General features: G+C 37.3%; 48 protein-coding genes (1 of these 48 running past the window's edge). 42 read left to right on the top strand and 6 right to left on the bottom strand.

What is annotated here, in order from left to right:
• From ACFFHF_RS09430 to ACFFHF_RS09340, 19 genes are all read left to right on the top strand, one after another.
• Positions 1-558, top strand: partial view of a GTP-binding protein gene (locus ACFFHF_RS09430; protein WP_160547549.1) — the 3' portion only. The gene continues 411 nt to the left of window position 1, outside the view; only the last 558 of its 969 coding nucleotides appear in the window; its start codon lies beyond the left edge, outside the window; it ends in the stop codon at positions 556-558.
• Between the two features lie 70 nt (positions 559-628).
• On the top strand, positions 629-1,072 hold the full coding sequence (locus tag ACFFHF_RS09425) for an SRPBCC family protein (protein ID WP_160547548.1): 444 nt from the start codon (positions 629-631) through the stop codon (positions 1,070-1,072).
• 2 nt (positions 1,073-1,074) lie between these two features.
• Positions 1,075-1,728: a nucleotidyltransferase family protein gene (locus ACFFHF_RS09420; protein ID WP_377057940.1), complete on the top strand. Its 654-nt coding sequence runs from the start codon at positions 1,075-1,077 to the stop codon at positions 1,726-1,728.
• Positions 1,701-2,456: an aspartate racemase/maleate isomerase family protein gene (locus ACFFHF_RS09415; protein WP_160547808.1), complete on the top strand. Its 756-nt coding sequence runs from the start codon at positions 1,701-1,703 to the stop codon at positions 2,454-2,456. Before ACFFHF_RS09420 ends, ACFFHF_RS09415 begins: the two co-directional genes overlap by 28 nt.
• 36 nt (positions 2,457-2,492) lie before the next feature.
• On the top strand, positions 2,493-3,374 hold the full coding sequence (locus ACFFHF_RS09410) for an FAD binding domain-containing protein (RefSeq protein WP_160547807.1): 882 nt from the start codon (positions 2,493-2,495) through the stop codon (positions 3,372-3,374).
• Positions 3,371-3,850, top strand: a complete 480-nt coding sequence (locus ACFFHF_RS09405) for a 2Fe-2S iron-sulfur cluster-binding protein (RefSeq protein ID WP_160547806.1) — start codon at positions 3,371-3,373, stop codon at positions 3,848-3,850. Before ACFFHF_RS09410 ends, ACFFHF_RS09405 begins: the two co-directional genes overlap by 4 nt.
• A gap of 14 nt (positions 3,851-3,864) precedes the next feature.
• Positions 3,865-6,219 (top strand): molybdopterin cofactor-binding domain-containing protein, encoded by a 2,355-nt coding sequence (locus tag ACFFHF_RS09400; protein WP_160547805.1) that lies wholly within the window; start codon positions 3,865-3,867, stop codon positions 6,217-6,219.
• Positions 6,220-6,314: 95 nt separating this feature from the next.
• Positions 6,315-7,376 carry an XdhC family protein gene (locus ACFFHF_RS09395; RefSeq protein WP_160547804.1) on the top strand — a complete coding sequence of 354 codons (1,062 nt, stop codon included), beginning with the start codon at positions 6,315-6,317 and terminating at the stop codon, positions 7,374-7,376.
• 18 nt (positions 7,377-7,394) lie between these two features.
• Complete coding sequence (locus tag ACFFHF_RS09390; protein ID WP_160547803.1) at positions 7,395-8,249, top strand: ABC transporter permease subunit; 855 nt, start codon at positions 7,395-7,397, stop codon at positions 8,247-8,249.
• Positions 8,250-9,224, top strand: a complete 975-nt coding sequence (locus ACFFHF_RS09385; RefSeq protein ID WP_160547802.1) for an ABC transporter permease subunit — start codon at positions 8,250-8,252, stop codon at positions 9,222-9,224.
• Positions 9,211-9,960 (top strand): ATP-binding cassette domain-containing protein, encoded by a 750-nt coding sequence (locus tag ACFFHF_RS09380; protein ID WP_160547811.1) that lies wholly within the window; start codon positions 9,211-9,213, stop codon positions 9,958-9,960. Before ACFFHF_RS09385 ends, ACFFHF_RS09380 begins: the two co-directional genes overlap by 14 nt.
• Before the next feature lie 2 nt (positions 9,961-9,962).
• Positions 9,963-10,667 carry an ATP-binding cassette domain-containing protein gene (locus ACFFHF_RS09375; protein WP_160547801.1) on the top strand — a complete coding sequence of 235 codons (705 nt, stop codon included), beginning with the start codon at positions 9,963-9,965 and terminating at the stop codon, positions 10,665-10,667.
• 12 nt (positions 10,668-10,679) lie between these two features.
• Positions 10,680-11,921 (top strand): ABC transporter substrate-binding protein, encoded by a 1,242-nt coding sequence (locus ACFFHF_RS09370; protein ID WP_160547800.1) that lies wholly within the window; start codon positions 10,680-10,682, stop codon positions 11,919-11,921.
• 86 nt (positions 11,922-12,007) lie between these two features.
• Positions 12,008-13,234, top strand: a complete 1,227-nt coding sequence (locus ACFFHF_RS09365; protein WP_340903722.1) for a benzoate/H(+) symporter BenE family transporter — start codon at positions 12,008-12,010, stop codon at positions 13,232-13,234.
• 9 nt (positions 13,235-13,243) lie between these two features.
• Positions 13,244-14,494, top strand: coding sequence for an MFS transporter (locus ACFFHF_RS09360; protein WP_160547799.1), 1,251 nt, complete (start codon positions 13,244-13,246; stop codon positions 14,492-14,494).
• A gap of 155 nt (positions 14,495-14,649) precedes the next feature.
• On the top strand, positions 14,650-16,086 hold the full coding sequence (locus tag ACFFHF_RS09355) for a malic enzyme-like NAD(P)-binding protein (protein ID WP_160547798.1): 1,437 nt from the start codon (positions 14,650-14,652) through the stop codon (positions 16,084-16,086).
• Between the two features lie 57 nt (positions 16,087-16,143).
• Positions 16,144-17,046, top strand: a complete 903-nt coding sequence (locus tag ACFFHF_RS09350; protein WP_160547797.1) for a hydroxymethylglutaryl-CoA lyase — start codon at positions 16,144-16,146, stop codon at positions 17,044-17,046.
• An 11-nt stretch (positions 17,047-17,057) separates the two neighbouring features.
• Complete coding sequence (locus tag ACFFHF_RS09345; RefSeq protein ID WP_160547796.1) at positions 17,058-18,260, top strand: CoA transferase; 1,203 nt, start codon at positions 17,058-17,060, stop codon at positions 18,258-18,260.
• Positions 18,261-18,929: 669 nt separating this feature from the next.
• Positions 18,930-21,605, top strand: coding sequence for a sensor domain-containing protein (locus tag ACFFHF_RS09340; protein WP_340903721.1), 2,676 nt, complete (start codon positions 18,930-18,932; stop codon positions 21,603-21,605).
• Between the two features lie 59 nt (positions 21,606-21,664).
• On the opposite strand, the gene ACFFHF_RS09335 is transcribed toward ACFFHF_RS09340, so the two are convergent.
• A complete protein-coding gene (locus tag ACFFHF_RS09335) occupies positions 21,665-21,901 on the bottom strand; it encodes a DUF3231 family protein (protein WP_377057965.1) in 237 nt (78 codons plus the stop codon).
• Between the two features lie 195 nt (positions 21,902-22,096).
• On the opposite strand from ACFFHF_RS09335, the gene ACFFHF_RS09330 reads away from it, so the two are divergent.
• The 7 genes from ACFFHF_RS09330 (at position 22,097) to ACFFHF_RS09300 (ending at position 31,647) form a co-directional block, all read left to right on the top strand.
• Positions 22,097-23,317: an ABC transporter substrate-binding protein gene (locus ACFFHF_RS09330; protein WP_340903719.1), complete on the top strand. Its 1,221-nt coding sequence runs from the start codon at positions 22,097-22,099 to the stop codon at positions 23,315-23,317.
• A 17-nt stretch (positions 23,318-23,334) separates the two neighbouring features.
• A complete protein-coding gene (locus ACFFHF_RS09325) occupies positions 23,335-25,089 on the top strand; it encodes a sensor histidine kinase (RefSeq protein ID WP_377057938.1) in 1,755 nt (584 codons plus the stop codon).
• Complete coding sequence (locus tag ACFFHF_RS09320; protein ID WP_377057937.1) at positions 25,090-26,277, top strand: response regulator transcription factor; 1,188 nt, start codon at positions 25,090-25,092, stop codon at positions 26,275-26,277. It abuts the gene before it with no gap.
• A 511-nt stretch (positions 26,278-26,788) separates the two neighbouring features.
• Positions 26,789-28,168, top strand: a complete 1,380-nt coding sequence (locus ACFFHF_RS09315) for an ABC transporter substrate-binding protein (RefSeq protein WP_340903717.1) — start codon at positions 26,789-26,791, stop codon at positions 28,166-28,168.
• Between the two features lie 69 nt (positions 28,169-28,237).
• Entirely contained in the window at positions 28,238-29,179 is a 942-nt protein-coding gene (locus ACFFHF_RS09310) for a carbohydrate ABC transporter permease (RefSeq protein WP_340903715.1), read from the top strand.
• Positions 29,176-30,009: an ABC transporter permease subunit gene (locus tag ACFFHF_RS09305; protein WP_160547789.1), complete on the top strand. Its 834-nt coding sequence runs from the start codon at positions 29,176-29,178 to the stop codon at positions 30,007-30,009. The genes ACFFHF_RS09310 and ACFFHF_RS09305 overlap by 4 nt, the downstream gene beginning before the upstream one ends.
• Before the next feature lie 204 nt (positions 30,010-30,213).
• Entirely contained in the window at positions 30,214-31,647 is a 1,434-nt protein-coding gene (locus tag ACFFHF_RS09300) for a GH32 C-terminal domain-containing protein (RefSeq protein ID WP_160547788.1), read from the top strand.
• Between the two features lie 65 nt (positions 31,648-31,712).
• Here the strand turns inward: ACFFHF_RS09300 and ACFFHF_RS09295 are convergent, their stop codons facing one another.
• Positions 31,713-33,266 (bottom strand): ATP-binding cassette domain-containing protein, encoded by a 1,554-nt coding sequence (locus ACFFHF_RS09295; protein WP_160547787.1) that lies wholly within the window; start codon positions 33,264-33,266, stop codon positions 31,713-31,715.
• A 354-nt stretch (positions 33,267-33,620) separates the two neighbouring features.
• Between ACFFHF_RS09295 and ACFFHF_RS09290 the strand changes: the two genes are divergently transcribed.
• A complete protein-coding gene (locus tag ACFFHF_RS09290; RefSeq protein ID WP_160547786.1) occupies positions 33,621-34,010 on the top strand; it encodes a DUF1232 domain-containing protein in 390 nt (129 codons plus the stop codon).
• 296 nt (positions 34,011-34,306) lie between these two features.
• Here ACFFHF_RS09290 and ACFFHF_RS09285 read toward each other — a convergent pair whose 3' ends face one another.
• Positions 34,307-35,326, bottom strand: a complete 1,020-nt coding sequence (locus tag ACFFHF_RS09285) for a DUF3231 family protein (RefSeq protein WP_160547785.1) — start codon at positions 35,324-35,326, stop codon at positions 34,307-34,309.
• A gap of 287 nt (positions 35,327-35,613) precedes the next feature.
• Positions 35,614-37,380, bottom strand: a complete 1,767-nt coding sequence (locus ACFFHF_RS09280) for a sigma-54-dependent Fis family transcriptional regulator (RefSeq protein WP_377057936.1) — start codon at positions 37,378-37,380, stop codon at positions 35,614-35,616.
• 250 nt (positions 37,381-37,630) lie between these two features.
• Between ACFFHF_RS09280 and fdhA the strand changes: the two genes are divergently transcribed.
• The 3 genes from fdhA (at position 37,631) to hcp (ending at position 41,574) form a co-directional block, all read left to right on the top strand.
• On the top strand, positions 37,631-38,845 hold the full coding sequence (gene fdhA / locus ACFFHF_RS09275; RefSeq protein ID WP_160547783.1) for a formaldehyde dehydrogenase, glutathione-independent: 1,215 nt from the start codon (positions 37,631-37,633) through the stop codon (positions 38,843-38,845).
• Positions 38,846-38,857: 12 nt separating this feature from the next.
• Complete coding sequence (locus ACFFHF_RS09270) at positions 38,858-39,622, top strand: aquaporin (RefSeq protein ID WP_160547782.1); 765 nt, start codon at positions 38,858-38,860, stop codon at positions 39,620-39,622.
• A gap of 299 nt (positions 39,623-39,921) precedes the next feature.
• Complete coding sequence (hcp, locus tag ACFFHF_RS09265) at positions 39,922-41,574, top strand: hydroxylamine reductase (protein ID WP_377057964.1); 1,653 nt, start codon at positions 39,922-39,924, stop codon at positions 41,572-41,574.
• Positions 41,575-41,663: 89 nt separating this feature from the next.
• Here the strand turns inward: hcp and ACFFHF_RS09260 are convergent, their stop codons facing one another.
• Positions 41,664-41,810, bottom strand: coding sequence for a BH0509 family protein (locus ACFFHF_RS09260; RefSeq protein ID WP_160547780.1), 147 nt, complete (start codon positions 41,808-41,810; stop codon positions 41,664-41,666).
• 515 nt (positions 41,811-42,325) lie between these two features.
• Between ACFFHF_RS09260 and ACFFHF_RS09255 the strand changes: the two genes are divergently transcribed.
• The 4 genes from ACFFHF_RS09255 (at position 42,326) to ACFFHF_RS09240 (ending at position 46,346) form a co-directional block, all read left to right on the top strand.
• On the top strand, positions 42,326-42,919 hold the full coding sequence (locus ACFFHF_RS09255) for an NAD(P)H-dependent oxidoreductase (RefSeq protein ID WP_160547779.1): 594 nt from the start codon (positions 42,326-42,328) through the stop codon (positions 42,917-42,919).
• 196 nt (positions 42,920-43,115) lie between these two features.
• Entirely contained in the window at positions 43,116-44,093 is a 978-nt protein-coding gene (locus tag ACFFHF_RS09250) for a ring-cleaving dioxygenase (RefSeq protein ID WP_340903712.1), read from the top strand.
• Positions 44,094-44,402: 309 nt separating this feature from the next.
• Positions 44,403-45,206 (top strand): GIY-YIG nuclease family protein, encoded by an 804-nt coding sequence (locus ACFFHF_RS09245; RefSeq protein ID WP_340903711.1) that lies wholly within the window; start codon positions 44,403-44,405, stop codon positions 45,204-45,206.
• 111 nt (positions 45,207-45,317) lie between these two features.
• Entirely contained in the window at positions 45,318-46,346 is a 1,029-nt protein-coding gene (locus ACFFHF_RS09240) for an RpnC/YadD family protein (protein WP_340903710.1), read from the top strand.
• A 1-nt stretch (position 46,347) separates the two neighbouring features.
• On the opposite strand, the gene ACFFHF_RS09235 is transcribed toward ACFFHF_RS09240, so the two are convergent.
• Positions 46,348-46,812 carry a hypothetical protein gene (locus ACFFHF_RS09235; protein ID WP_160547775.1) on the bottom strand — a complete coding sequence of 155 codons (465 nt, stop codon included), beginning with the start codon at positions 46,810-46,812 and terminating at the stop codon, positions 46,348-46,350.
• Positions 46,813-47,248: 436 nt separating this feature from the next.
• Between ACFFHF_RS09235 and ACFFHF_RS09230 the strand changes: the two genes are divergently transcribed.
• From ACFFHF_RS09230 to ACFFHF_RS09195, 8 genes are all read left to right on the top strand, one after another.
• Positions 47,249-47,962: a GntR family transcriptional regulator gene (locus ACFFHF_RS09230; RefSeq protein WP_340903709.1), complete on the top strand. Its 714-nt coding sequence runs from the start codon at positions 47,249-47,251 to the stop codon at positions 47,960-47,962.
• Between the two features lie 471 nt (positions 47,963-48,433).
• Positions 48,434-49,405: an SIS domain-containing protein gene (locus tag ACFFHF_RS09225; RefSeq protein ID WP_340903708.1), complete on the top strand. Its 972-nt coding sequence runs from the start codon at positions 48,434-48,436 to the stop codon at positions 49,403-49,405.
• Positions 49,406-49,678: 273 nt separating this feature from the next.
• Positions 49,679-51,745, top strand: a complete 2,067-nt coding sequence (locus ACFFHF_RS09220; protein ID WP_340903707.1) for a hydantoinase/oxoprolinase family protein — start codon at positions 49,679-49,681, stop codon at positions 51,743-51,745.
• A gap of 4 nt (positions 51,746-51,749) precedes the next feature.
• Entirely contained in the window at positions 51,750-53,507 is a 1,758-nt protein-coding gene (locus ACFFHF_RS09215) for a hydantoinase B/oxoprolinase family protein (protein WP_377057935.1), read from the top strand.
• Between the two features lie 192 nt (positions 53,508-53,699).
• On the top strand, positions 53,700-54,674 hold the full coding sequence (locus tag ACFFHF_RS09210) for an ABC transporter ATP-binding protein (RefSeq protein WP_377057934.1): 975 nt from the start codon (positions 53,700-53,702) through the stop codon (positions 54,672-54,674).
• A 7-nt stretch (positions 54,675-54,681) separates the two neighbouring features.
• A complete protein-coding gene (locus ACFFHF_RS09205; protein WP_340903703.1) occupies positions 54,682-55,680 on the top strand; it encodes an ABC transporter ATP-binding protein in 999 nt (332 codons plus the stop codon).
• A 28-nt stretch (positions 55,681-55,708) separates the two neighbouring features.
• Complete coding sequence (locus ACFFHF_RS09200) at positions 55,709-56,653, top strand: ABC transporter permease (RefSeq protein ID WP_340903701.1); 945 nt, start codon at positions 55,709-55,711, stop codon at positions 56,651-56,653.
• Between the two features lie 31 nt (positions 56,654-56,684).
• The gene (locus ACFFHF_RS09195; protein ID WP_160547767.1) at positions 56,685-57,512 is read left to right on the top strand and encodes an ABC transporter permease; all 828 of its coding nucleotides are present in this window, start codon (positions 56,685-56,687) and stop codon (positions 57,510-57,512) included.
• Positions 57,513-57,671 lie beyond the last annotated feature (159 nt).

Here is a 57,671-nt window from a genome sequence, read left to right as displayed (position 1 = left end):
CCAGTGCTCCGTCATACCTGTGAGAAACAATTATCTATAGCGGATCTAGTAATAGTAAATAAAATGGACCTTATTGACTCTTTTTTAGTAGAAGAATTGAGAAGGATGATTAATAAAATGAATCCTTCAGCGGAATTGACTTTTACTTCTTATAGTCAAATCCAGTTAGAACAGCTTTTCCTTGCTAATAGTTTTATTGAGGAAAAAAAGAGCACTTTTGGAAGAATTGAAGACGATCCAATGGGTTTATCCTTTAACTATTTATCAACGGTCGCCGTCCCTATACCATTTCCCGTTACGAAACGTTTCATAGAGAACTATTTAGAAAGTCTAAAACCGAATCTAGTTCGAGCTAAGGGCTTTGTATTACTAGAGGAAGGGGATATGTATTTAGTTCAGCTTGCTGGTAATCAAATTTCGTGGGAACTGTTTCAAAATGGTGAGAATTACCATTCTATCGTCTTAATCGGAGTGGATTTAGTTTCTACAGAGGCTGTTGAAAAGCTAGCAAACCAGGCTGGTTTAATGGTGGAAGAACTTCTAATGAAAGCAAACTAGTTAAAAAGTAAGATCTATAATCAAAAGATTGAAAATTATTAATTTTTCGAACAAAATAGGAGGTTGTTGTATGAATCTTGAGGGAGAAACAAAATTTAATCTATCAGCAGAGGATTTATGGGATACGTTACATAATGAAGAAATTCTAAAAAAGGTTATCCCGGGATGTCAAGAAATGGTACAGAAAGAAAATGGGGAATATGACGTAATCTTAAAGCTTGGGGTTGCAGCCGTAAAAGGAGAATATATCGGGCAGGTGAAGATAGAAGATGTACAAAAGCCGAACTATTATATTCTTCATGCAACTGGAACAGGTCAGCCAGGTCATGTGGAGGCAAAAATGGATTGCCGAATTATCGAAAATGAAAATGGATCTGTCCTTGAATGGAAATGTGATGCGGTAGTTGGTGGAATGATCGCTAGTGTTGGGAATAGAGTCCTTTCAGGAGTGGCTAAGTTTCTAGCAGGGAAATTCTTCAAGGATATTCAAAAAGAAGTAAAAGCTTCTGTGTAGACATGGGTAAGAAAATAGGTGCTGTCGTATTAGCGGCTGGAGAGGCTAAAAGAATGGGTCAGCCAAAACAATTCTTACCATTAAATGGGGCTCCGATGTTTATTCATAGTATAATCACTGCTACTAGAAGTGGTTTAAGTCCAATCATATTAGTAGTAGGAAGTAATGAAGATAAGTATAGAGACATTCTCAGAGGATACGAAACTGTCAGAATGATAAAAAACCCTAGCTATGTGGATGGTATGGGAACCTCTTTGAAGCTAGGAATCGAAGCAGTCGGAGAGGCTGTAGATGGAGTGATGGTTTTTTTAGCAGATCAACCTTTTGTTCCCACTAGTGTTATTAAAAAGATGGTAGTGACTTTTACAGAGTCTAACGAACAATACTCCATTATTAGACCTGTTTATAGTGGTACTGATGGGCATCCAATCTTTTTTTCGTCCGGCTTATTTTCTGAATTCTCTGGGCTTTCAGGAGATATAGGTGGTAAAAGGATCATTAAAAAGTATCAAAATTATGTTAAAAAAGAGTACTTTGAATCCAATACCTGGGGCTTTGATTTAGACACTCCAGATGATTATGAAAAAGCACTGGGTTGGTTAACAAAACAAAAAAAGGTGGAAAAACAATGTCAAAAAATTATCGAGTTGGATTGATTGTTCCTAGTTCTAATACAACGATGGAAACGGAGATTCCTGCAATGCTTCTATCGAGAGCAACAGAATTTCCGCAAGAGACTTTCACATTTCATTCAAGCAGGATGAGAATGAAGCATGTTTCGAAGGAAGAATTGTCCAAAATGGACGTAGAAAGTGACCGCTGTGCTGTTGAGCTATCAGATGCTCGGTGTGACATCCTGGCCTACGCGTGTCTAGTAGCAATTATGTGTCAGGGAGCTGGATATCATGAGGTTTCCGAAACAAGATTGAATGCAGCTACAGAGGATAATGGTGGTAATGCACCGGTGGTAAGCAGTGCTGGAGCGCTTATTGACTGCATAAAAACGATTGGAGCAAAGAAAGTCTCGATTATCACTCCTTATATGAAGCCATTAACCGCAATGGTTGTTGACTATATCGAGCAGAGTGGAATTGAAGTCATTGATTCCATTAGCCTAGAGGTTCCGGATAATCTTGAAGTTGGCCGGTTAGATCCTAGTAAACTCCCTCGAATCGCAGAAGGGTTAAATATTGAAGGTGCAGATGCAGTAGTGCTCTCGGCTTGTGTTCAAATGCCATCACTTCCCGCAATTCAAAAAGCAGAGGATCAACTAGGAATTCCAGTATTATCAGCTGGGACATCAACTGTTTATAAAATTTTAAAGCAATTAGGATTAGATACTAAAGTACCGAATGCTGGTAGCTTATTATCGGGAAAATATTAAACTCTTAAAAAATATTCAGGTAATGGAGGCTAATACATGAAACCGCCAAAGTTTTCCTATTTAAAACCTACTAATCTTCCCGAAGCGCTAGAATTGTTAGCTGATTACGGGGATGATGCAAAAATATTATCTGGTGGTCAAAGTCTTATCCCTTTATTAAATATGAGGCTTTCTACACCTAAATATATTATTGATTTAAGTAGAGTACAGGAGTTAAAAGGAATAACAGAAGAGGAAGATACTATCGTGATCGGAGGAATGACTCGTCACGTTGAGTTAGAAAATTCGCAACTAATTAAAGAGCAGTGCCCATTGCTTACAGAAGGGATTCGATGGGTAGGACATTCCCAAATAAGGAACAGAGGGACAGTTGGGGGAAGTATAGCACATGCAGATCCATCTGCTGAATTACCTTGTATGCTATCCGCGTTAAGAGGAGAAATCGTAATTGTTTCTCAAGAGGAAGAGTTGATTCTTTCCCCTGAGGAGTTTTTCCTTAGTTATCTCTTAACAACCCTGGAACCAAATCAACTAATTAAAGAAATACGGTTTCCAAAGATGAATAAAGGGGCAGGCTACGCATTCGAGGAAGTGGCCAGAAGACATGGAGATTTTGCACTTTGTGAGGTGGCAGTGGTTATCGAGTTAGACATTGATGGAAGTATTAAGGACACGAAGATTGCTCTTGGAGGAGCGAATTCGGTGCCATTTGTTCCAGAAGAGACAGAAGAATTTCTAATTGGGAAAGAACCGACAGAGTCCATTATTAAAGAAGCAGCTATTCTTCAGCTGGATGAACTAGATCCAGAAGGGGATATCCATGGTTCAAAGGAGTATCGGCGCCAGCTGTCTGGGGTATTGCTTGAAAGAGCCTTAAATAAAGCTGTAAACCGAGCACGGGAGGGTGTGACAGTATGACTCAAACAACGATTGTCAAAATGAAAGTAAATGGCCATGAAATTGAAAAAGAAATTGAATCTAGATGGCTGTTATCAGATTTCTTAAGGGATAATCTTAGATTAACAGGTACTCATGTAGGCTGTGAGCATGGGGTATGTGGAGCCTGTACAATATTAATTAATGGCGATTCAGTACGATCCTGTTTAATGCTTGCGGTGCAGGCAGATGGGTGTGAAGTGGAAACAGTAGAAGCACTCGCTAAGGAGGATGGAACATTTCATCCTATACAGCAAGCATTTGCTAACAATCACGCACTCCAATGTGGATTTTGCACACCAGGGTTTTTGATGTCAGTCAAAAATTTTATGGAAATTCATCCAACTTTACCGTCCGATGATGAAATTCGAGAAGCTATATCTGGTAATCTATGCCGATGCACCGGATATAGCAACATTATTAAAGCAGTCAAGGAAGCTTATCAGCTGAATGGCTGAAGGGAGGTCCAAATATGGCACAGTACGTCGGCCAAAATGTGAAAAGAAAAGAAGACCACCGACTTCTAACTGGGAATGGGAGATTTGTCGGTGATATCAAACTGCAAAACATGGTAGAGGTAGCGATCTTAAGAAGTACCTATGCCCATGCCAAAATAAACAGTATTGATGTCTCAGCTGCGAAGGCCTGTAAAGGTGTCATAGATGTTGTAACTGCGGCTGATTTGGAAGGGAAAGTAAAACCTTTTACTGAATTTGTTGAATTTACTCTTCCACCTATTTTAGAAGAACATATTAAGCCTTTGATAAAGAAAAACCCTGAACCTATGTTGGCCAAGGATAAGGTTACGTTTGTTGGGCAGGCAATTGCAATTGTGGTAGCGGAAGATCGCTATGCTGCAGAGGATGCACTTTCATTAATTAAGGTAAGCTATGAACCGCTACCGGTTGTAACAGACCCTTACGAGACAATTAAAGAGAATGCAACCATTATTCATGAAGAGCTTGGCAATAACACACAAGCACTATTCCATGTGAAAATTGGTGATATGGATACTCTATTATCGAAAGCTGAACACGTATTAAAGGCTAGAATCAAAACACCCAGAGTTTCTGGGAATCCGTTAGAAACAAGAGGAGTAGTTGCCGAATACGAAGTGCGAAATGAGCAATTGCAGGTATGGTCATCAACCCAGGTACCTTATATGGTGCGCTCTTACTTATCTAAATTAGTTGGTTTAGTGGAAAACAATATTCGTGTAGTTGCTCCTGATGTTGGGGGTGGATTTGGACCTAAATGCGCAGTATATCCAGAAGAGATTGTTATACCGTATTTAGCAATGAAATATAAAAGGCCAGTGAAATGGATTGAAGATAGACTTGAACATATGCAAAGTACTCGTCATTCTCGAGACCAGGTCCATGACGTAGAAGTGGCATTTGATAATACTGGGACAATTCTAGGGATAAAAGATCATTTTTTACTAGATAATGGAGCACATAATTCCTTTGCGTTATGTTGTGCGTATAATTCAGCTGCACACCTAAGAGGGATGTACAAAATTCCAAACTATGATTTAACTGGTCAAATTGTTTTAACAAATAAGACACCGAATGTTCCTTATCGTGGTGCTGGGCGTCCGGAAGCAGTATTTGTGATGGACAGGATAATCTACATGATCGCAGATAGATTAAATCTAGATCCTGTTGATGTATCAATTAAAAATTTAGTTCTCCCTGAAGATATGCCATATGATACACAATTATTTTACCGAGATGGCGCAAAAATGGTTTTAGAAAATGGAGACTACTCGGTTTCTCTAAAGAAAACATTAGATATCATTGGCTATGAAGAATTCCGAAAGCTACAAAAAGAAGGTAGGGAGTCCGGAAAATATTACGGAGTAGGAATCTCTTCTTATATAGAGGGTACAGGTATTGGGCCACATGAGGGAGCTGTGGTAAGAGTTGATTCAACTGGCCAAATATTAGCATATGTTGGGTCTAGTCCACATGGGCAAAGCCACGAAACCACTCTTGCTCAAATTTGTGCGGATGAATTTGCAGTTAGACCGGACCAAGTTACAGTAAGAGCTGGAGATACGAGCTTGCTACCTTATGGTGTGGGGACATTTGCTAGTCGTGGTGCAGTTACGGCAGGATCAGCTGTTCATGTTGCATCGAAGCTTTTAAAGGAGAAATTTTTTGCCATAGCAGCAGTCATGCTGGAGGTTGCTGTTGATGATTTAGAGATGTACGGTGGAAAGGTTTATCCAAAAACAATGCCTTCTAACTTTCTCACCCTACAGGAAATTGCCCTTGCTGCCAAGCCTGGTCCACATTGTAAGGTACCTGAGGGAATGGAGCCTGGAGCTAGTGCGACACATTACTTTGTACCACCGACCGTTACTTTTTCATCCGGATTTCATGCTGCCGTTGTGGAAGTAGACAAAGAAACAGGTTTTGTTGATATTCAACGTTATATCGTCGTCCATGATTGCGGTCGAGTTCTTAATCCGATGGTCGTTGACGGACAGATTCAAGGGGGAGTTGCACAAGGTATTGGTGGGGCTCTTTATGAGGAGATCATTTATGATGAGAACGGACAATTAATTACTGGTACGTATATGGATTATCTGCTCCCAACCTCTATGGAAGTACCTGTTGTAGAAATGGGACATCAGGAGTTTCTGTCTCCGAGAAACCCAATGGGAATTAAAGGTGTAGGAGAAGGTGGTGCCATTAGTCCACCAGCTGCGATTGCTAATGCAATATGTGATGCATTAAAACCATTAAAGCTGGAAATTAATTCATTGCCGGTAAGTCCAGGAAAGCTTAGAAGGTTAATAGAGGAAGCGGAAGCAAAATAAATGCTTTGATTTCAAGCACAATTTATCCATGCTATATTCCATTTGGTTTCTGAGAATGGTAAAGGCACTAACATCGAAATGGAGGGTGGGATGGAATGTCTTCTTTAAAAGAATTACAACGCATTTTTGATCAAATGGAGAAGGTTTGGGAGCGAGGGGAAGAAGCAGCCCTTTTAATGGTCTATGAGGTAAGGGGCTCTTCTTATAGAAGACCCGGTGCGAAGATTATGATAGCTAGTGATGGAGAGGTCTTTGGATCACTGAGTGGTGGTTGTCTGGAAAGCGACTTACTTGAATGGGCGAAAATCGCAATTAATGAAAATAGGCCGATGATAAAATCTTATAATCTAAGTGAAAATGACCTATGGGGTCTTGGGATTGGCTGTAAAGGATCACAAAATATTTTAATTCTTCCTATTAAAAAGGATTCTACGTTTTGGAAAGAGGTGAGAAATAAGACCACTAAGGGGGAAATGGTAACACTCCTCTTGAACCCTTCATCAGGTGAAGGCTGGCTACTAAACTACCATCATCAAGTGCTTACAAAAAGCGGGGGTTATCTACCGTCTGAGGTGATAAACGAACTTTTTTTTCATAAAAAACAATATATTCATAGTGCTAAAGTAATAAAACGATTAGAAAGCCAGTTTATCGTAGATCCAATATTTCCTCTTGAAAAGCTAGTAGTTGCAGGGGCAGGCCATGATGCAGTACCGGTGGTAGAATTGGCGATAAAAGCTAATTTTGATGTAACAGTACTTGATCCGAGAAGTCAATTCAATAATGAGAAGCGCTTTCCAGGTGCACATAACTGGGCTGTAGATTCTGAGGATCTTGAAGAGGTTCCTTCCTCATTACGTAATTCTTGGTGGATCATCATGAACCATCATCTGGAACGAGATCGGGCTGCACTCGAACTTGCACTTGAATCTAACCCTAAGTATGTCGGAGTGCTTGGACCAATACAACGAACAGAGGAGCTGCTAGTGTCTAGTGAAATATCAATTACAGATAACCGGATTTATGCTCCTATTGGATTAGATTTAGGAGGAGATACAATTGAGGAAGTAGCCCTCAGTATTGTATCAGAGCTGCTCTCCGTTCGAAATAGAAAGAACTCGAATCATTTAAGAGGGAAAAGTAAAATTCACACATAAGAAAGGGAGGGCTGAAGGATGGATTATGTAGTCTATGGCATTATTACAGGCTGTATTCTAATCATTGCGTCAATTGGGTTTTCGATGGTGTGGAAAACGGAAAACTTTCTAAATATCGCCCATGGCCAATTGTTGTTAATTGGAGCTTATACAGCATATCTTTTCAAGGTTGTATTAAACTTTCCATTCGCATTAGCTATGATTTGTTCGGTCATTGCAACTGCGGTCTTGGGACTATTATTAGCAAAGGTATTCTATTTCCCAGTTCGAAAAAGTGGAATACTTGTGTTGTTGTTTACTAGTATTGGTCTTTCATGGGTCATTTACGGGGTGATACAAGCAATTGTTGGACCTGAAATACGGACCTTTGGACTGGAAACGAGTAATATGATTAGTCTGGTAGGGACACAAATTATGTCCTATCAAGAATTATTTATAATCGTACTATCACTAATATGTGTCGGGTTACTTCACTTTATTTTAACGAAAACAAAAAACGGCAAAGGATTCCGAGCGATGGCTGAAAATCGTGATCTGGCACAAATCAGGGGGATTAACTCTAGAAAACTATCAGACTATGTTTGGTTAATTTCATCCGGATTAGCAGGGTTAGCCGGTATTCTTTTAGCGATGACTGGGACCTTAAACATGGAATTAGGGTGGCAGCAAATACTTATTATCATGTCTGTCGTTATCGTTGGGGGAATAGGAAATATTTATGGCACGATGCTTGCAGCATTGATTATTGGGTTGAGTATGGACTTAAGCACGATTGTAATTCCTACTTCATATAGAACGGCAATTGCGTTTGTTATAGTCATTCTTGTTCTATTAATTCGTCCTCAGGGTCTATCGAAAGGAGGTACGACATAGATGGATATTCTTTTATTTCTATCTGGTTTGATTGCTCTTGGAGGAATATATGCGATGCTGGCCATTTCACTAAACGTAAATGGTGGATTGCTTGGACTATGGGATCTAGGTGTCGTTGGTTATTTTGCAGTAGGCGCTTACGCATATACCCTGCTTACTTCTCATGATCTAGGACTTGGACTTCCTATGATAGTAGGTGTGATCGGTTCGGCAATTATTACCGGATTGTTCAGTTTACTTATTGGTTATACCTCGCTTAGGTTGCAAAATGAGTATTTATTAATTACAACTTTTGCTTTTGCGGAAATTATTCGGATTATTGCCATAAACGAAGAATGGCTTACGAACGGAAATATCGGAATTTTCGGACTAGAAAGACCATTTGAGAACTTTTTACCAGGTACAACATATATGATCTTTTTTGCAGGATTAGTTCTTGCGGTTATGGGAATTTATTATCTATTTGCTCAGAAGCTCGCTCATTCTCCGATGGGAAGATATATGAGAGCCATTCGTGAAAACGAGCAAGTGACCCAATCTATTGGAAAAAAGGTATTTGCTACGAAACTAAAGATATTTGTCTTAAGTAGCTGCATGGTTGGAATCGCCGGCTGTTTCTATGTTTGGTATATGTCCATAATTGCACCAAATATGTTTACCTCTGCCATTACATTTACGGTTTGGACTGCACTGGTACTAGGTGGAATTGGAAATAACCGAGGTGCAGTGGTTGGTGCATTCGTTCTTATCCTAGTACAGGAAGCGACACGTTTTGTTCCAGTACCAACAGAATACAGTGTACTACTTGCAGGGCTACGTCAATTCGTGTCAGGTATGATGCTGATTTTAGTATTAAGATTCTTACCTCAGGGGTTAGTTGCTGAGAAATTCAAATCGGTAGAAAAGCTTTTTTATTTTCAACAAAATTCAATAATTACTGAGCAGAAGGGAGGTAGGAGAAATGCTGCAAGTTAAAAATTTAAGCAAAAATTTTGGTGGGATTCAGGCAGTGAAGAATGTCAATCTTGAAGTAAATCAAGGTGAGATTGTCGGATTAATTGGACCAAATGGAGCTGGAAAAACCACCTTGTTCAATATGATTAGTCTGTTTTTAACATCAAATTCAGGAGAGATCTCTTTTTTGAATGAAAAAATTGACCACTATACTGCTGAAGATGTCGTTAGTAAGGGTTTGTTAAGGACTTTTCAAACTCCTGTCGGTTTTCCAAAGCTTAGTTTACTCGAGAATTTGATGGTGGTTCCACCACATGATGGTGATGGGATATTTCAAGCTTTTTATAAAGGGAAGATGATCGCTAAGCAAGAAAAGGAGAATTACGAAAAAGTATGTACTTTACTAAAGCAATTTAATTTATACGAAAAAAGGAATGAATTAGCTGAAAATTTAAGTGCAGCTGAACTTAAGTTATTAGAACTGTGCAGACAGTTAATGGCAAACCCGAAGATTTTACTACTTGATGAACCTGCTTCTGGTGTAAACCCACTAATGCTCGATAAAATGGTCGATCACATATTACGTCTACGCAAAGAAGGAATGACATTCCTAGTGATTGACCACAACTTAGGATTTATCTATAGGATATGTGACCGAATTTATTGCTTAGCAAATGGAGAGTTGATTGCCTCAGGTAGTCCAGAGGAAATATCAAATAACGAACAAGTTAAATCTGTGTACTTAGGAGTGAGCTAATAATGAGTTTCTTAGAAATAAAAGATGTGATATCTGGTTATGGGAAAATTCCTATATTACATGAAGCGAGCCTAGAGATACAGGAAGGGGAAATGGTTGCAATTATCGGTTCAAACGGTGCCGGGAAAACGACGTTGATGCATACCATTGCTGGGTTTCTTCCACTAATGAATGGGTCAATTTCATTCCAGGGAGTCCGAATCGACAATAAGTCAGCTAGTGAGATTGCGAGAATGGGTTTGGGATATGTTCCCCAGCGAAAAAATGTGTTTGCAGAAATGTCTGTTCTTGAAAATCTGCAAATGGGGGCATATACCTTAAGAAATCCGAAAGACAAAATAAATGAAATGCTGGATTTATTTCCTCGTTTGAAAGAAAGAATTGGACAGAAGGCCGGTACGTTAAGTGGTGGAGAAAGGCAAATGCTTGCGTTAGCTAGTGCACTAATTGTAAATCCAAAACTTTTGCTATTGGATGAGCCGATTACAGGGTTAGCCCCACAAATTATCAAGGGACTTATCGAGATGATTGTACAAATTTGTAATAGTGGTACAACGGTAGTCTGGGTGGTTGAGGAAAATCCAAAGGAGGTACTTAAGCATGCGGACCGAGTGTATTTAATGGACTCTGGATTGATTAAAATGGAGCGAACTGGAAAAGAGTTTTTAGAAAAAGAAAACCTAGAAGAATTATTCTTAGGACATTAGGGGGGAAATCAAATGAAAAAATTCAAAGTAGCTTCGCTTTCAATCTGTGCCACCTTAGCTATTATGACTGGATGTTCTAGTTCAACAGGAGGGGATTCAGGCTCGAGTGGAGGAGAAGAAATAAATGTAGGATTCCTTTCCGGATTAACCGGTTGGTTAGGTGCTTTTACAAAGGAAAATATTAATGCTTTCGTTTTGGCTAAGGAAGAAATAAATGAGGCTGGCGGAATTCTTGATGGGAAGAAAATTAAAACGGTAGACGTGGACACAGCTTCAACGGTTGAAGGAGCTATAAAAGGATATCAAAAGCTAGTAAATGCAGATAAAGCTGTTGTGGCGATTGGGCCTGAAACAGAGTCGATGCTAGCTTTATTGAAGGAAGCTCCAAAATCTAAGGTGCCAATTATGTCTGCCTTTGCAGGATCGACAGAGCTAGATGAAGTTGGTGGTAATTATGCATTCCGTACTGCGGCATCTGATTCCACAATTGGTGAAGTGAGAGCACAGGTATTAATTGATGCAGGAATTAAAGAAATAGCGGTAATGGTAGGAAATTATGAAGGAGCTCAAAGTGATGTTGAGAAGTTCCGCGAAATGTTTGAAAGCCTTGGTGGAACAGTTCTAGAAGAGGTTACCTTTAACCCAGGACAAAACACGTACAATGGGGAATTAAAAAATATTGCAAATGCAAACCCGAAAGTAGTTTATTACTCTGGCGGGATTGATACTGCTCCAACCATTTTTAAATCAGCTAAACAAAGAGGCTATGAATGGGATTGGTATGTAACACCAGACGTGGCTGTACAGGAGTTCATTGATGTAATTGGGCAGGATGTTGCTGAGGGCATCAAAACCATTATACCAATGGAGGATGAAAACAATGAAGCATTTAAACGTTTCAACGAAAGCTATGAAGCAAGATTCAATGCTAAACCTTCTAGTGGGTATTACAACGCAAACACGTATGATCTGTTAATTGCTTCTGCTTTAGCAATGGAAGCAGCAGGTGAAGCGAGTGGAGAGGCTATTAATGAGAAAATCCGTGAAGTTACAAATCCTCCTGGGAAAGAAGTATCAACTTTTGAGGATGGAATTAAAGAGTTAAGAGCTGGAAATGACATAAACTATCAAGGTGCATCAGGACCTATTGATTTTGATGATCATGGTAATGTTATAGCAAGCTACGCCCTAATGGAGGTTATTTCAGGAGAATTTAAACAAGTGGAGTTCTACACAGCCGATTACCTTAAATAATTTAATAAATAATGATGGTTAAAAAAGGGGCGAAAGTTGCCTCTTTTTCCTATTGTTGAATGTTGGTTGTTTAAGGAGGAATAAAGTTGAGAAATACAGAGCTCAAACCGTTACATGTATCTACGAAAGGTAAGCTATCCAAAATGATTAATTCAAACAACCTATCATCAGGAATTGTTTCTGGCTTACTGGCAGCAACAGGTCCTCCTGTCATAATCTTGCAAGCAGCCGCAAACGGGAACTTTTCAAATGAGCAAACCATACTTTGGATGTTCTCTGTCTATTTTTTCGGTGGATTATTTAGTATTATTTTACCCATTTACTACAGGATGCCAATTGTGGGTGCACACTCTATTACAGGAGTTGCCTTTTTAGCAACAATGACAGGACAATTCTCTTATCAGCAACTTGTTGGAAGCTACCTTATTTCTAGTTTAATTATCCTTTTAGTCGGACTACTGGGCTTATTTTCTAAACTTATGAAATATGTTCCAAAAGAAATAATCTCGGCAATGATGGCGGGGATTATAACGAGTTATGTTGTGAGATTGATTGTGTCTGTACAAAACCTTCCGCTAATTGGGGGAGTGGCATTACTAGTTTTCCTTCTTTTTTCTAAATGGAAATGGAGAATACCACCTGTTATTGCAGCTGTGTTTGCTGCGTTTATCATGCTATTAGTAACAAATGGTATTGGAAGTGCAGGAGCTAGTATGCCGTTTGTCATACCAACGATACAACTACCTGAATTCAGTTGGTTAAGTATATTAGCTATTTCTGTTCCACTTTCGTTATTAATATTAAGTAATGATGCAGCTCCTGGTATTGGAGCATTAGGACAAAACAATTACCACCCGCCGATTAATCGAATTATCACGGTAAGCGGTATCTTTTCACTAATCACAAATTTCTTTGGTGGTCAGTCGGCTAATGTTGCCGGTATGATGTCAGCTATTTGTAGTGGCAAAGACTCAGGTCCAAGAGAAAAAAGATATGTCGGAGCCGTTCTATCAGGGGTGTTACTTATGTGTTTTGGAATATTTGCTTGGCTAATTGTTCCGTTTATTCAATCTTTACCAAAAGATTTTGTATCACTTCTAGCTGGATTGGCTTTGTTTGGTGTTTTAGGAACGAGCTTAAACCTTAGCTTCTCCCAACCGAAAATGGTGTTGAGTGTCACCTTTACCTTTGTAATAGCTTTATCGAATATAACCATTTTCTATATCAGTTCTCCTGTCTGGGCTTTGGCAGGAGGAGCGCTAATTGCTAATTTCATAGAAAGGAAGCAAGAACTACAGGTAAAGGAGGGATAATAGACACAAATGGAAAAGACTACGGTTATTTATCCAAAAAAACAGGGTAAATTCAATTATGGCTATATTATTGTTGCTTTATCTTTTCTTGCATTATTTGCAGCGATGGGAATCCGAGGGTCATTTGGTACCTACACGACACCGTGGGAACAGACTTTCTCCGTAAATCGTTTTATGGTAAGTGTTGTTTCATTTATTAGTCTATTTATATATGGATTTAGCATGATGCTTGCAGGAAGATTAGTAGATAGGATTGGTCCTAGAAAGGTTTTATCCTATAGCATGGTATTTTTGAGTATTTGTTTATTGGGTTCCTACTATGTAACGGAACTGTGGCATATGATCATTTTATACGGATTCATAGGTTCGATAGGATTTGGGCTTGCTTCATACATTACTGTCTCAGTGGCTATTGTCAAATGGTTTAAGGAGAAGAAGGGGTTAATGATTAGTATAGTAGTAGTCGGTATGGCTGCTGGTCCAATGATTTATACCCCGTTAAATATCGTTCTTATCGATAAAATTGGCTGGAAGCTTTTATTTGTATTATACGGAGGTATATATGCATGTGTCCTACTCCCACTATATTTATTGTTTTTTAAAGACCAGCCAAATTTGGAAGGGAAGTTTCTGAGTAAAGGGACGGTAGATGAAAAAATAGATAAAAGTCTAAAGCCAGCTGTTTTCGCTATTTTTCGCTATCCCGTCACATGGATGCTTATTCTCGCCAATTTTATTTGCGGATTTACAGATATAGGATTGATTCACTCTCATCTAGTACCTTTTGGAGAGAGTAGAGAGTATTCACGCTCATTTATTGCCAATGCAATGCTCCTATATGGATTATTTAATATTCTCGGGACAATTGCCATCGGATATGTGACCGATATATTTAGTAATAAACGATTGCTAATCATCTTATTTGGCATTCGAATAACCGCACTTTTGGTTTTAATTATATTAAATGAACCAATTTGGTTATTAATATTTGCCTTGCTTTATGGTTTAACAGATATTTCTACTATTACACCATTTACAATGCTTTGTACGAACATTTTTGGCGTAAATAATATGGGTGCTTCAGTTGGGGTTATTGGGTTATTTCATCAATTAGGGGCAGCTGTTGGAGCATTAATTCCCGGGTATTTATTTAGCCAATCCAATAGTTACTTATCTACCCTATGGATTTGTACCGTGATATTAATAGTATGCTCATTCCTAGTTTTGAGGGTTAATGACAAGAAGATGATCACCTTATGATTTAGGCTGGTTTCCATACCTTCATGTATCTTTTATGCATGATCATTATTAGCCTTCTGTCCTTTAGCCAATTTATGTGCACAATGAATAAAAAACGGAAAAACCTACAAATTTATGTGGTGTAGTAAAGCTTTTTCAGAGTAAGGGAGAAATTTATGTCAACAGTAAATAATTCTAATATGAATATTGTAATTAGGATCCAGATTGATAAAATGCTAATTACATTTAGTGATATTGCGAAGGAAATAGGTGAGATGGGTGGCGATATAGTTGGGATTGATGTTATCTCTTCAAGTAAAACGCATACAATTCGAGACATTACAATTAATGTAAATGACCAAAAGCATTCACATCTAATGACAGAAAAAATGAAAGATTTAGAGGGTGTTCATGTTGTTTCTGTATCAGACCGAACCTTCCTTCTTCATATTGGTGGGAAAATTGAAGTGCAATCAAAGAACCCTATTAAGAACCGTGATGACCTATCACGAGTATATACACCTGGTGTTGCGAAGGTTTGTACAGCTATTTCAGAAGAACCAAGTAAGGCTTTTTCGCTTACCATTAAAAGAAATACAGTTGCAGTCGTTTCAGATGGAACAGCTGTCCTTGGACTAGGAGATATTGGTCCCTTAGCTGCAATGCCAGTAATGGAAGGAAAAGCAATGCTATTTAAGCAAATGGGTGAGGTTGATGCCTTTCCGATTTGCCTAGATACAAAGGATACCGAAGAAATTATTCAAATTGTAAAATCAATTGCACCAGCGTTTGGTGGCATTAATTTAGAAGACATCTCTTCACCTAGATGCTTTGAGATTGAAAAAAGACTAAAGGAAGAGCTTGATATTCCTGTTTTTCATGATGACCAGCATGGAACCGCTGTCGTGATTCTAGCAGGACTTATTAATGCCTTGAAGCTTACAGAGAAAAAGCTAAGTGAGATTAAGGTAGTTTTGACTGGGATTGGTGCGGCAGGAACAGCATGTGCCAAAATCCTGCTAGGCGCAGGAGTGAAAAATATCATTGGTGTCGATATCAATGGAGCGATCCATCGGAGAGAAAAATATCGTAACCCGAGCTGGACAGAATTTGCGAAGCTTACAAACCCTGACAATGAAACAGGAAGCCTATCCGATGTTATTGAAGGGGCTGATGTATTTATCGGTGTTTCTGCACCAGGGCTATTGACTGTTGAGCATTTAAAGAAAATGGCGCGTGACCCAATTGTGTTTGCGATGGCTAATCCAGATCCAGAAATTGATCCAGAATTAGCAGAGCCGTATGTAAGAGTGATGGCAACAGGACGTTCTGATTATCCTAATCAAATTAATAATGTGCTTTGTTTCCCTGGAATTTTTAGAGGAGCACTTGACTGCCGTGCACGCATCATTAATGAAGAAATGAAAATCGCTGCAGCACAGGCGATTGCAAGTGTTGTAACAGATGATGAACTAAATGAATCCTATATTATCCCAAGTGTGTTTAATAAAAAGGTTGTGGAAAGAGTGAGAGAAGCTGTAATAAAAGCAGCATACAAAACGGAAGTGGCGAGAAAGGATCCTTTAATAATTGATAGTCGCTTGTCTAAGTAAACATTGTATCCATTCAGTGAATTGGTACAAATTTAGGGGGGGAGCGGGAAATAAAAGATGAAACTACCTGAAAATATAAAGATTATTGAAATTGGACCAAGGGATGGTTTACAAAATGAAGCTACTTTTCTTGAAACGAAAAATAAAATCGAGCTTATTAAGCAGTTAGTAGAGTGTGGATTTAAAGAAATTGAAGCTACATCCTTCGTACATCCGCGTGCAATTCCTAATCTTGCGGATGCAGAAGAGGTTATCGATGGGATTCGGGAACAATCTGCAACATTTTTCGCACTCGTGCCAAATGAAAAAGGATATGAAAGGGCAATAAAAATCGGGATACATGGGATTACATTTGTCCTTTCAGCAACTGATTCACATAGTAAAAAGAATTTGAACCGTAGCACGAAGGATTCTATAAAAGAACTTTCCTCATTGGTAGAGCATTGCCAAAAAGATAATAGATTATATAGAGCTTCAGTCTCAACCGTTTTTGGATGCCCATTTGAGGGTCAGACCGAATTCGGTCGTATAGCAGGAATTGTTGAGAGTCTAGCTAAGATTGGATTCAAAAGGGTCGGGTTATGCGATACGATTGGTGTTGCAAACCCGTCTCAAGTGTATCAATGGATGACAAAATTAACGAATGAATTCAAACAACTAGAGTTTGAGCTACACTTTCATGATACCTATGGTCGAGGATTAGCCAATGTTTTGGCTGGAATTCAAGCTGGTGTATTTTCCTTCGATAGTAGTATAGGAGGATTAGGTGGATGTCCATATGCACCTGGAGCAACTGGAAATATATCAACAGAGGATGTAGTAGATTTACTTGAGGAGATGAAAATCAATACAGGTATTGATAAAAGGAAGCTACTGAATACATCTCATACACTAGAGGGTTTTATTCATAAACAATTGAATAGTCAGATTTGGAAAGTGAATAAATCAAAATGTCTGTAAAGGGGGATTGTATGGCAAATCAAAAGCTTCCTTTAGAAGGAGTTAAAGTACTTGAGATGGGCTCATTGATTGCTGGTCCATTCTGTACAAGAATTTTAGCAGAGTTTGGCGCGGATGTCATTAAAATTGAATTACCTAAGCAAGGAGACCAAATCAGAAAATGGCGGGTTATGCATAATGATACTTCATTATGGTGGTATATCCAATCTCGAAACAAAAAGTCTCTAGCAATTGATTGTCGAACTGAAGATGGACATGAGGTGATAAAAAAAATACTAATGGAATGTGATATTTTAGTGGAAAATTTCCGGCCAGGAACTCTGGCGAAGTGGGGATTAGATCAACAGATACTAGAGGAAATTAATCCGCAATTAATTACATGTCACATTTCAGGATATGGCCAAACAGGTCCATATAAAGATAGAGCAGGTTATGGAGCAATAGGAGAGGCTATGGGAGGACTACGATATTTAACAGGATACCCTGAATTACCTCCTACACGGGTTGGGATAAGCATAGGAGATTCGGTGGCATCATTATACTCTGTCATTGGAATATTAATGGCTCTTTATCACCGTGATGTCAATAAGGGAGAAGCTCAAGAAATTGATGTTGCTTTATACGAATCTATTTTTAGTTTGATGGAAAGTATGATTCCAGACTATGACTTTGCAGGAGTTAAAAGGGATCGAACAGGCTCAACCCTTCCAGGAATTGTTCCATCAAATATTTATAAAACAAAGGATGCTGATTCATATGTAGTTATCGCCGCCAATGGGGATAATGTTTTTCAAAGATTACTTAGAGTGATAGATAAAGAAGATTTGGTTGGCGATGAAAGGTTTATTACAAATGACAAGCGTGTACTTTATGCTGATTTAATTGATTCCATGATCCAAGGTTGGTCTTCTACTCTACCTTTACAAGAGTGTGTAGACATATTAAATAAGAATGGAATTCCAGCAGGCCCAATTTATAGTGTGGAGGAAATGATGACAGATCCTCAATATATAGAGAGAGAGATGATATTAGATGCTAGGCATCCAGATTTAGGTACAATAAAAGTTCCAGGAATTGTTCCCAAGCTAACAAAAACACCAGGCCAGGTGAAGTGGTTAGGTCCAAAACTAGGAGAGAATAATGAACAGATCTTAAAAGAAATAGGGCTTACCGACGCACAAATAATACAACTTTATCAAAAAGGTGTCATTTGAAAAGGGATGGCGCAGTAAAGTGTAACTATTATCTGTAATCTATAAATAGGAATATTTAGTGATTAGGATAGATATAACAGGGATATACTTAATCCTGCCAGGCGGGAATATTCGTGAAATTTTAGTTAATTTAGAAGACGGAACTCACAAATGTTGTTCATTCAATGCTTGTGAGTTTTTTGTGTTTTACAAGCAAATACTTGTAAAAGTGATTCTATTTTCATGAAGTTTTAAACTCTATTAGACTTTGTGGATTGATATGCAGCTTCAAAAAAATTTCTCGAAGGTTCCACCATGATGAAATTTAGTTACTTATAATTTTAAGGAATTCGCTCCAATTCATTTTCTGTATCATTTCTCTTCTGACCATCTCTATTTCCTGCAAAAAGAATAGTCGCTAAAAAATAGAAAAAACCAGGTCATTATCCCTAGTTTTCATATTTATTATCCAATCTTTCCATCAATGTCAGATGTATCTACTAAATAATGTATGGAAAAAATGATCCCTTAAACCCAAGGATATTAAACTTTAATAAGGAAGAAAAATGGTTGTGTATTTTTTCACCAACATAAGATAAAATATAATTTTATTTAGTTATTAGTAAAATACACCTACGATAACAATCAAAAGAGATTTTAGTAAATGAAATTAATTTAGAAGGTGTTTTCATGCGTTGGTTCGCTAAATATCCATACCCAGTCTTATTTATATACGTTCTTATTTTGTTACTAACTACTTTTTTCGACCACTTAATCATTCATTACCTATACGAGGTTCTTAATATTCCTTCTTGGTCAGTTAAACTTTTTTTGATGGTTATCTTTACAATTCCGTTTTATATCTTTTTAGAGTCTGTAAAGAAACAACAGTTAAAGAATTTTACTTACCAGATGGAAATTGAAAAGTACAAACTAACACTAGAAAATTCGACCATAGCTGCTTTTATCTATAAAGATAATGCTTTTCTTTACGTGAGTCCTGCTTTTGCTGAATTATTCGGTTATACACGAAAAGAAATCTATGAAAAACCAATAACCAGGTATGATTTATTGACTGAGGAATACCACGAAATGATATCTACAAATGTAAAAGATAGACTTGATGGAAAGAAGGTAAGTAGTAAATATCAAGTGAAAGCCAAAAGAAAGGATGGTATGGAGCTTTACGTAGACCTTTATCCTTCTTTACAATCCTTTAATGGGCAAAATGTAATTGTCGGAAGTGCGGTAAACGTGACAGAAAAGCGTCAAATCCAGAATGAATTGGAGAAAAGTGAAAAAGTGTTATCACAAGCCCAAAAGATTGCAGGCATTCTCTACTGGGAATTTGACAATGTGAACAATAAGTTAACTTGGAGTCCCCAGACGTACAAACTCTTCGGGTTGTCTCCAAACATCAAACCTACGTTTGAATATTTATTGTCCAAAGTTCATGATGAGGATCGGTGTATTTTAATCAATAGTAGAGAAAAGGAATTGACAGGGGAAAACGTTACGAATATCTACCGTATTATATTAGATGATGGAAGTATAAGAACATTACATTCAATCTCTCAATGCCTTCTCGATGATAATGGACGACCCATTCAAACCATTGGAACGATGCAAGATATTACAGATCGTCTTGTAGAAGAAAATAAACTAGTACTAACCGAAAATCGCTATAAATCTTTGTTTGATCACAACTTAGATAGTGTGTTCTCACTAGATCTTGAAGGAAATATCATCACTGTTAACGAAATGGCCATTCGAACATTTGGGTATTCAAGGGAAGAAATGAGTCAACAATACCCTCTTGATTTAATTGCGCCTGAATTTAGAAATGAGGCAGAACAATTATTTGTACAAGTTCTGTCAGGTAAACCACAACGAATACAGATTCAAGCATTTCATAAAGAAGGTCGTAGGGTTGACCTGGATGTCACGGTCATGCCTATCACCGTCAAATCAATCGTCACTGGAGTATTTTGCATCGCAAAAGATGTTACTAAACAAAAAGAACATTTAAAAACCATTGAGCAACTGGCCTATAAGGACCATTTAACAGGATTACCAAACCGTAGAAAATTATTAGAACTTATGCATAGTCATATGAAAGAAGCTAAAAACCATGGGTTTATGATGGCGATCTTGTATATTGACTTAGATCGACTAAAAATCATTAATGACAATTTAGGTCATGAATTTGGTGATGCGATGATCATCGAAGCGGGAAAAAGAATATTAAGCTGTATAAGAAAGGAAGATACACTGGCCCGTGTTGGGGGAGACGAATTTGTCCTGATTATCCCGAATATCAGCGAGTTTGATATTGCCATTGATATAGCTCAAAGAATTTTAGAAGCATTTAAACCCGGTTTTTATCTCGAAGAAAAATTATTTCGTACGACAGCAAGTATGGGAATTAGTGTTTATCCTGCTCACGGAGAAGATATTAACGAATTACTTCATAAAGCCGATAAGGCTATGTACCTTGTTAAAACAGGGAAAAAGAACAATTACAAAGTTTTTGAAAATTCCATTCAAGAGCAAGAAGAGCGAAAATTTCTTATTCAAAATAGCATAGAATCATCTTTATCAAATGGAGATTTTTTTCTTGTGTACCAACCGAGAATAGATGTAAAAACAGGAATAACATCAACCTTTGAACCATTGCTAAGGTGGAGACATCCTAGTTTGGGTTTGATTTGCCCAGACGAATTTATTCCTTTGGCTGAAGAAACCGGAGACATTGTTCTCATTGGTGAATGGGTACTAAATGAATCTTTGCAGACCCTTAAGCACCTCCATTTAATTGGGAATACAGATATTCGAGTCTCCGTTAACGTCTCAGTAAAACAATTGTATCAATCGACTATAGACCAATCCATTAAGACAATGTTACAACGTTACAAACTTCCTCCACAAGCATTGGAACTAGAATTAACAGAAAGTATTTTGATTAGTGATGAACAAAGAATACTTGATATACTAAAGAATTTGAAAAGCTTGGGTGTTCAATTGTCCATTGACGATTTTGGAACAGGAAATTCATCGATTACTTATCTAAAAAAATTGAATATGGATGTTATTAAAATTGATCGTTCTTTCGTGACTGGCGTGCCCAAAGCAAAAGAAAACGCAGCCATTACCTCAGCAATGATTAATTTAATACATGATCTGGGTATGAAAGTTGTTTGTGAAGGAATTGAGACAGAAGAAGAACTTCAATATATTATTGACAAAGGCTCGGATGAAATCCAAGGATTTTATGTTTCATACCCACTAGTAAAAAAAGACCTCTTTCAATACCTGCAGAGAGAAGCTATTAATGGACCAAAAATACAGTATCAATCCAAAAACTAGTTGGAAATAGAAAATAGACAAATTGATTGAACCTTTTCCTGGTGGCGAGCTAATGTTAGCTAAAAAGGAATCAGAAAAGATACAATGGCAGGCTTTTTTTCGAAAGTGGAAGTCTTCAAGATAATAACCGCCCCCCTTATTGTCAGATATAAATCTATCAATAAGGGGGGCAGTTTCATTATTTTTGTACCATCGTTAGCATACTGCATTATTTCTGCTATTAACCTCGTATATTGACCAACCAGATCTTTTCTAAGGATCAACCCCATTGCAACCCCATCACCCCCGACGTTCATTCCATTAAAATTCATTTTCTTTTCATTTGTCGTAAATACGAAGAAAGTAATTAAGATTTTTCTATAGTATTTTTAGATGGTCAAATTGGATAGAATGAATTGAATGAAAATAAAAGATTGCTAAGCAAAATAGTGAGATTTATAGTATATATAAAGATTAACAAAGTATTAGTTAGATATTATTTAGGAGGGTATATGAAGCGATTACTTTCTATTCTTATCATACTCTTGTTAGCCGGTTGTACAGGAAATGAAATAGATCAATCTCTCCAAAAAAAAGATAAGATTGAACTTGAATTTTTTTCACCGAAACCTGAGACAGAAGTGATCTTTAATGAACTTATTCAAGAGTTTGAAAAACAGCATCCTAACGTTACGATAAAGCAGGTCATTGTACCTGAGCCGATGACCGTGTTAAAGGCAAGAATTGCGAGAGGTGATATTCCAGATCTATTTATTACCTATCCGATCGAACAAGATTATAAAGTAAGAGCTGAAAAAGGATATTTGCTTGATTTATCAAATGAACCCTTCATTAAAAATATCCAACCCACTATCCAAAATCGTTATCTTATAAACGGAAAGATGTACGGTGCTGCCTTAACGCAAAATGCTGTAGGAGTTCTATATAATAAGGATCATTTCGAAGAATTACATTTATCGGTTCCTAACAGTTGGAATTCGTTTGTGCAAGTTTTGGAAGATTTAAAGTCTAATGGAAAAACACCTTTACTCATGCCAAACAAAGATACAAACCAGGCGAGTATTTTTAATCTAAATCTAGTAGCCAATGAATTCGAGACGAGCTATTGGGAAAAGAATGAGTTTTCCATTGTATCTGATCCAAGGTGGAGGGAAATATCAGAAAAAACCCTAACTGTGCTTTCATATGTGCAGCCCAATTCTTTTGAAGACAGCTATTATGAGGTAAATAATAAATTTGCGCATGGTGAAGGATCCATGTACATTATGGGAACTTGGGCGTTAAAGATGATCGAAAAGTCAAATCCTTATTTAAATTATGGGATTTTTCCGTTTCCTGCATCGAATCAAAAGGATCATCATGTGTTGGGAGGAGTGGATATTGGATTTGCCATTTCAGCTGATACGCAACATCCTAAAGTAGCGAAATCGTTTTTAGCGTTTTTAATAAAAAAGGAAAACGCTCAAAGGATATCCGATTTTGAAGGTTCGATCAGTGCGGTTATAGGAGTCACAAACACCCATCAAGAAAGTCATTTAATAAGAGAAAAAATTGCAAATGGGCAAATAGTAAATTGGCCAAATCATTACTGGGCAGGTGGAACAGCTGCAGAATCTGATTTTCGAAAATATACAGCACAGTTTTACTATGATCACAATATGGATGTTTATCTTAAGAATCTACAAGAGATGTTTAACCGTTATTCTAATTAAAAGAATTAGGTGCCGATATGTTAAAATTTCAGCATAAGTTAATTATAGCTTTTATCTGTTTTGTATTAATTCCTATCATTATACTAGGGATTGTTTCATACAAAATTTCATCCACCACCTTACAAAAAAATATTAGTGAGCAAATGATTCAAACTTTAAAGGCGGTTGATCGAAATTTATTAGCTGCTGTTACTGAAGTGAATTCCTTTTCTGACTATATTGTTTCATCAAGTGCCATTCAGGACTATTTAAATACACAAAATACATCCTCGATCTATGAATTTTACAGCGATCAGCAGGAAATCGCTGGAAAGATGTATGGAAATTCACAGATTGATAATCTTGTTCTTTATAGGCATGATGGGGATGTGATTACTTTTACCGATGATATGGTTACGAGCTTAGATGATCTTCGCTCAAATTTGTTTTTGGATAAGCTTTTACAGGAGAAAGGTCGTCCGGTTTGGTTAACACCATATGAAAATCAAAATCTTGTTTTTAGCCAGGACTATATTCTAACTCAATCTAGAGTCGTAAAGGATATAAACACGCTTGATAATTTAGGGTATTTAATACTACATGTAAAACTAGATTTATTTGATCCTATTTTCAAAGATATTTATGGAGGTCCCAGCCATGAATTGATTGTAAATAAAGAGGGGACCGTGCTTTATTCATTAAATCGAAATTTCATTGGTAAAACTCTGGACATTGAAAGTTTTGCTGAATTTCCAACAAATAAAAGTGGTTACCTTACGGATGAATGGGACGGTGAAAAAAGTTTAATTACCTATATGCCGTCTAGTTTTGAAACCGGAGGTAACACACAGCTCATTCTAGTATCAATAAAGCCATTGAAAACGATTGCGAGTGATATTGTCAATATTCGAAACACCATGTTAATCGTTGTAGGGTTTACGGTGTTAACCGCCGGTTTATTTAATTTTTTGTATTTAAAAAGAATTTCTCGCTTTATTCATGAACTATTAAATGGCATGAAGCAAGTTGAAAGAGGCACGCTGAGCAAACGAATGGGAAGATTTAAATTTCAAGAATTACAAAATATTTCGCAGGGCTTTAATAACATGACTGGAAGACTTCAACAATTAATGAGAGATATTGAGACAGAACAGGAACGCAAGCGTGAGGCTCAGTTTAAAGTGCTACAGCAGCAAATCAATCCTCATTTTTTATACAATACACTTGAATCCATTAATGCACTCGCCGCTTTAAACGGGCAAAGGGAAATTAGTAGAATGACGATTAACCTTGGTAAGCTGTTGCGCATTAGCATTAATGGAGGTTATGAGGTGAAAGTAAAAGATGAGATCCGTCATGTAATTAGTTATCTGGAAATTCAGAAAATAAGATTTAATAATCGATTTTCTTTTGAAGTAGATGTAGTGGAAGAGCTGAATCATTATCCGGTCCTTAAATTAATTCTACAGCCGCTTGTAGAAAATATTTTAATCCATGAGTTTTCAAAAAGAGATGATGAAGAAGGGCTGATAAAGATTAGGGGTACGATATCAAACGGCCAAGGCGAATTTTGGATTGAAGACAATGGTAAGGGTATTGATGAACGTGTACTGATGCAACTAAATAATTGGAGACTAGAAAATCTGCATAGTCAGGCAAATAATGGTCACGGTGTACGCAATGTTGATGAGCGGATGAGACTTTTTTACGGAGAGAAATATGGTCTCATCATTTGTTCGATGAAAAATAAAGGGACGGTAATTAAAATTTCATTTCCGATTAGAGGTGATTAGATGCGATATAAAGTAGTAATTGCGGATGACGAAAAGTTAATTTTAAATAATCTTACACAAATCATTGATTGGCAGGGATTAGACTGTGAAATCATTGGGACAGCTGAAAATGGACAAGAAGTTATGAAGATCATCAAAAATCAACAAGCAGATCTTCTATTAACGGATATTTCAATGCCCGAAATGAGCGGAATTGAACTGTTAAAAACATTAAATCAGATCGATCATAAGCCACTGGTGATTTTAATAAGCGGCTATGATGATTTTGAATATGCAAAAGCAGCCATTAAAAATAACGCGTTCGACTATATTTTAAAGCCCATTGATTATGATGAATTGGAAGATTGTGTTAAAAGAGCACTTAACAAGATAAAAGCTCAAAAAGTAACAGTGTATGAGCAAGAGAAATATGCGATTTATGAGCTGATTACATCCGGGAAAGTGGACGCACAAATCAACAACAAGCAAGCTCTTTATTTCTCAGTAATAATAAAAAACGTTAAGGAAGAAATCGAATTAATTATTACAAAAATTGAAGACTTTGTTTCTAAGTGGAATGCGGATTTATTTGTTTACAAGCTGTCAGATAGAGAAGTGATAGTAGTCGTTGAAATGGCAAAGGACTTTATTAATCAAGCAGCTGATATTACCGATGCATTTTCACAGCAACTTCTTTCTGCAGGGGCTGACCCTTGCATCATCTCTGTTGGTAAAGTCGTTGAGCAGTTATTTGAAATAAAGCATTCCGTTGATGCTGCCAAGGAATTACTTAAATATGAAAACTATATAAGTGGTAATGTTCTGACAGAAGAACGTTTAAAGAAAGAATATAAGCCCAGCCAATCCGCTGCAGATATGATGGAAGAGGCACTCGATTATATCCGAAAAAACTTTCAAACCGATATAGGCATGGAGCAGACAGCCGAACAAGTAGGGTTAAGTGTTAGCTATTTCTGTTTGCTTTTTAAACAAAAAACCGGTCTTACATTTCTCGATTATTTAACAAATGTCAGAATAGAATATGCATGCCTTTTCCTGCAAAATACAGATCTTAAGACATATGAAATTGCCGAAAAAGTAGGCTATGCCGATCAGCGCTACTTCAGCCAAGTATTTAAAAGGAAAATGAAAAATACACCAAGCGAATATCGTAAACTAGTGAAAAATAAGGAAGCCTCTCCCAACTAGGTTAAAGTGTTCCGTTTTGATAAAACTCCGTAATCGAGAAACTAGCAAAAGTATAATAAGCGGAGAATTTCCGGCTAGATGCAGAATAGAGCCTTGTTCAGGGGGAAATAGGGGAAGGTTTTCCGCTTATGCAAAGCTTAATCTCCTATTTTCTATGTTTTCGAGCCAATAGGCGGAATCTCTCCGTCTATATATCATCTCGGATGTGCTTAACCTAACCCTCAACAGATAAGTTTGTTTTGACCCTCGATTTCGTAGAAACGTAAATAAAGAAAGAAAAGCTATGGCAATTCATACGTTAATTCTTGTGTATTTTAAAAAGAAAGTACTCGAAAAAACAGAATCTTTTAGTATTTTTTTCAATAATAAGAATTTAAACATTTTTTAGAGAAATGTCGCATTTTGAAAGCGCTTTATATACCTTATCATTAACTTATGAAAGCGCCAAGCTAACTCGTACTTCAATAATGAAAGCGCTTGAAAATATATTGAGAGAAATAGGGGGAGAGGTATGAAGAAGTTAATATTGTTTGTTTCAATACTGTCTTTAGTCTTTTCGTTAGTAGCTTGTAGTTCAGACAAAACTAGCGGCAGTGACAAAATTGTCGTTTGGACACAAGCCGCGGCAGATCATCCAGAAGGAAAGATGTTTGCTGACCGAGTAAAGAGCTACAATGAGGCTCATCCAGACGGACCTAAAGTTGAAATACAAAACATCACACGTGCAGGAGCTGGTTCAGGCTACATTGATAAGCTGAATGCAGCAATTACAGCAAACGACATGCCTGATATTTTTACATTAGACGGACCTGATATTGGGGCTTATGTTGATTCAGGATTACTTGGAGAACTAGATGGATACATGAGCGAAGGATTCAAAGATGGATTCACGCAAGCAATCATCGACCAAGGAACAGTGGACGGGAAATTCTACGGAATGGGTTATTCTGATTCAGGCGTAGCCATCATGTATAACGAAGACATGATCAATGCACTACCTGAAGATATAAAAGCATTAGTTCCATCACTGGATCAAGACTGGACATGGGATCAATTTATTGAGTTATCAAGAAAAGTGGACGAGTTTGCAAAATCGTCGAATGATCCAGTGTTTGCAAATTATGAAGCGGCTGTAAGTCTATTATTAACAGACATTACTGCAGGTGCCTATGAATTAGGAACATACTACTTCACACCACTTCTTTGGGGAAATGATGCAAACATCGTTGCTGAAGATGGTGTCACTGTTGATGGCGTCTTAAACAGTAAGAAAAGTGTAGAAGCATTAACAAAATATGCGCAATTATTTGCTGAGCCAGCACTTGCTAGTGCGACAGAATCTGAAAAAACATTCCATACAGGAAAATCAGCACTATCTGTTAGTGGATTCTGGTATGTAAATGAACTAATCAATAATTATCCTGACTTAAAATTCAAGACCGTTCGTTATCCGAAAATGAGTGAAGACTTCGACGGGTTATACACACCATCTGGTTCTTGGGCATTTGTTCGAAACGGACAAGAAGAAGACGAAGAACGCGTTAAGCAAATCGTTGAAGTCATGGAATGGTTAACAAACGACGAAGCATCAAAAGAATACTTCGCTAAAAACGGTTCTATTCCAACCAGAATTAATTCTGTTGACGCGATTGATACCAATACGGACAACCCATATCACAACGATGCATGGACCGTATTAAAGTATCAAGTTGAAAACACAAACAAATCTCGTCCGGTATCACCTGGATATCCTTATCTTTCTGAAACCTTTGCAAAAGACGTTATTCTAAAAATCGCTCAAAACAAAGCGACAGATGAAGCAACAATCAAGAAATATGTAGACGATGCATCGAAGAAAATTGAATTAGAATTTGCCAAGTACAAAAAATAATCGGTTGTTAAAAGTAAGAGGTGAGGGAATGACCTCACCTCTTACTCTTTTTAAAAAGGGGTGTGGACCATGAAGAAATTGATCAAACGTATTGTAAAAGTGAGAAATACAACTGAACACCTCAAACAAAGTGAACATTACAAAACAAGAGATATCGTGTCCGCTTACGGATTTTTAACACCTGCTTTAATACTGGCGATTCTCTTTATTGTATTACCTATTATTCTAGCGTTTACGTACGGGTTTACAGATTACTATTTATTAAAACCAAACGACAAGGAATATATTGGACTTGAAAACTTTAAGCGAATGCTGACAGATGAAGTGTTGATCCAAAGTTTTAAAAACACGTTAAAGTTTGTGGTGTTTGTTGTTCCTCTGCAACTGTCAATGGCACTTGGACTTGCTCTCATTGTTAACAAAAAAATCAGAGGTGTAGGATTCTTCCGTACTGCTTATTTTTCTCCAGCTGTTTTATCTCTTGTTGTGATCTCAATCCTTTGGACGGTCATGTTAAACCCTACATCTGGTTTAATTAATGAACTCCTTGCGAATGTTGGGATTTCCAAGCAGCCTTTCCTCTCCAGTGCGTCTCAAGCAATGTATACGATCATTGGGATCTCTGCATGGTCAGGGTGTGGGTATCAAATGATGATCTTTTTAGCGGGACTTAAAAATATTGATGGAAGCCTTTATGAGGCAGCGGATATTGATGGAGCCAATGCGTTTCAAAAGTTTTTATTTATTACCATTCCTTCATTAAAACCCATTCTGATGTTTTTAGTGATTACCACTACGATTCAGGCTTTTAAACTCATCGTTCAACCGATGGTTATGACAGGTGGAGGTCCAGATTACTCCACGATTACCATTTTGCAATATATTTATGAGTATGGATTCCGTCATCGAAACATTGGATATGCCAGTGCGATTACGTTAGTATTCACGATTTTCTTAGTCGTAATTTCAATCATTATTAAAAAGCTATTTAGAGAGGAGAAAGTAGCATGAAAATTGTAAAGAAAACCTTATTTTATCTCTTCGCCTCTATTGTGGCCTTACAATTTTTACTTCCTCTCATTTGGATGATTCTTTCTTCATTTAAAATCGATGAAGTGATTTACAAGGATATGGGTACAATCTTTGCCTTTGTTCCAAGATTTTCTGATCTTTCGTTTGACTCTTATGTGGAGTTATTAGGTTTTTATAACATCTTTAAGAACGTTGGAAATAGTTTGATTTATGCATCCGTTACAGTGGTTGTAGGATTAACCATCAATTCATTGGCAGGGTATGCTCTTGCAAGATTTAAATTTCCATTGAAGGATTGGATTTTAATTTTTATTATCGCACTTATGATTGTGCCAATTGAAGCGACCATTCTTCCATTGTTTTTAGTGGTAAATGAGATGGGATTAATCAACACAATTCCAGGTTATTTGCTGCCATTTATCATCAATGTGATGAACATATTCTTATTCAGACAACATTTCTTATCCTTTCCTGGTGAATTAATTGAATCAGGAAAAATCGATGGACTAAGTGAAGTAGGATGTTTCTTCCGAATCGTCATGCCATCAAGCTTAAATATGTATATTACCGTTGGAATTTTAACGTTCTTAGCATCATGGAATGATTTTTTATGGCCGGTAATGGCGTTATCAAACGCAGATTTGATGCCGATTCAAGTTGCGCTTAATGCAGTTTTTGCAGACACGTATAACATTTTCACAAGTCATATGATGGCAGCACTAACCATCGTAACGATTCCTATTGTTATTCTTTATATCATTTTCCAAAAATACATTGTGGAAGGTTCCATGCAAAGTGGAATTAAATAAAGGCTATTTTCTTAAACTTTGTTGCTTTTTGGAACCTAATTTTAATAATTGTGCTAAATATCAGCAGAAAATAGCATGAATTTAATAAGAAAAGAGCCTGCAAACTACATTCTTAAGCGCAAAATAGCTATTTCCACGTTAAAATCGGCTTTTAGATTTTAACAACAAGCTTTGCGAAAACAGCCTAAATAGAAGAGGTGCCCTATGAATCGACTACAAAAAGCAAACGACTTTATTAAAGAAAACAAACATAAAACAAATAATCGCCCCCTTTATCATTTTTCACCGGAAATCGGATGGCTCAATGACCCGAATGGCTTTTCCTTTTACAAAGGGAAATACCAGCTTTTTTATCAGTATTACCCGTACGACATTGTATGGAATGACATGCATTGGGGTCATGCAACAACCAATGATTTTGTCAATTGGGAGTACCTCCCTGTAGCGATGGCCAATGACAAAGCGTATGATGCAAACGGGTGTTTTTCCGGAAGTGCGATTGAAAAGGATGGGAAACTCTATCTCATTTATACAGGTCATATTGATCCTAACTTAGGGTTTGATAAAGATGAATCACAAATTGCTGAACGTCAGTGTGTGGCAGTGTCAGAGGATGGTATCCATTTCGAGAAGTCTTCATTGAATCCCGTGATTGGTGAAAAAGAGTTGCCAGAAGGGTATCTCATTTGTGATTTCAGAGACCCTAAAGTGTTAGAGCATAAAGGGGTATACTACTGTGTTTTAGCGGTAAGAAACGCGAAACGTCGTGGTGAAATCATCATGTTCCAATCAAACGATTTACTTCAGTGGAGCTTTCATTCTTCCATATTTCAAATGTCATTTGAAGAAAATACGTTACTAGAATGTCCGGATCTCTTCCATTTAGACGGAAAAGATGTGCTAATTTTCTCTGAAATGCCATGCGACCCTGAATTTGACGGAGAAGTAGAGAAAAAGACATCATATGTGATTGGACACATGGATTTTGAAAACGGAGCATTCATACCTGAGGCAAAGGGCTTGCTAGATTATTCAACGTTTTATGCACCTCAAACAACGGACGGTCAAAACGGAGAAAGACTATTAATTGGATGGATGCACCGTTGGTCAAAAGCAACGCCACCAAAAGAGTACGGTTATAACGGCATGATGAGTTTACCAAGAAAGTTACACATCAAAAACAACACACTCATTCAACAAGCTTATATTAGCCATGACGATTATTTCACAACGGTTGCTGTTCATGAACATGTTACATTAAATGAGGACTTGACCATTGAAAGCGGAAGAGCAGGATATTTATCCCTATCACTGTTATCTAAGAGTGAATCGTTTGTTGTTGAATTAAACAAGGAAGATCAAAAAGCAACACGTGTGAGTGTGAATCCATCATCCAATTCTGTTGTGATTACTTCTGATTATGGAGATAGTGAACCAATTACCGTACATGACTGCTTTAACAATGATGAAAACACACTAGAATTTTACGTGGATCTTCATTCAATTGAACTCTTTGTGAATAAGGGCGAAAAAGTGGTAACTTTTACGGCATATGAAAAAGATAAAGGAACAAGCATTGTCCTTTCAGGCAAAGGAGCCCAATTAAAAGAAGTTCGTTATGAGGCGTTTAGATCTTAATATATTGAAATAAATAGAAAAGGGGTACCCAGTAAAATTTTACTGAGGTACCCCTTCATCTTTATTTAAAATACTTTCGTAGTCCAATCCTCACAATTCCAAATATCAGTCGCAATTTCACGATAGAAATCAGGTTCGTGGGATACCATCAAGATACTTCCGCGATAGGCCTTTAAAGCACGCTTCAATTCTTCTTTTGCATCCACATCCAAGTGATTGGTAGGTTCGTCTAGAATTAATAAATTCGTTTCTGTGTTTAGAATTTTACACAATCGAACCTTGGCTTTTTCTCCACCAGAAAGGACTTCGATTTTACTTTCAATATGTTTCGTCGTTAATCCACATTTTGCAAGAGCAGCACGGACTTCAGCCTGATTCATACTTGGGAACTCGCTCCAAATCTCTTCAATACAAGTGTTGTAGTTGGACTGTTTCACTTCCTGCTCGAAGTACCCGATGTATTGATACTCACCACGTTCCACTTTACCCTCCAGCGGATCAATCAACCCAAGAATACTTTTTAAAAGAGTAGACTTCCCAATACCGTTTGCACCCACGAATGCAATTTTTTGTCCGCGTTCCATTTTTAAATTCAGAGGGCGAGAAAGGGGTTCATTGTAACCAATAACCAGATCTTCAGCCTCGAAAATCCAACGACTAGAAGCACGAGCTTCTTTGAAAATAAACTCTGGTTTCGGCTTCTCTTTCCCCAATTCAATAACTTCCATTTTGTCGAGCTTCTTTTGACGAGACATCGCCATATTACGGGTCGCAACACTTGCCTTGTTACGAGCAACGAAATCTTTCAAATCAGCAATTTCTTGTTGTTGACGCTTGTAAGCAGATTCTAGCTGTTGCTTCTTCATTTCATATATTTTTAAGAAGTTATCATAGTCACCAACATAGCGGTTCAACTCTTGGTTTTCCATGTGATAGATCAAGTTCACCACATTGTTCAAGAATGGAATATCATGTGAAATCAAGATAAATGCATTCTCATATTCCTGTAAATAGCGCTTCAACCATTCAATATGCTGTTCATCCAAATAGTTGGTAGGCTCGTCTAGTAATAGGATTTCAGGTTTTTCTAGCAAAAGCTTAGCTAGCAAAACTTTCGTACGTTGCCCACCGCTAAGATCATCTACATCTCGATCGAGTCCAACAGCGTCTAATCCTAGACCACGAGCCACTTCCTCAACTTTTGAATTAATTTGATAGAAATCATTACTATCTAACGTTTCTTGTAGCTCTCCAACTTCTGCGAGTAATGCATCGATATCGGCACCTTCATCACCCATTTTTGCATAAAGTTCATTGATCTCTGCTTCAGCATCAAATAGATATTGAAAAGCAGTACTCAAAGCGTCACGCATCGTAGTACCTTTTTGAAGTACAGCATGCTGATCTAGATAACCAACACGAACTTTTCGTGACCACTCCACTTTTCCTTCGTCAGGTTGTAACTTCCCAGTAACAATATTCATGAAAGTAGACTTACCCTCACCATTTGCCCCAACTAATCCAACATGTTCGCCTTTTAATAGTCGAAAAGACACATCATTAAAAATGGCACGATCACCGAAACCATGACTTAAATTTTGTACGTTTAATACGCTCATTTTTTTAACCCCTTATCTAATGTCACATGAAGATATCTTACTAGATTTAGACTAGATTTTCTATCTTGAATTTATTTTATTTGCAAAATGTACTATAATTATTAGGTTAAATGGAGTCTGACCTTCGTTATTAAATGGGGTTATGTAAGAAGCCAGAGACGACAAAATGTACGTTATTACTGATGAAATAGCAGATGTGGTGATCTACGCATTGCTTCTATCAAATGAGCTAGAAATAAATTTAGAGCAGGCCACCGAAAAAAATGGTAAAAATAGACAGGTGGTGCCCAGTAAGTAAATCTTTTGGATCGAGTAAAAAATATACTAAATTATAAAGTACAAAGGGGAAGAGAGATGACTAATACAGAAGAATTCAAAGATTCCGGAAAACACTTCTCGGATGAAAAGTTTTGGGGGAAATTAAAGAAGTTTGCTAAAAAAGCAGGTTCTTCCGTTGTGTATGCAGTGTTACTATTATACTTTACTCTTCAAAAACCAGAAGTACCAGTAAAAGCAAAGACCATCATCATTGGAGCATTAGGATACTTTATTCTTCCGCTTGATTTAATTCCAGATGTAGTGGTAGGCGTAGGGTATACAGATGATTTAGGCGCTCTAGGAGTTGCCTTGTTCCAAGTGGCTATGTATATTGATGAAGATATTAAGAGTAAAGCAAAAGAGAAATTACAAGAATGGTTCGGAGATAACGTTGATACATCTGACATCGATGGAAAGATTGGTTAATAAACATGAAAACTAGGGATTATGCCCTGGTTTTTTCTATTTTTAGCGAAAATTCTCTTTGCGGGAAATAGGGAATGTTCAGAAGGGATGGATATAGAAGAGGAATTGTATCAAATTCCTTACCAATCGTACTAAGATCATTTCCATTTTCTTTGAAAAATGAATGACGCATACAAGGTTTTCTCTCCCTATGCTATGAATATTTTCAAGAAAGAAATATTCAATAAAAGGCGGATCTAAACTTCATTATCTGAAATTTAGATTCGCCTTTATTCAACCAAGAGGAGTGACCCATATTATTTATTATTCCTTTCCTTTGCAAGCGATTCTCGGTCACTTGCTAATGGAGGCTGCTCTAACCATCCATTTTTTATCATTATGTTCGCTCCGTCATCAGCAAAGTGTAAAAGTTCTAAAATGAGTCGTAAGTATTTAGCACCTAGATCTCTTCTTGCATTGACACTCAAAGCAGAACCATAATATGAAAGGCTTAATTGTGCAGACAATTGAATTTGATACATCATATATTTATCTGAGAAGGTCACAGAGGTAGAGTTCGTGATCATTGATTGCCAGGAAATAGGTGAATTTAAATTATCTTCCTTAAATACCGATTCAAATATATTTATATGTTTATTGGCAATGTCAAGTCCCCTCGTGAAATGTTGACGAACCTCTTTTGATTGAGCTACTTGGATGAATCCGACTTTTAAAGCAGCATGTAAATGCATTTTCAACAAATTGAAAGAAATATCTCCAATTTCGATAGCATTCAGTGGACGACGATCTCCTAACCATCCAGTTAAAAAACTTTGGTGCTTTACAAAATCGATCGATTCGGGTGGTGTAATAATAGGAGGTCGAGTAAAAAGTCCTTTTGAAAGCATTAAATCAATGGATTGATCAAAAAGCTCCATCGTTTCGGACATACAGGTTTTGAAATACTTCCGTAAATCAGAACGAATAGAATTACTAACAGATAAAGCATACCCAGTCATTCCTTGCAAAGTCATGATATAAATATAATTTAGGTAGAAAGGGTCTTGAAAAAGACGTGGTGCGTGAATGTTTACGTCCTCTTTTTCTGTAAACCCACGTGGAATAGGGTGATTTTCTTTTAACAAAAATACTGTAATTTCTTCGACATGCTTTTTTGATATTTCAAGAGAAGTTTGGTAGATCGATTTGACTTCGTAATCTTCGATATGTTCGAGTGCATAACGAAAGAAACAAATGGACATTGTATCAAAAATGTATTGTGTCCAAAGGCTTGCAATTTCCGGAGCACTTAATCGAATTGGGCTATTTGTCTCCAAGGTTCATCCTCCGATTCACGAAATTATTTAGTATTTTTATTGTTTTCTTAGAGTATAAAAAGTATGTAACAAGTTAGAAAATCCAACCATCACAAGATTTTATAAAATAGGTTGATTTTCTAAAAATAATTATTTTATATAGAACTATTAGTATGTAAAAGTGGTTTCATAAATCGGCAGGCAAGATCTAGATTGGCTGGGATATATTTATTTTGGAGAAAAAGTCGCAACATTTACGGCATACAAAAGACCATCAAACGTTTAAAATGTTTGATGGTCTTTTATCTCTATTGTTGAAGATGATATTTTTTAATTTTAAGATAAAGTGTATTTCGACTAATTTTTAGGATCGTAGCTGCCTTACTAATATTCCAACTTACATATTCCAACGTTCTTCGAATCACCTCTTTCTCTGAATGAACCAGAGAGGTAAGGGGATCCTTTTCTTCCTGTAGAAATGGTTTATCCTGCTCGTATTCGATTTCAAAATCCAAGTCCTCCGCTTGAATCTCATTTCCATCAGCGAGAAACGAGGCCTGCATGAGAACACTTTTCAGCTCTCTCACATTTCCTGGCCATTGATACGAAAGTAGCTTCTTTTTTGCCTCTTTTGAAAGAGGCAAAGTTGGGTATTCTAAATGTTTCATTAAGTGATTGGACAATTCAATCAGGTCTGAACGCTCGCGGAGAGGAGGTAGTGTCAGAACCACACCTTTCAGTCGATAATACAAGTCTTCTCGAAAACGTCCAGCTTCTATTTCTCTTCTAAGGTTTTTATGTGTCGCTGCAATCACTCTTGTGTTTATTGGGATGGGTTTCGTTCCACCTACACGGGTCACTGATTTTTCCTGTAAAACTCTTAATAAAACCGCTTGTGCCTTTAGGGACATGTCACCAATTTCATCAAGAAAGAGGGTCCCACCATTCGCTGCCTCAAATTTCCCAATCCCTCCATCACGATTGGCACCGGTAAAGGCTCCCTTTTCGTAACCAAACAATTCGCTTTCAATGAGGTTTTCCGGTATGGCGCTACAATTAACCGCAATAAAAGGCTGATCTCCTCTTGGTCCAGATGTATGTAAAGACTGTGCAACTAACTCTTTTCCTGTCCCACTTTCTCCATATACAATGATTGGGAAATCGGTTAGTGCCGCTTTTTTAACGATCCTTCTGATTTCATTCATCTTTGGGCATGACCCGACAATATCCTTAATGGTATATAGAGATTGTGGAGTCAATTTCTTATTTGTTGTTTGATTTAAAGCTAATATGGATCGATATTGTTTACGTGTTGGATCAGACACCACTTTTGTCGGATATCCCTTTGTATTGTGAAATTCTTTTCCATAACAGTCATCACCTAGTAATTTACGTGCTGACTGATTGGCACGGATGATTCTATTGTCATCATCGAGTGATAGAAGGGGAACATTTGCCAAGTTCGCAGTCGCTTCTAGTTCTTTCATGGTCAAAACCTTTTCATTTTTTGCTATGTCTAAAAGCAAGCCATTTTGAATAAAAGTCGCCATGATGTTGGTTAAGGAGAAAATAAATGGATGATACATTTCCTTTCTTGCACTGATATTAACGGCACCAATCAGCTCACCCGTTGGTGAATATATAGGGCTTGCCGCACATGTTAGAAAATGATTTTTCACATAGAAGTGGTGATCCGCATGAGTGATAATGGGTTCTTTCGTGTAGATGGCAAGCCCCATGGCATTGGTTCCTTTGTTTTCTTCTGACCAATTAGAGCCTATGGATAGCACATCAACAGAGCTGGTTCCATCCAATTGCCCCACTCTATGTATGATGGTTCCATTTCGATCAACAATGATGATCACTAGACCCGAATAGTAGTTGGGAAAGAGTGTGTTAATAGCAGAAGAGGCATGGTTGATTAACTGTTCATTTTCTTTAATCAGATCACTCAAAGCCTTACCAGTCAAAATAGAGTCCTCAAAAGGATCGGTTGGTGAGAGGCCAAAATCATGACAACGCTTCCACGATTGACTAATGAGATTATACTTATCGAAAAGAACTTCTGTAACCATATGACAAATATTACCTCCTTTTCACATTAAGGCCATTCAGTCTTTGTCCATATTATACTATTATTTCAATATTCAGGAAATGATTAAAAGTCATTTGTCTTAAAATAGGACACCCTTTGCTCATTTATTGAACACGCTTTTACCAGGGGTCGTGTGGAATCGCTTACATAATCGCCTTTTAGAGTTGGCATCAAAATTGCAATGATATGGTTGTAAATAAAACTTCATAACAAAAGGGGAGGATTTTCACATGAGGGGAAATAGAGCAGTAGCTTACATGGGTGCAGGTAAAGTAGAGGTAATGGATATTGGTTATCCAGATTTAGTTTTAAGAGATGGACCTGGAGTCAATCCTTTAAACGTAGGACGTAAATGTGAACACGGTGTGATCTTGAAGGTAGTAACAACAAATATTTGTGGAAGTGACCAACATATGGTGAGAGGGAGAACGACTGCTCCCGAAGGACTTGTGCTTGGGCATGAAATAACGGGAGAAGTCATTGAAGTTGGTCGTGATGTGGAATTTATCAAAAAAGGGGATCTGGTGTCTGTCCCGTTTAATATTGCGTGTGGACGATGCAGAAGCTGTAAAGAGCGCAACACACATATTTGTGAAAATGTAAATCCTGACCGTCCGGGTTCAGCGTATGGTTATGTAGATATGGGAGGCTGGGTAGGAGGTCAGTCTGAATATGTAATGGTACCGTATGCTGATTTCCAATTATTGAAATTTCCAGATAAAGATCAAGCGATGGAAAAAATTAGAGATTTAACAATGCTATCTGATATTTTTCCAACCGGTTATCATGGGGCAGTGAGCGCAGGTGTTAAGCCAGGAGCGACTGTTTATATTGCGGGAGCAGGTCCTGTGGGGCTAGCAGCTGCCCATTCAGCACAACTATTAGGGGCTGCTGCCGTTATTGTAGGGGACTTAAATGAAGAAAGGCTTGCCCAAGCAAGAAGCTTTGGTTGTGAAACCGTCAATCTACGTAATCACCCTGATTTGGGAGAGCAAATTGATCAAATTCTAGGCAGTCCTGAGGTTGACTGTGCAGTAGATTGCGTAGGCTTTGAAGCATCTGCACATGGTGCCAATGCGACAGAAGCACCGGCAACGGTTTTAAATTCCATTATGCAGGTCACTCGTGCTGGGGGACGACTGGGGATTCCAGGTCTATATGTAACAGGAGATCCAGGTGGAGTGGATGAGGATGCAAAAATTGGTACATTGAGAGTTCGTTTAGGATTAGGGTGGGCGAAAGCACATACATTTGTTACAGGTCAAACACCAGTCATGCAATACCACCGTGACTTAATGCAAGCGATCTTAAGTGGAAAAGCACAGATTGCAAAAGCGGTTAATGCAACGGTCATATCCTTAGATGAAGCGCCAAGGGGCTATGCAGAGTTTGATAAAGGGGCTTCAAGAAAATATGTCATTGACCCTCATGGACTTGTGAAATAAGGCTGGCTGCTGATGGAGACACCCAGCCTGTTCAAACGATGTTTTGGTGAAGGTATCGGTACGGCTTTATTAGTTCTAATTGGTCCAGGCACAGCCGCTTTTAATGGAATAATTACGGCTAATAACAACGAGTCTACCACATTGGCTGATATTGGAGTGATAAGCTTTGCCTTCGCAATTATTGTTATGGCAATGATCTATTCAATAGGAAGATTAACGGGTTGTCACATTAACCCAGCTGTCACAATCGCACTAGCTTCAACAGGTCATTTTCCATGGAAAGAGGTAGGACCCTATCTACTTGCACAATGTGTAGGTGGTACCATTGGCGCGTTTGGAATTGTAAGCGTTTTAGGCATGGATGGAGTATTAATAGGTAATTTAGGAGCAACTGTCCTTGCCCCATCTACCGGGTATATTCAGGGGATATTTATCGAAGCCATTGCAGCGTTTATTCTTATGTTCGTCATTATGGGAGTTGCAGTAGACTCCAGGGCCCCAAAGGATTGGGGTGGGCTTGTGATTGGTTTAACGGTTGGTGGGATCATCATGATGACCGCCGGTCCTACGGGAGCATCATTTAATCCCGCAAGAACCTTCGGACCATATGTTGTCGATAGTTTACTCGGCGGCAATATCAACTGGGTTCAATTTCCTGTGTATGTAATTGGTCCAATCATGGGTGCTGTTGCAGCGGCGGTACTTTATAAGTATATATATAGTTCGGAAAAGCTACCGTTAATAAAGGAAAACTCTCATAAAGAAATAGGTAAATAGCGTAAGGATGAAAACTAGGGGATGACTCCCTAGTTTTTTTCTTTTTATTTCGTATGTCTAACTGCTGTAAGTTTAATAGTGTTTTAATCTTGAAGATCACAACTTTGTTCGATTGCCGTGTCTTAGAAAAAGCAAGTAATCTTTGATTTTCTCCATCAATTTTGACAATCAAGTGAAATATGTCTTATCAGTGAGTTATATCACACCTACTTTTTCTGATCGTTGTTAAAGTGAAATCATTATTGAATGACTATGTAAAGTCACCTAATGATTAGAAGGTAGGGGGAAGTTAAATGAGTATGTTTTGTTATCAATGTCAAGAAACAGCAAATGGAACAGGTTGTACGATTGCCGGTATTTGTGGAAAAAAAGATGATTTAGCAAATATGCAAGATTTATTGGTTTATGTGGTAAAGGGTCTGGGGATTGTTCATACAGAAGCTAGAGAACTAGGATTGAAGCATAGTAAGGTAGATGAGTTTATTGTAAATAGTCTTTTTATGACGATTACAAATGCCAACTGGGATAAGAATGACTTTTATAATAAGGTTAGAGAGGGTCTAAACATTCGTGAAGAGATCAAGTTCTCGATTGAAAAGGCTGGCTCACAATTAGCTAATACAAGTGATTTTGTGACCTGGTATGGTGAGACTACTCTTGAGTTTGAAAACAAAGCCGCTTCACAAGAGGTAAGTATTCTTGCCACAAGAGATGAAGATATTCGCTCGTTAAGAGAACTAATTACATATGGTCTAAAAGGATTGGCTGCATACCTTCAGCATGCCGCACATTTAGGCTATAAAGAGGACTCTCTGTATGCTTTTATGCAAAAGACATTGTCGCAGATCACAGATGATACATTAACATTGGATGAATTGATTGCACTTTCTATGGAAGTTGGAAAGTATGGGGTTCATGGAATGGAATTATTAGATACCGCAAATACTTCCACTTATGGACATCCGGAGGTTACAAAAGTAAACATCGGTGTTGGTAAAAATCCTGGAATTTTAATAAGCGGTCATGACCTTAAAGATATTGAACAATTATTAAAGCAAACAGAGGGCACGGGTGTGGATGTGTATACACATAGTGAAATGCTCGTCGCCAATTATTATCCAGCATTTAAAAAATATGATCACTTTGTAGGTAACTACGGAAATGCTTGGTGGGAACAAAAACGTGAATTTGAAAGCTTTAATGGTCCGATTCTAATGACAACAAACTGTATTGTACCACCGAAAGCTACCTACAAGGATAGAATGTATACAACTGGAGCAACAGGAGTAGAAGGTGTTACGTATATCGCGGAGAAAGAAGATGGAACAAAAGACTTCTCAGTGATTATTGAGCATGCGAAACAATGTGATCCTCCTATTGAGATTGAAAAGGGTGAAATTATTGGAGGATTTGCACATAATCAAGTCGCTCAAGTGGCTGATCAAGTGGTTGACGCAGTGAAGAATGGAGATATTAAACGATTCTTTGTTATGGCAGGCTGTGATGGACGCCATAAAAGTAGAACGTATTATAAAGAGTTTGCTGAAGAACTTTCTAACGATACCATCATCCTAACAGCTGGTTGTGCGAAATATAGATATAATAAGCTTGATTTGGGTGATATCAATGGGATTCCAAGGGTACTTGATGCTGGTCAATGTAATGATTCTTATTCACTTGTCATGACCGCATTAAAACTAAAGGATGCCCTTGGCTTGGAAAGTATTAATGACCTTCCATTGTCTTATAATATCGCATGGTATGAGCAAAAGGCGGTCATTGTATTCTTATCCCTTCTATATCTAGGTGTGAAGAATATTCATGTTGGTCCTACATTACCAGCATTCCTTTCACCAAATGTAACAAACTTCTTGGTAGAAAACTTTGGTGTAGGAAGCATTACGAATACAACGGATGATATTGATATGTTTATGAATGTGGTAGCTAACTAACTTTCAGTCGTTTCATTAAAATGATAAAAACAAAAGTGGGAAAACATGAATGATTAATGTTTTCCCACTTTTCTTATCTTTTATTTAAGTTACATATAATCATAAACTGAATCATCAAAATAGAGCCAGTGGTAATATTCAATCTGTGAATCTGTCATTTTAGAAATTTCTTTCTCATTGAATTTTTGTAGCTCAATTAATTTCTGCACTTTTGTATTTCTTTCAACTTGGCTCATTTTATATCCTCCTATAATATGAGAAGTAACTATGTATTTGAATGTTGTTGAAAACGTTTTCTTTTCTTGTTTTTATTATATATCTAAATATTAGATTAAACCAATATCAAATTTAGATTGTTTTTTAGAAAATAATATAGAAATATTATTTGTCTTCTTACTTTGATGATGAAAAAAGGGTATGGGTTGCCAGGCTGTAGGCTGTATCCATTCATTCAATTGGTTTATCCTTAGGTCGTTTGAATGGTGGCCCATGTTGAAACAAGCCCTTATCCTATTTTTAAAGTATAAAAAATCACTTAAATGAGTTGACAATAATAAGTACATATAATAAAATTATCTCAGGTTAAAGATATTTGGTTTCGAAATAAAATAAAAACATTATTTTTTTGATTATATATCTCGAAATCGAGATAACTGAAATAGAAGGATCATTCATGTGCATACTAAAAGTTCTACATCATGTCACAGCAATAATCCGTATTTCAGAACATAAAAGGAGGTGAAAGTAGGAAATGGGATTTTTAGATAAATTATTTGGAAAAAAACAAGAGGAGGAAGAAACAATGACAAAATTAAACATTGGGATTATTTTAGGTTCAACACGTGAAGGTCGTGTAAGTCCACAAGTAGGTGCATGGGTAAAAGAAATTGCTGACAAACGTGGCGACGCTAACTATACCATTATTGATATTGCTGATTACAAATTACCATTACTTGGTGAAGCTGGTGCAGATGCTTCAGGGGCTGCTGCTTGGTCAGAAATAATCGCTAATCAAGATGGATTCGTATTTATTGTTCAAGAATACAATCACTCGATTACTGGAGCACTGAAAAATGCATTAGACTATCTACGTGTTGAGTGGAACAATAAAGCAGCTGGAATCGTTTCTTACGGTTCCGTAGGTGGAGCTCGTGCGGCTGAACATTTACGAGGTATTTTAGGTGAGTTATTAGTGGCTGACGTTCGTGTACATCCAGCCCTATCGTTATTCACTGATTTTGAGAATGGAACAGTCTTTAAACCACAGGCCGTTCAAGAGGATTCTGTCAATCAAATGCTAGACCAATTAATTCCTTGGTCAAAAGCATTATTCACGATCCGATAATTTACTTAAAAATGTGACTGAAGTGTAAAATATGTACATGAGTATTTTTTATACCCATGTACATATTTCCAATCATAAAAGGAGTATGAAGGTTGAGCAGGTCATATTAAGCAATATTGATAGATGTGCTCAGTAGTTATGCTAAAGAATGAAACCAAGCTTACTATTGAATCTGAATTTTCAGGAGGAAAATAAAATGAACCAACTAAAGGGAATACACCACGTAACAGCTATTACCAGTAGTGCAGAAAAGAACTATGAATTTTTCACCTATGTATTAGGGATGCGTTTAGTTAAAAAAACAGTCAATCAAGATGATATTCAAACCTATCATTTATTCTTTGCTGATGATAAAGGCAGTGCGGGCACAGACATGACATTCTTTGACTTCCCAGGCATCCCAAAAGGTATGCATGGTACAAACGAGATTTCTAAGACCTCTTTCCGTGTACCAAATGATGCAGCATTGGATTATTGGGTAAAACGGTTTGATCGTTTAGACGTCAAGCATACTGGAATTAAAGAGCAATTTGGCAAGAAAACTCTCTCTTTCGTTGATTTCGATGATCAACAATATCAATTAATTTCAGATGAATTAAATAGAGGCGTAGAATCTGGTACCCCTTGGCAAAAGGGTCCTATCCCATTGGAGCATGCCATTACGGGTTTAGGTCCTGTCTTTGTTCGGATTGCGAACTTTGATTACTTCAAAGAAATATTGGAAAAAGCACTATTATTTAAAGAAACGGCTCAGGAAGGATCCTTCCATTTATTCGAAGTAGGAGAAGGCGGTAATGGAGCATCCGTTATTGTAGAGCACAATACTGTTCTCCCTCAAGCTCGACAAGGGTATGGCACCGTACACCATGCTGCATTCCGCGTAGAGGATCGCTCCGTATTGGATGAATGGACAGAAAGATTGAGTAGTTTGGGATTCTCGACATCCGGTTATGTCAATCGTCACTTTTTTGAGTCTTTATATGCAAGAGTTGCTCCACAAATTTTATTTGAGTTTGCTACAGATGGCCCTGGTTTTATGGGGGATGAACCTTACGAAACCCTTGGGGAAAAACTATCTTTACCTCCGTTCTTAGAGCCTAAACGTGAACAAATTGAAAAATTAGTACGCCCTATAGATACAGTGAGAAGTACGAGGGAAATCATCAAAGAATAGTAACTGTTTCATAATTTCAATCCCTCCGATAAATAGGAAAGAGATTTTAATAAGCCAGTACATTAAGAATGAATTTCTTGAATGTACTGGCTTATTTTTTTGTTTAGTATCAGCGAGAAAACACTCAAATGGCTTTATTTACAAGTGGGGTAAGAAGTCTAACAAATGGAGGGGTGTAATTCTACCTCATGCTTACCAAGTACATAAAAGAGACGGAGAATATAAAGACTATTACTTGTAGAATAGGTAATTATATAATAGTTTGCTATAATAAGGGAATTATATAGTGGGTCATTTGGAGGGGTATTCATGTTTGAAATTTTAGAACCCATTCTTATCAAGAGTGGATTAGCTAGAATGTTTGATTTAAGAATTAAGGATGATAACACAGCAAATTCAAGACCATGGGTTTCATATCGAGTTAAGAGTAATATTTATAAAATAAGGGCGTTTGAACTATGGGGAGAAGGTCCCGAACTATTTAGGATTTATCACGCGGATAATATAAATGGCAGCCTTAAAACATTGTTGGATTCCTTTCCAGAGGTGTCAACCTCCAAAAGATCATATACGGACTTTAAGACAGATGATTATGTTTCTTTAGCTACTAAAATAGCTGATATTCTACAATCAGATGAAATCATAATAGAGAGCAAAGCCAACAGTAAGCTAGCTCGTACATCCAAATTTGAGGGGCTTGAACTACCTGATGTGGATACATCACTAGAAAATGTCTTAGGACAAACCTTTACATGGAGAGAAGTAATTGCTATTTGGGAAGATAATTCAGAAGATAATAAGCTAAAACAGGTTTTGCGTCAAAATGGGATTTACATTCAACGATCCGAAGATGGAAAAAGTAGATACATAGGAAGTGCCTATAACAGTGACGGAATTTTAGGTAGATGGATGGCTCATTTAAATTCACTTGGTGATGCACAACATCTTAATTTGTTTGTTCTAGAAAACGGTTATAATTCAGTCATCTTTTCAGTCATTGAATTTATGGAAGGGACGGATTCTGAAATCATCAAGCGAGAGTCGATGTGGAAAAAGACTCTTGGAACGATCAATCGTGGTCCTTATAATGGAATTCAGTTAAATAATAATTAATAGAATAAGAGCGTTGGATATATAGTTAGAACAACATCCTATGCAATATTTTGATTGCAACAAAGAACGAATAGAATCAGATGCTAGTGGTCCAAGGGAGGATACATATCAATGACAGAAGAACATCACAAACATGACAATAATTTTAAACAGTTATTCAAGTTTTCCGTGAAAGACTTTATGAAGCTCTTCTACAATAAATTATATCTAGACTTGGACACAAACGGGAGATGGTTGGCATTAAGCGAGGATGTCACGTCACCTTATAGGCATCTATATCAGCACTTGCTAGAAAAAGATGATGGAAAGAAGTATTTAGACAGAGCCTTTTTGGTTCGAATGGATAATGTAGACAAAAACGAAATTATTCTTCATTTTGAGTATCAATCAACGAACGACAACAATATGGATGAAAGGGTAAGGGACTATCACAATCTTCTTACTCACACATTCAACAATATTCCTATTCTTTCAATTTTAATAGGTTTTAGAGGGTTTAAACACACAACTACAAAGAAGTTCGCTTATAATTTTATGAGTTACGGAATGAAATCTCACAAATCCTTTGATTATGATTTGATTAACTTAACTGAGCGAAAATGGGTATGGAATGCGCCGCTATTTTATAACACGAAGGACCCGAACCCCGTCGCTATTGCATTTTGGGGATTAATGTCAGATAATAAAGTTATTAAAAAAGATGGTGTTATGATGATGTTGGAAGGGCACAGGTTATTAGCCCAAATACAATCTAAGGCAGACTATCCCGAACAATTATCTCAACCTTACAAATTCCTTTTTGATTACGTTTATAACGATATGAGCTCTAAACAAATAGACGAGTTTGAAAAGGGTCTTGAGGAATTAAAGAAAAGTGATGAGGGGGAAAAAGTCGTGGAATTAATCAAAGTTGCACAAAGAGGACTGCATTACAAATCTGAAACCGATAAAATTGTAGAAGGTTTAATTAAAACTTCTCTTGAGACAAACCATGTTTCTGGGAAAGAGAAAATCATTGAAGAATTAAATCACACGTTTGATAGCAGCATCATTTCTCATTCTTGGGAATTAATTAGCCAGGACCCTACAGGAGAATCTTTAAAGAAATTCTTGAACATAGAAGAGAGCAAGGTTATCTAATCTAGCTCTCTTTTTTATTTGTCCAATTTTCTAGGAACTGTACCGCCACATCGATCCCTTCAGATAAGTCCCGTTTCTGTTTCTTGAGCTGGGTAATTAAATCGGTAATATCTTTTTGAAGCGGGTGTGTTTGCATCCGCTTAAATTCATGAATAAGCAAATTAAGTTGCTGGTAGATATCCATGCTATGAACGTGCAGTTTCTTCCTTATATCACCGATATGTCTAAACTCATACTCCGATTGCATTTCAAATACCTTCTTCAATATTTTTCCTACCTGTTCCTCTGATTCACAATTCTTTAATTCAATCATATATTCATCCGTTAAGGGAGCGTTTGGCTGAAATGGTATTGGATCTATAGAGAGTATGAGTTCATTTTTATCCGGTGATAGTTCCATCTTCTTGTTTAAGTATTCATATATAAAGCGTTTTCGCTCTTCAAATGTATCCCTAACCGGTTCCATTTCATACACCTCCTGTCAAATTCATTAATATATCTATTACCACAATATATAATTTATAACCTTTAATATATTTGGTTTCAAAATAAAATCAAAACTATATTCTTTTGGTTATATATCTCGGAAATTGATATAAATGAAATAGAGGGATCATTCATGTGCATAGGAGATATTTGTTGAAGTTGGCAATAAAGTATGAAGTAACTGAGTGTATCTGGCCTTATTCCTAACCCTGTTGTGTCCCGCAAAGGTAGGATAATGAATAGCATTGAAAAAATGATTATCAGATATTAATACAAAATATCACATTTGGTTATATAGTTTAATAATTTTTTATTTTTATATCAGCATTAAAGATAACATTTTTCTAATTTATTGCAATTTAAACCGATTAAATAGTATTATATGGTTATATACTAATCGATATGGGGTAAATACAATGACATTAGATAAAAAGGATGCTTTACCTTTATACAAACAGCTGACCGATCTAATTCGTAGTGATATTGAAGTAGGAAAGTTTAAAAAAGGTCAAAAAATTCCAACAGAAGTTGAATTGAGTAAACTCTATAATGTTAGCAGAATTACGGTACGTAATGCTCTAGAAGAGTTGGCGAAAGAAAATCTTTTAATTCGAAAACAGGGGAAAGGCACATTCGTAAACACTGAGAAGTTAAGTAGAGGGATAAGTGGTTCTATAAGTTTCTCAGATATGTGTCGTGAATCTGGTTGTAAACCGGGTGCAAAGGTTATTAAGTGTGTAATTGAAGATGCAAATGATAAGGATACTGAGGTGTTACAATTAGAACCCAACTCAAAGATCATCGTAATCGAGCGTATTCGTTATGCGGATGGGGTACCAGTTGCATTTGAAATTTCCCGATTACCGGAACGCTTCACTTTTTTATTGGATGAAGACTTGAACGATACTTCCATGTTTTCAATTCTGGCTGAAAAGTATGGTATTGTCTTTACGAATCCTAGAAAAGAAATTGAGTTAACGTATTCCACATATGAAATGTCACGTTACCTTAGTTTATCATTAAGTCATCCACTTCTATTAATAACGGGTCTATCTTATGATAAAGAAGGTATACCAACCCATCGATCCATGCAATTTATTGTCGCAGACAAGTTCAAATTCGTTGTATAAGTAGATGTTTACAAGAAGCGTTGAAAGTAGCCATTCAATTGCTTTATAAAAGACTAGCACATAATTCAAACAATTTTCCATTCGTTGTTTGGGTTATGTGCTTTTTGTTCTATCGGCATTCAATTGTATTATTCTGAAAATAAATATAATTCAATGAAATCATATTGACATATTAGAATGAAGTTGTAATACTATTTGTTATAACCTATAAACTCCACGATATAACCTTCTGTAACAATTAGCATTAAGATCGTCATTTGTACCATTCACAACTAACGCTTTACAGTTGTTTTAAAAGAATCAGTGTGTTTTGACTTTATTTCTATTGAGAAAAATAGATATTAAACCAATAAAGTTACTAAATTGTTATAATATTTCAAAAAGTTATTGAAATACTCCGCATATATGGTACTATATTGTTATGGAAAGTAGATATACAATATAATACAAATAGAGAGGGAGTACATAAACATGGAAATTAAATCAATTATTAGTGAAATTAAACAGAAGGTAGATGCAGCAGGTGGATTAAAAGTAGTTTATTTCGTTGCATGTGGTGGATCTCAAGCTGCTATTTATCCGGCTAAGTACTTAATGCAGAGTGAAGCGAAAAATATAGCAACTGCAATTTATAACAGTAACGAGTTTGTACATGCTACTCCAGCAGCCTTAAATGAACAAACAATTTGTATTATATGTTCTTTAAATGCAACTCCAGAAACAGTAGAAGCTGTAAAGGTGGCAAACAATGCAGGTGCTATTACCATCGCAATGACTGGGTCACCTGATACGTTAATGGCACAAAATGGTCAGTATAAAGTGATTTATTCAAATGGAGACAATCAGGTATACTCTCAGGCAAACCAAGCGCTAGCTTTAAAATTAGGATTTGAAATCCTTCATCAATTTGAAGATTACCAAAACTATGAAGTTGCTATGGCTGCATATGATCAAATTGATGATATTGTTGCTTCTGCGAAAGAGAACCTACTTCCAAAGGCTCAAAGATTTGCACTAGATTTTAAGGATGATGAAATCTTTTATGTGTTAGGTAGTGGACCGCTATTCGGTACAGCTTATACAATGGCTTGCTGTCACTTCATGGAGATGCAATGGAAACATGCTGTTGTGTTAAACTCTGGCGAATATTTCCATGGTCCATTCGAAACAACTGACAAATCTCTTCCATTCGTATTACTAAAAAGCTTAGGACGTACTCGTCCGATGGATGAAAGGGTAGAAACATTCTTGAATCAATACGCAGAGCGATTTATCGTAATCGATGCAGAAGAGGTAGGCTTAAACGAAATCGATCCTTCTGTTGCTGAATTCTTCAATTCTGTTGTAATGATACCGGTAGAAAGATATTTCGTTTACCAAATGTCGCTTATTCGAAATCATTCAATGAATGACCGCCGTTACATGTGGAAAGTTGCGTACTAAAATAAATCACGCCTTCTTTTTGATGGATATTCGGCCTCTAACAAAGGGGCCGTTTTCCAAATAAAAAAGTATTAATAGCAAAGCGATTTTAGAGAAAAGGTGACAGGAAGTATAGATATTTAAGAAGAGGTACTATTTTTATATTTACAGAATGATTCTAAATAGGCTTTATTGACAAAATTATAAATTTTCTGTAAATATAGTTACAAAATTGTTACATATTTAAGTTTGTTAGATTAATAGGGTAATGAATTTCCAAAAGGAGGAAACTGTATGAGCTACATGGTAGGCGTGGATGTTGGGGGGACTTTTACAGATGTTACATTGGTTGATAGTAAAACGGGAGAGATCAAAAATCACAAGGTTTCTTCAACCCCTGAAGATCCTTCACGGGCCATTATGAAAGGTATAAAAGATATTCTAGAAATAAATGATATTGCCGAAAGTGATGTCCAATATTTAGCGCATGGAACGACGGTTGCTACCAATGCCCTAATTGAACGAAAAGGTGCGGTTACTGGTCTTATCGTTACAGAAGGATTTCGTGATTTACTTGAAATTGGACGTCAAACCCGTCCTAGTTTATACAATTTCTTCGAAGAAAAACCTCAACCCGTTATTCCTGGCAATTTAAGATATGAAGCTAGCGAAAGGCTTTTAGCAAATGGTGAAGTGTATAAGGTCATTAATGAAGACAGCCTACACAAAGCCATTGATGCATTAAAGGAACAAGGGGTAAAATCGATCGCAGTTTGTTTCCTATTCTCTTATTTAAATCCAGAGCATGAAAAATTTGCAGTTAAGGAAATTAAAAAGCGTTTTCCGGATGTATACGTTTCAGCTTCCCATGAGATTGTTCCTGAGTTTCGTGAATACTCCAGATTAAGTACAACAGCATTGAACGCCTACTTAGGGCCAGTAATGAAGAACTATATGGAAAACTTCTTGAATTCAGTAAAGGAATATGGAATTCCGGTGGAACCCTATATCACACAATCTAATGGTGGAATTATCTCCATTCATGAATCAGTTGCCTCACCTTTACGTACTGCTGTATCAGGCCCTGCTGCAGGAGTGGTAGCAGCTAAGAATTTAGCAGAGCTTACTGGATATAAAAATATGATTACTTTCGATATGGGAGGTACATCAGCGGACTTTAGTTTAATTGAAAATGGAGAACCTAAGATTTCTATGGAAAGAGAAGTGGAAGGTTTTCCTGCCCGTATCCCTATGTTAGATATTCATGCTTGTGGTGCTGGTGGTGGCTCGATTGCTTATATTGATAACGGTGGAGCATTAAAGGTGGGTCCTGAAAGCGCCGGTTCTACACCTGGTCCTGCGTCTTACGGTCGAGGAGGCACAAGGCCAACTGTTACGGATGCAAACCTTTTACTTGGTCGGTTAAATCCGAAAGAGATATTAGGAGGTCGTATGTCAGTAGATATGGATGCTGCAAAGCAGGCCATTCAAGAACACATTTGTAACCAATCGAAGCTTACTTTAGAAGAAGCAACAGCGGGGATTATCTCTGTAGTTAATGCTAATATGTCACGGGCCATTCGATTAATCTCTATTCAAAAGGGACATGATCCAAGAGACTTTACTCTTGTATCATTTGGTGGAGCGGGTGGATTGCATTGTAGTGCTCTAGCTAAAGAGTTAAATATTCCTAGAGTCTTAATTCCACCTTCACCAGGAACCTTTTGCTCATTAGGCTTGTTGGTTACAGATGTAAGAACAGATTATGTTCGTTCAACATTGGAAGATGCCTCACCAGAAAGTATGAATGTAGTTGCCTCGCATTTTAAGGAGTTAAAAAATGAAGGGGTTAAATTACTGGAAAAAGAGAATATCCCTGAGTCAAAACGCAAATATGAGTTGGTTATCGACGTACGATTCAAAGGGCAAAACTATGAAATTCCCATTCCGGTTGAATGGGCTGAGTTGACATCAGCTGGTTTTGCGGCATTAAAGGAACGTTTTCAAGAAGAGCATGAAAAGATTTATGGTTATGCCAAGAAGGATGGGATTTTAGAATTTGTAAACTATCGTCTAACTGCTGTAGGTCAATTACCTAAAGCAAGATTTGAAAAATCAACTGCTGCAAACGAAACGGCAATCCCTAGAGCTGCTCGTCAGGTTTATTTTTCTGAAATTGAAAGACCGGGGTATTACGAAACAAAAATCTATGATCGCAAAAATCTTAAGCCAGGGAATAAAGTTCAAGGTCCTTTAATCGTCGAACAAATGGATACAACGATATTAGTCCTACCCGACCAAACTATGGAGGTAGATGATTATGGGAATCTGATTATAAATACGTTTGGTGGGGAGGAGTAAAAGAATGGTGAATCAAGTAGATCCTATTACTCTAGAAATTGTTGGGAACTTATTGCTTTCTGTGGCTGAAGAGATGGGAATCACTCTTGTTAAAACAGCTTTTTCAACGAATATCAAAGAACGGAAAGATTGTTCAACGGCTGTTTTTGATGCAAAGGGAAATATGACAGCTCAAGCGGAGTATGTACCGATGCATTTAGGCTCAATGTTAGATGTAGTCAATGAAGTCCTAAAAAGATACCCTACAGATTCAATTTATCCAGGGGATATGTTTGTTACGAATGATCCTTACTCAGGTGGGGGGACTCATTTACCGGATATCACCATGGTTGCGCCAGTATTCGAGACAGATAAATTAGTAGGTTTTGTAGCGAACATTGCCCACCATTCTGATATTGGTGGAATGGTTCCAGGTAGTGTATCGCCTGATTCAACGACGATTTATCAAGAAGGCTTGCGTATTCCTCTTGTGAAAATTTGTTCTAAAGGTGAATTAATAAGAGAAAGTTATGATTTTATCACACTCAATACGAGAACTCCGGTCGAAAGACAAGGAGACTTAGATGCTCAGATCGCTTCCAATAAAGCGGGTGTTAGAAGACTACAAGAAGTAGTTAGAAAATATGGTGTAGATTATTTTGAAGCATGCACGGATGCACTACTGGATTATGCAGAAGAGTTAATGCGAGCTGGAATTCGTTCATTACCAAATGGTACCTATACATTTGAGGACTATTTAGATGATGCGGGAACACATTCACAGGATCCGGTTCTCATTCGTGCCCAAATCACAATTGATGAAAGCAATGCCATTGTGGATTTTGAAGGAACCAGTCCACAGGTTCCGGGACCACTCAATATGGTATATTCCGGCTTAGTTACAACCATCTTCTATTGCTTTAAGGCGGTTGCTGGGCAAAATGTTTTCTCGAATCAAGGTATTTATCGTCCATTAACAGTGAAGGCTCCAAAGGGTTCCATCGTCAATTGTACATTGCCGGTCCCGGTAGGACAAAGGATTGATACTTCGCAACGTGTGGTAGACGTCATTCTTGGGGCGCTCTCCAAGGTTGCACCTGAACGAGTATTGGCAGCATGTAACAGTGTTGTAACCTCGGCGATCTTCTCAGGAACCAACCCAAACACAGAAAATTACTTTGTCTATTTAGAAACCATTGCGGGTGGTTCGGGTGCACATGCATTTGGAGATGGACTTAGTGGAGTACAGGTTCATATGACCAACACTTCTAATCTACCAGTAGAAGCACTTGAAAGAGAGTATCCAATCTTAATTGAGAAGTATGCGCTTCGAACGGATTCGGGTGGAGCAGGCTTACACCGTGGAGGATTAGGAATTCAACGTGACTATCGTATTTTAACCGATGGCCTTTCCTATACCGGTCTTGGGGATCGACATAAGTTTGCACCTTGGGGAATTAATGGTGGAAAAGAAGGAAGTCCTGGTATTTTCTCTTTTGCAAAGAACGGAAAAGAAGAAATTAAATTAAGTTCAAAAGTATCCGAACTTCCATTAAATAAAGGTGATGTTGTTAGAGTAAGTTCACCTGGATCAGGAGGATTTGGATCACCATTTGAAAGAAATCCAGAGTTAGTTTTATTTGATGTTATTGATCAGAAGGTCTCGGTAGAAAAAGCTTTAGAAGACTATGGTGTTAGTATCATTTATAAAAATGGAACCTACTCTATTGATATAGAAGAAACAAAGAGAAATAGGCTTGGTGTCTTGCAAAATAGTATTTAATAATAGAGCGCTCTCTACAGGTTTAATAAGAAAGTCAAGGTAGGAGCGCTTTTTATCAAAATTTGTTTTTAATATAATAAGAGTTTTGTGTTAATTTTCGAATAAGATTGAATATTCTCATAATAGGACTTATAATATATTATAACAAAACAATACCAATGGGCGTTCTAATAGGAGTTAGGAGGGATGTTTGTGGGGAATGCACTTCTTGATATAAAGGGTTTATCGACTGTATTTAATACAGATTATGGTGTTTTTCCAGCCATAAAGGATGTCAACTTGTCCCTAAAAAAAGGTGAAACGTTATGTATCGTAGGTGAGAGTGGGAGTGGAAAAACCATTACATCTATGTCACTTATGCAGCTTCTACCTTCTTCCGGGAAAATAGCATCAGGTGAGATTCTTTTCCAAGATATAGATTTGGTGAAATTAAACAGAGTAGAGATGAACAAAATTAGAGGGAAGTCTATCTCGATGATCTTCCAGGATCCAATGTCAGCCCTTGATCCTGTATTTACTTGCGGAAGTCAAATAACGGAAGCGATCCAAATTCATGAGGACATTTCGAAAGAAGAGGCTAAAAGGAGAGCAATCGAACTGTTGAAGGAGGTTGGAATCCCTCACCCTGAAACCATATTTGATGCATATCCCCATGAACTTTCTGGTGGAATGTGCCAACGTGTCATGATTGCGATGGCCCTATCCTGTAAACCAGACTTATTAATTGCCGATGAACCGACAACTGCTTTGGACGTGACTGTGCAAGCTAGAATTTTAGATTTATTAAATAAAATCAAAAAAGAGTTTAATATGGCCATTCTGCTAATTACCCATGATTTAGGAGTAGTAGCCGAAATGGCTGATCGAGTTGCCGTTATGTATGCGGGGCAAATCGTCGAAGAAGCAGATGTAATGACCATATTTAAAAAGCCCAAACACCCGTATACGAAAGGGTTAATCAAATCAGTTCCACCATTACATCAGGTTGATAAAACCCTATATAGCATTCCAGGAAATGTTCCGACAATTAATTCAATGCCAAAAGGCTGTAGATTTAATCCACGTTGTTCTTTTGCTACAGATTTGTGTGTTGAAAAGGAACCAGAGTTACAAAAGATCAAATCCAATCATACGGCTAAATGTTGGCATATAAACGAAGGAGTGTGAGGAGACATTGAAAAGTAACACTCTTTTAGAGGTTAAAAATGTAAAAAAACACTTTCCTGTTAGTGATAAAAAATTATTTTCTACACATAAAAATTATGTTCAAGCAGTAAATGGTGTTAGCTTTACCATTAATGAAGGAGAAACCTTTGGTTTAGTTGGTGAATCCGGATGCGGTAAAAGTACTTTGGCACGTTTGATTATGGGGTTAATCAAAGCAGATAGTGGTGAAATCAACTTTGAAGGTAGAAATTTCCTAGAATTACGTGGGAGGGAACTACGTAAAAGCCGAAAGCAAATGCAAATGGTATTCCAGAAACCCTATGAATCCCTCAATCCTAAAATGACCGTTGGACAGATCATTAGTGCACCGTTTGATATACATGGGGTTTATAACAAACAAGAACGTGTACAAAAGGTTAAGGATTTACTAGAAATGGTGGGCTTAAGTCAGCAGTATATCAATCGATATCCACATGAATTTTCTGGAGGTCAAAGACAGCGAATCGGAATTGCGCGTGCGATTGCCTTAAACCCAAAATTAGTTATTTGTGATGAAGCGGTATCTGCGCTTGACGTCTCTATTCAATCTCAAATTTTAAATCTATTAAATGAATTACAAAAAGAATTTAAACTAACTTATTTGTTTATCTCCCATGATTTATCAGTCGTAAAACATGTGAGCGATAAAATTGGTGTGATGTATTTAGGAGAAATCGTTGAGGTTGGGGACGCGGAGAAGATCTACAAAAATCCTAAGCACCCATATACGCAAGCTTTACTTTCAGCAATTCCAATCCCAGATCCTACCTTTAAAAAGGAACGAATTGTCCTCGATGGAGATCTACCTAGTCCGATTAATCCGCCGAGTGGTTGCCGATTAAGTACAAGATGTCCTTATGTTATACCACTTTGTAAAGAAATGAAACCAGAGCTAAGTACGATAGGTTCCAATCACATGGCTGCTTGTCATTTATTCTCTGAATCCAAATTACAAAAGATCAATTAAATTTTCCGAGAAGTTGGGGGTGAGATTATTGCTTCGTTTTGTATCGAAAAACGTTGGAGTAGCTATTGTTCAAATTTTCATCGTTGCGACCCTGGTATTTTTATTGCTTCGTTTCATGCCTGGAGATCCTGCAGTTTTAGTATTAGGTACAGAAAGAGGCGCTGATCCAGCTGCTGTTGAAGCGATGCGTGCGACCCTTGGTTTGGATCAGCCACTATTAACACAGTACTTTACTTGGTTTGCAGATATACTCAGATTGGACTTTGGACAATCTCTATTTAATAACATTGATGTTACTACATATCTAGCTGAAAGGCTTCCCAAAACTCTTGAATTAGCAGTTGTTGCAATTATTATCGGGTCAATTATCGGAATCAGTCTTGGAATTATTGCTGCTGTCAAACGAGGCGGAGTTGTAGATATGATTGTTTCATCTATTGCAGCAGCTGGATTATCCTTCCCAGTGTATGTAACTGGTACCGTGTTAATTTTACTTTTAAGCTTACAATTGAATTTGTTACCTGCAAGTGGGTATACCGCTTTTTCAGAAGACCCGGTTGCCCATATCCAAAAGTTGTTCCTCCCTGCCATTACGGTAGCCCTACCGCTGGCTGCATCGATCGCGAGAATGACTCGATCCTCTATGCTTGAGGTCTTGGGCAAGGACTTTGTTCAGACGTTACGTGCTAAAGGCCTAGCTGAAAAAATGATCATTTTCAAGCATGTACTTAGAAACGCCATTATTTCTGTTATCACAGTAATAGGCTTAGAGTTAGCTAATTTAATTGGTGGAACCGTATTAATTGAGTTTTTATTCAACTGGCCTGGATTAAGTTCATTATTAGTAGAATCCATTAATAACCGTAACTATCCGATTATTCAAGGTTCAATTATCGTAATCGCAGCATTCTACATTCTTATTAATAGAGCGGTTGAAATCATTTATGGGTTAATGGATCCTAGAACACGTTAACCAAGTATTTTTATAGAAAGAGGGTGGGAGGATGGCTCGGAAGTTTTTACATCACAAAACATTCATCGTTAGTTTTATCATACTTCTTCCGATTCTCATTATTGCACTTATTGGTCCATGGATTGCCCCAAATGATCCTTTAGAAATCGATTCTACCAACGTACTAAAAAGCGGTACATCCGGGCATCTATTAGGAACCGATGAATATGGAAGAGATATACTTAGTCGTCTAATCTTAGGTATTCGTCCAACTATGCTTGTGGCAATCGGAGCAACGTTAATCGCATTTTTTGGAGGAGTCGGGTTGGGTGTAATAGCCGGTTATGCTCGAGGATTTACTGAAAAAATGATCATGCGAGCAATCGACATTGTTTTATGTTTCCCACCGATTCTACTTGCCTTAATGGTTGTTGGATTTTGGGGTTCTGGTGTAAAAAACCTTATTTTGATTATCGGTGTACTTTATATCCCGCGTTTCGCACGGATTACCCATTCAGCCACACTTCAAGTTAAAGGATTGGAATATGTACAAAGTGAACTTTCTTTAGGAGCTTCTCATTTTAGGGTCATCACCAAAGCGATTCTACCCAATATCATGTCTCCGTTAATTATCCAAATCAGCTTAACGATAGCGGCCGCTATTTTACTAGAATCTGGATTAAGTTTCTTAGGGCTAGGAGTGGTTCCGCCTGAACCATCATGGGGACAAATGATTGGTGATGCTCGAGGTTATATTTATAACAATCCAATGTATGTTATCTGGCCTTCATTATGTCTGGGTGTAACGATGCTTGCCATTAATTTAATGGGAGATAGTTTTAGAGATATCTTAGACCCGAGACTGAAGAATAAACAGTAGAAGGTATTAAAAGCGTTTACCATATATTTTTATTGGTAGTGTCAAAAGTTCTATGAAAACTATGTAAAGTATTAGATCACTTCCATTGGGGGGACGTGAGGCCCCGCAATCGCTCTTGACAAACAGTCGAAAAAGGTTGCGATAAAAGTATCAAGGGCG

The organism is Robertmurraya beringensis, assembly GCF_042433785.1.
Taxonomy (GTDB): Bacteria; Bacillota; Bacilli; order Bacillales; family Cytobacillaceae; genus Robertmurraya_A; species Robertmurraya_A beringensis.
This window is presented reverse-complemented; position numbering and strand designations above follow the sequence as displayed.

What these genes read in the sequence shown, in the direction of transcription:
- ACFFHF_RS09360 (WP_160547799.1), top strand. Translation starts at nt 13,244, where the DNA reads ATGGAAAAGACTACGGTTATTTATCCAAAAAAACAGGGTAAATTCAAT.
- ACFFHF_RS09320 (WP_377057937.1), top strand. Translation starts at nt 25,090, where the DNA reads ATGCGATATAAAGTAGTAATTGCGGATGACGAAAAGTTAATTTTAAAT.
- ACFFHF_RS09330 (WP_340903719.1), top strand. Translation starts at nt 22,097, where the DNA reads ATGAAGCGATTACTTTCTATTCTTATCATACTCTTGTTAGCCGGTTGT.
- ACFFHF_RS09420 (WP_377057940.1), top strand. Translation starts at nt 1,075, where the DNA reads ATGGGTAAGAAAATAGGTGCTGTCGTATTAGCGGCTGGAGAGGCTAAA.
- ACFFHF_RS09355 (WP_160547798.1), top strand. Translation starts at nt 14,650, where the DNA reads ATGTCAACAGTAAATAATTCTAATATGAATATTGTAATTAGGATCCAG.
- ACFFHF_RS09235 (WP_160547775.1), bottom strand. Translation starts at nt 46,812, where the DNA reads ATGGAACCGGTTAGGGATACATTTGAAGAGCGAAAACGCTTTATATAT.
- hcp (WP_377057964.1), top strand. Translation starts at nt 39,922, where the DNA reads ATGTTTTGTTATCAATGTCAAGAAACAGCAAATGGAACAGGTTGTACG.
- ACFFHF_RS09290 (WP_160547786.1), top strand. Translation starts at nt 33,621, where the DNA reads ATGACTAATACAGAAGAATTCAAAGATTCCGGAAAACACTTCTCGGAT.
- ACFFHF_RS09400 (WP_160547805.1), top strand. Translation starts at nt 3,865, where the DNA reads ATGGCACAGTACGTCGGCCAAAATGTGAAAAGAAAAGAAGACCACCGA.
- ACFFHF_RS09385 (WP_160547802.1), top strand. Translation starts at nt 8,250, where the DNA reads ATGGATATTCTTTTATTTCTATCTGGTTTGATTGCTCTTGGAGGAATA.
- ACFFHF_RS09305 (WP_160547789.1), top strand. Translation starts at nt 29,176, where the DNA reads ATGAAAATTGTAAAGAAAACCTTATTTTATCTCTTCGCCTCTATTGTG.
- ACFFHF_RS09405 (WP_160547806.1), top strand. Translation starts at nt 3,371, where the DNA reads ATGACTCAAACAACGATTGTCAAAATGAAAGTAAATGGCCATGAAATT.
- ACFFHF_RS09370 (WP_160547800.1), top strand. Translation starts at nt 10,680, where the DNA reads ATGAAAAAATTCAAAGTAGCTTCGCTTTCAATCTGTGCCACCTTAGCT.
- ACFFHF_RS09250 (WP_340903712.1), top strand. Translation starts at nt 43,116, where the DNA reads ATGAACCAACTAAAGGGAATACACCACGTAACAGCTATTACCAGTAGT.
- ACFFHF_RS09245 (WP_340903711.1), top strand. Translation starts at nt 44,403, where the DNA reads ATGTTTGAAATTTTAGAACCCATTCTTATCAAGAGTGGATTAGCTAGA.
- ACFFHF_RS09230 (WP_340903709.1), top strand. Translation starts at nt 47,249, where the DNA reads ATGACATTAGATAAAAAGGATGCTTTACCTTTATACAAACAGCTGACC.
- ACFFHF_RS09300 (WP_160547788.1), top strand. Translation starts at nt 30,214, where the DNA reads ATGAATCGACTACAAAAAGCAAACGACTTTATTAAAGAAAACAAACAT.
- ACFFHF_RS09325 (WP_377057938.1), top strand. Translation starts at nt 23,335, where the DNA reads ATGTTAAAATTTCAGCATAAGTTAATTATAGCTTTTATCTGTTTTGTA.
- ACFFHF_RS09225 (WP_340903708.1), top strand. Translation starts at nt 48,434, where the DNA reads ATGGAAATTAAATCAATTATTAGTGAAATTAAACAGAAGGTAGATGCA.
- ACFFHF_RS09310 (WP_340903715.1), top strand. Translation starts at nt 28,238, where the DNA reads ATGAAGAAATTGATCAAACGTATTGTAAAAGTGAGAAATACAACTGAA.
- ACFFHF_RS09390 (WP_160547803.1), top strand. Translation starts at nt 7,395, where the DNA reads ATGGATTATGTAGTCTATGGCATTATTACAGGCTGTATTCTAATCATT.
- ACFFHF_RS09260 (WP_160547780.1), bottom strand. Translation starts at nt 41,810, where the DNA reads ATGAGCCAAGTTGAAAGAAATACAAAAGTGCAGAAATTAATTGAGCTA.
- ACFFHF_RS09255 (WP_160547779.1), top strand. Translation starts at nt 42,326, where the DNA reads ATGGGATTTTTAGATAAATTATTTGGAAAAAAACAAGAGGAGGAAGAA.
- ACFFHF_RS09220 (WP_340903707.1), top strand. Translation starts at nt 49,679, where the DNA reads ATGAGCTACATGGTAGGCGTGGATGTTGGGGGGACTTTTACAGATGTT.
- ACFFHF_RS09295 (WP_160547787.1), bottom strand. Translation starts at nt 33,266, where the DNA reads ATGAGCGTATTAAACGTACAAAATTTAAGTCATGGTTTCGGTGATCGT.
- ACFFHF_RS09415 (WP_160547808.1), top strand. Translation starts at nt 1,701, where the DNA reads ATGTCAAAAAATTATCGAGTTGGATTGATTGTTCCTAGTTCTAATACA.
- ACFFHF_RS09375 (WP_160547801.1), top strand. Translation starts at nt 9,963, where the DNA reads ATGAGTTTCTTAGAAATAAAAGATGTGATATCTGGTTATGGGAAAATT.
- ACFFHF_RS09395 (WP_160547804.1), top strand. Translation starts at nt 6,315, where the DNA reads ATGTCTTCTTTAAAAGAATTACAACGCATTTTTGATCAAATGGAGAAG.
- ACFFHF_RS09425 (WP_160547548.1), top strand. Translation starts at nt 629, where the DNA reads ATGAATCTTGAGGGAGAAACAAAATTTAATCTATCAGCAGAGGATTTA.
- ACFFHF_RS09340 (WP_340903721.1), top strand. Translation starts at nt 18,930, where the DNA reads ATGCGTTGGTTCGCTAAATATCCATACCCAGTCTTATTTATATACGTT.
- ACFFHF_RS09280 (WP_377057936.1), bottom strand. Translation starts at nt 37,380, where the DNA reads ATGGTTACAGAAGTTCTTTTCGATAAGTATAATCTCATTAGTCAATCG.
- ACFFHF_RS09215 (WP_377057935.1), top strand. Translation starts at nt 51,750, where the DNA reads ATGGTGAATCAAGTAGATCCTATTACTCTAGAAATTGTTGGGAACTTA.
- ACFFHF_RS09410 (WP_160547807.1), top strand. Translation starts at nt 2,493, where the DNA reads ATGAAACCGCCAAAGTTTTCCTATTTAAAACCTACTAATCTTCCCGAA.
- ACFFHF_RS09380 (WP_160547811.1), top strand. Translation starts at nt 9,211, where the DNA reads ATGCTGCAAGTTAAAAATTTAAGCAAAAATTTTGGTGGGATTCAGGCA.
- ACFFHF_RS09315 (WP_340903717.1), top strand. Translation starts at nt 26,789, where the DNA reads ATGAAGAAGTTAATATTGTTTGTTTCAATACTGTCTTTAGTCTTTTCG.
- ACFFHF_RS09195 (WP_160547767.1), top strand. Translation starts at nt 56,685, where the DNA reads ATGGCTCGGAAGTTTTTACATCACAAAACATTCATCGTTAGTTTTATC.
- ACFFHF_RS09345 (WP_160547796.1), top strand. Translation starts at nt 17,058, where the DNA reads ATGGCAAATCAAAAGCTTCCTTTAGAAGGAGTTAAAGTACTTGAGATG.
- ACFFHF_RS09350 (WP_160547797.1), top strand. Translation starts at nt 16,144, where the DNA reads ATGAAACTACCTGAAAATATAAAGATTATTGAAATTGGACCAAGGGAT.
- ACFFHF_RS09270 (WP_160547782.1), top strand. Translation starts at nt 38,858, where the DNA reads ATGGAGACACCCAGCCTGTTCAAACGATGTTTTGGTGAAGGTATCGGT.
- ACFFHF_RS09240 (WP_340903710.1), top strand. Translation starts at nt 45,318, where the DNA reads ATGACAGAAGAACATCACAAACATGACAATAATTTTAAACAGTTATTC.
- ACFFHF_RS09335 (WP_377057965.1), bottom strand. Translation starts at nt 21,901, where the DNA reads ATGAACGTCGGGGGTGATGGGGTTGCAATGGGGTTGATCCTTAGAAAA.
- fdhA (WP_160547783.1), top strand. Translation starts at nt 37,631, where the DNA reads ATGAGGGGAAATAGAGCAGTAGCTTACATGGGTGCAGGTAAAGTAGAG.